The sequence below is a fragment of the Novimethylophilus sp. genome, assembly GCF_036504375.1.
Classification (GTDB): Bacteria; Pseudomonadota; Gammaproteobacteria; order Burkholderiales; family Methylophilaceae; genus Novimethylophilus.
Genome location: NZ_DASXVH010000041.1, coordinates 1 through 57671, shown reverse-complemented (window position 1 = coordinate 57671; position 57671 = coordinate 1). Strand labels below are relative to the sequence as shown.

The following is a 57671-nucleotide window of genomic DNA, read 5'->3' as shown; positions in this document are numbered from 1 at the left end:
CGGGCCATGAACATGATGAACATAATGATTGGAGCGAGCAGATAAAACAGTCCTGGTGGCAGCAAGGCCGTGTTAGCAATCACGCCTCCGTACCCAAGCATACCTCCATAAACTATCCATGCAGCAAGCCCAACGAGGGATGGCATCTTATAGCCACTGGGCAGGTAGCGAATAAAGCCTGCCACAAGCATTATGACCACGGTAGCAATGAAGAAAAGAAACAGATTACTCATGTCCGATGCTCCTTCCGACACTTTATGCCAATGGTGTAGTGGCCGGCCCCTCAGCGAGCAAGCCTGAATTCGATGCGTGCGTGGAGAGCCATTTTTCCGATTCCACCGCTAAAGAAGCCCCCATCAGCTTCGGGAAGCCATGAAGCTGCGCGTAATGACCAGGATCGAGCGTTGGCTTGAGCATGATCTTCATCATCCCACCCATTGCACGTAGCATTGACCCAATACTTCTTTTGACCAACGGCGATTTCCCCACATAGCGGCGAACGATGGTCTCGAAATCCTCCGGCTTTTGTCCGATGACCTCAAGGACTGCTTGTGTCGGTGCTCTCAGGGCAAAGGCATTGCGCTTGTAGTCCTCGAAATACCAGAGCACCTGGGCGGTCGTAAAATCGGGAAAATTCAGCGCCCTGGCCACTTTCGTAAACATCGCGGCCGGTGCGTCGAAATACCTGACGGGTCGGCCGAGCACCTTTGCAAAGGTCGCCGTGATGTCCTGCGGCGATAGCAGCACTGAACCGGTCGGGCGGTAGGTTTTTCCAATATGTCTGGCCGGATTGACTAGCGCACCGACGATCACTCGCGCATGGCGGTGCATTCATGCCGTCCCCGAGCGGCATCGGCATCATGCCGAACTGGGCAATCGGCTCCAGTGCAGCCATGTAGTTATCGGCGAACCAGCCTGGATTGATGGTGACCAGGTCGACATTCGGCATCCATGAGAACATCTTGTCGGCCAGCCAGGTTTCACGCGTATGGATAGAATGGTGGCGCGGGTCGGCCAGCCATTGGCTCAGAGCCACGACTACCTCCAGGCGGTGCTCCTGGGCGGCGGCGGCGAAGACCACGCTCGCGCTCAGTGCGTCCGGGAGCAAGGGCGCGCAGAAGTAGGCTCTTTGAACATCATGGAGGGCGCAGCGCACGTCGTCGATGTCATGCAAGTTGCCCACCTGAATATCCGCCCCGAGGGCTTGCAAGGCATTGCTTCGTCCATCCGTGCGGCGCACTAGCGCGCGTACCGGAAAGCCTTGCTCAAGCAATTGTCTGGCCGTCTGGAATCCTGTGTTACCGGATGCGCTGGTCACCAGAATTTTTGGCTTTGCCATGTCGATCTCCTTATGTGCGTGGTCATGCAGTGACTTGTCTGTGCGACACTTGAAATGGACGCTGTCAAGCTGAGCCGCCTTGCTGGTTGCGCCTAAAGTGGGAATACTCCTGCTTTCATGCAGGCCAGCGCCTGAGGAGGACGCTGGCGTTTACGCCGCCGAAGCCGAAGCCGTTCGACAATGCGTGTTCAATGTCCATTGATCTGGCAGCACCGATCACAATGTCCACGCCTTCTGCGGCCGGGTCTGGATTTTCCAGATTACGGGTGGCGGGAACGATCTGGTCACGCAGGGCTAGCGCGGTAAAAATGGCTTCGATCCCCCCGGCGGCTCCCAGTAGATGTCCGGTGGCAGACTTGGTCGAGGTGACCGCAATACGGTTATCCCTGCCGAACAGCGCTTTGATAGCTTCCAACTCCCCGAGATCTCCTACTGGGGTGGAGGTGGCGTGCGCGTTCAGGTGCTGTATGTCGGAAGGCACAAGATATGCCTGTTCCAATGCGGCTTGCATGGCACGTCGGGCACCATTGCCGTCCTCCGGTCCGGAAGTCATGTGATAGGCATCCGCGCTGGTGCCGTACCCAATGATTTCCGCGATGGGCTTGGCGCCTCGCGCCAAGGCATGCTCAAGTGCTTCGATCACCAGTATGCCGGCGCCTTCACCCATCACAAAGCCGTCGCGAGCATTATCGAAGGGCCTGGATGCATGCTCCGGAGCGTCGTTGAAAGAGGTAGACAGGGCGCGGGCGGCAGCGAAGCCTCCCAGGCTGACGAGGTCGATGCAGGCTTCCGCTCCGCCGCAAATGGCGATATCCGCTTCGCCGCAACGGATCAGCCGTGCGGCGTCACCGATGGCCTGAACGCCAGCCGCGCAGGCCGTTACCGGGGCGCCGAGAGGACCTTGGTAACCATGGCGTATGGAAACATGTCCAGCGGCCATGTTGACGAGAAAGGATGGGATGGTGAACGGTGACAGCCGTTGCACGCCGCGCGTATCTGTCACGCGAACGGCATTGGCAATTGCCGGAAATCCACCGATCCCGGAGGCGATGATCGTGGCGGTGCGCTCACGCTCATGTTCGTTTGCGGGAACCCATCCCGATTGGGCAATGGCCTCTTCCGCCGCGGCCAGCGCGAACAGGATGAACCGATCCATTTTGCGTTGATCCTTGGGGGATGCAGCGATGTCCGGATCGAAGCCGGCGTCGCTGTCTTCTTCCTTCGTTGGCACAAGTCCGCCCACTTTTGCTGGGATCGCTGCGACCATTTCTTCCGGCAAGGTGCGCAGGCCGGAGCGGCCAGAAACCAAACGCTGCCAGACCGATTCCACTCCACAGCCCAAGGGAGAAACTATTCCCATGCCTGTTACCACGATACGACGAGAGGCCATTATCGCTGCTTCTCATCTGGGCTTGACGCACCCAAGCCCCGTCGGGATTGGGTCTGTGCAGCCCGTTCGCGCATACTCGCGCTCGCGGCCGGCCCCGGCTGTAACACCACGCTCTCGGCTGTGATCGGCGATAAGCGGTGTCTGTCCATTAGGATCGGCTCCAGCAAATCGCCAGTGTGGCGGTCTGCTAATTGGACGGACACGCCTTCCGGCGTCAGGTGTTTATTGCCCCAGTCGAGCATTGCCACCAACACCGGGAAAAAATCGCGGCCTTTATCCGTCAGGACATATTCGTATCTTTGGGGGCGAGGGTTGTACATGCGCCGTTCAAGCAGGCCATTCTGGGTCAGATGCTTCAGGCGCCGCGTTAGGATGTTAGGGGCGATACCCAAGCTGGACTGGAACTCGTCAAATCTGCTGAGGCCGTGGAATGCGTCGCGCAAGATCAAAATGCTCCACCATTCCCCCACGCATTCAAGGGCTCTGGCGGCCGGGCATTCCATGTTTTTGAAGCTTGTTCGTTGCATAATGAAAGCGACTCTATCAGCAATACTTTCATCATGCAAGTAACATGGGTGTTGGGTTAAAGGGTGAGAAATCGACAAATTCCCACTTCAAGCCATGCGGCAACGAAGATTCACGCACACGCTGAATGTCCAGCAGCCACGAACGCTCCACAGTTGCGCTCTCTCGTGACCAATCAATCTTCGCATCGCCGATCACCTGAAGTTGTCGGCCGTTGTCGAAGTCTATAAACAGCAATCCGGCAAAACCGCTTTCGTGGATATTGCCCAAGGTGTTGAACATGCCGTTTCCAACGTAGTCGGGGATTCGCAAGCGAGTCGTGGATTCGACCCGCACAAAACCCGGGAGGCCGCCTCGATGCGATACGTCAGTGCCGGACTCTTGATGCACGCTGGCGACAAAGCAAGCGTCGGCATTGGCGATCAGGCTCGCATGGTCGGCATTAAGGCTATGATTCTCCTGCATGCAAGGGCGCCCCGGCTGGGTTCGGTCCATGCGCAAGATTCGACGCTGGATGTATTTCGGGCAATTCGGGTAGGCCTGATCGACGATCACATCAAGCCTGCCTTCGGCCAACAACTCATCGGCAACCGAGCGCAAATGGCCATTGATGCGAAGCCGACGCCGTGTTGACAGTTCGATTGCGAGCAAGCTGATTAACCCGTTCTGTCGCAGGTTGTGCCAGAGCGGGTCATGATGGTCAGCCCATGCGCTTGGGACAGCCAATTGAACTTCCGTGCCATCGTGGGTAACGGCAAATCCGGGTTCGCCGAACAGCAGGCTTGGCCAGGCTCCGCGTGCCCCATCCCAACTGCCCAGCACCAGCATCGATTGTGCTGCAAGAAACTGCCAGGCACCCGGAGTGATGCTTTTGGCAATGGCTCGGCCCATGGCTTCACCCTGCCCGGATTTTCCGGCCAGTGCCTGTACTTGGCGTTCGCCGTCATGATATGGACCCGAATTCGTCATCGAACATCGCCCAGAGTAAGTTCCCGCACGGACGGACGCGCCACGGGAAGGCGCGCAATCAGTGCGGGAGAACGGTTAGAAAGTAACGACGTTGTAGCCATCGGCCAATAGGCGTGCGATGCTGGGAAGGCCGCTCGTCCCGGGAACAGCGCACTCGCTGACCAATTTAAACCCGTGATCCAGGGCTGTTTCACGCGCATCAAACACGTCTGCACACCCGCTTGAAACGCCGGCGATCTTGTCTTTGACCGCTTCGTAAAGGCCATTTACGGGATGGTCTGGAGATGTGATCAGGCCGGACCAGCGAGTGCCGGTGCCCTGAAACAGCACAGTGACGTCATGTCCGCGCTGCTTGGCGTCATAGGCGGTGACAAGGGCATTGAACACCCGGCCAAGCGATTCTTCGCTACCTGATTTTGGATCTGAAAGTATGATGACAGCAGTTTTATTCACGTGATTCTCCTTTGGTAAATCCTGTCGGATGGGCAGGTACCGAATCATATGAATTTCGAGTAACTGAATAAATGATGCAGTGTTATCATAATTACTCCGATTAACGGAGTAATCGAATGGACAAGCTGAACAGCATGCGTGTTGTGGTTGCGGTTGCCGATGCAGGCAGCCTGACCGATGCGGCCGCTGATTTAGGCACTTCGCTGCCGACTGTGGTGCGAGTGCTTGCCGCCACTGAACGGCGTCTGGGGGTCCGTCTTTTCGAGCGAACGACCCGTCAGGTTCGTATTACCGAAGAAGGGCGCCTGTTTGTCGAGGCGGGCAGGAGAATACTCAACGAAGTGGCCGAGATTGAGGATTCGTTGCAGGACAGGCGAACCGAACCGGTCGGGTTGTTGGCTATTACGGCACCGGTTCTATTTGGCCGGCTGCACGTCACTCCGGTGTTGAACGCATTCCTGAGTCAATATCGCGATGTGTCAGCAAGGCTGATACTGATTGACCGGGTAGTCGACCTGATTGAAGAAGGTATCGATGTGGCTGTGCGAATCGGACATGTCACTACTTCGGACCTGGTGGTGTCCACTGTCGGAACTGTCAGACGATGCCTATGTGCGTCGCCCGCCCTACTGGATGCAATTGATCCCATCAACCAGCCTGGCGATCTCCAGCGGGCACCATTCATTCGCATCCTGGGTTTGATGCCGAGCAATCGCCTGACTTTCCAATCAGAAGGCGCCCTTCAAGGGGTTGACCTGACAAACATCCGAATGACGACAAATCAAGCTGATACAGCAGTGATGTCGTGTATCGACGGCCTCGGAGTCGGTGTGTTCCTGTCATATCAAATCCAGGAAGCCGTTTCCACGGGAAAGCTTCGAGTTATCCTGGAAGCGTTTGAACCTGAGCCACTGCCTGTCTCCCTTGTCTATTCGCCGACAAAACGAATCTCTGCTCGAACCAGGGTGTTCATCAGCTGGGTCAAATTGCATTTGAGTGAACGACTGGTGCCTGGGATGAGCAAGTCTGTGTAATTAGTCAACCGGGGGTTCGCACTTCATCCCGATCTCCGTAGCACCCTAAAACAACTGAACGTGATGCTTTATACGAAGAAAGTTGAAATCCTTACAATCATGGGTTACAGCGGTTGCATAAATGGCTGATCTTTTTTCATTTCTGCAGTACACATAAATCGAAGGACGTCAGTTTTGCCGACATTTCTAAACAGCAAATGTTTTTTATTTACTGAGTCTTGATAAGAATTCCCTGCTTGTAGAATTTTCAAACCCTCACCTTCATACTGCGATTTTCATACTGCGATTTTGCAACCCCAACCTAATGAGACAATGCCGCCTCACGCCGACAGGCGCCAGGACTCACCCCGATGTACTTCTTGAATGCCTTGCCGAACGAGGCCTCCGACTGGTAACCGACCCGCTCGGCAATCGTCGGCATGGTCATGCTGGTCGATATCAGCATCTCCTTGGCTTTTTGCATGCGCCACTCGGTCAGGTAATGCATCGGTGTCCGCCCTGCAAGCGTATGAAAACGTTGGGTGAACGCGGTGCGCGACATGCCGGCATGCTGTGCAAGTTCTTCCAGAGACCAGGCGTATTCAGGCCGTAGATGCATGGCATTCAGCGCCAGCCCTACTTTGGCATCGGCGATGGCGCCGAGGATGCCCGGAGGAGTTGCCGTCTGGGCGATGTAGGCGCGCATGATCTGGGCGAAGAGAACCTCCACCAGGCGGTTCACCACGGCTTCAGTACCGGGTCGCATGGCACGGGTTTCATAGCAGATGAAATTGATCGTCGTTTGCAGCCAGGACATTTCGGTGGCATCCGCCCCCTGAATATGGATTAAAGGGGGCAGGGCATCTATCAAAGGGTAACGTACGTTGCGGTCGAACTCGAAATAGCCGCACAGAATGTTGGCGGTAGTGCCGCCACTGCCGTAAACCACCGGGCCGTAACGATCTATTTTTCGACTACCGATAATGGCTTCCGCGGGCAACGCCACACTGTCCGGTGCATCGAGCAGCACATGGGCGTGTCCATGCGGAAACACCACCACATCCCCTGCCTCAAGGCAGATGGATTTTTCCATGTCAGCCATTTTCAGCCAGCAACTGCCGCGCGCGACCACATGGAATTCGGCGACCGGCGTCCGGTCGATATCCATACCCCAAGGGGCGGATAGCTCGCATCGGAAATAGACTTCACCTCTCAAGCGCATTGATGCAAGTATGTCTGTCAGTGCATCCATAATAGAATATTCCGTTCTTATGAGCATAAATTATGAACTAATTATCATTGTTAGTACACGTTATAAAAAATAATATGATAACTGTAATTGCGCACAAGCCACCCCGGCCGAGCGAACTACTTTTTCGTATCATCATTGAAAGGAATCGAAATGTCTGCACAACCCACCCTCACACTGCCGATGCAATCCATAGCAAGCAGCGAACCCAGAGCAAAGGAGGTCCTGGAAAAAGCCCTCAAGCAAGTGGGTTTCATTCCCAACATGTATGGTTACATGGTCAACTCCCCTGCCCTGCTGGACACCTATCTTTTCGGTTACAACCAGTTCCGCACCGAATCCGGCCTCAACCCGGCCGAACAGGAAGTGGTGTTTCTCACCATCAGCCGCGAAAATGCCTGCCATTACTGCGTAGCCGCGCACAGTCTGATCGCGGATGCGTTCTCCAAGGTACCCCTCGACGTGACCGATGCCATTCGCAACGGCACGGAAATCCCGGATACCAAGCTGAAGGCATTGAGCCATTTCACCAAGGTGCTGCTCGACTCGCGCGGCCATCCTTGCAAGACCGAGGTCGCGGCCTTTATCGCGGCAGGCTACACGGAAGCCCATGTGCTGAGCATTCTTCTGGCAATCAGCGTCAAGACGCTCAGCAACTATGCCAACCACCTGTTCGAGACACCGCTGGACGACATGTTCAAACCGCGCGAATGGAGCCCAACTCGCACAGGTTCCGCCTGCGGCAGCAAGGAATGCGCCGCATAAATGCACGGCATCTGATCTAGCCATTCTTCACACTGGTTGCGGGGAATGGCATTTATCGAATGCATTACATGGGGAATCAATCATGATCGACCAAAATCAATTCAATATCACTAAATATTCCCAGGCCCCGCTCCGCATGGAAGCCAAGGCCGGATTCAGCGCATCCCCGGAAAAACTGTTTACTACCATATCGAGCCCTCATGCCGTGGCCAGCTGGGTACCGCTCATGCTGTCACTGTCCATGGAATATGGTACGGCTGGCAGCGGAACCGAATGCGGGGTTGGTTCCGTCAGACACTGCGCAATGCGCGGCATGGGGGAGCTCAATGAAACCATCGTCTGGTGGAATCCACCCCATGGGTACGCATTCCAGGTGTCTACAAAAATAAAAATGATGTTGCCCACGGAGGATCACGTCTCCGTAATGTTCGTCGAACCCGACGGAAATGGTGGCAGCATGCTGACCTGGCAACACTATTTCAATTGGCGCGGGTTGCTGATGCGCCATATGGCCGCCGTCATGCTGCCTATGATGATGAATACGGCGCTGAATAATATCCGCAGGGAACTCGGCGGTGCAGGTGGAAAAATGCGCCGGGTCAGACAGTGCGAGGCATCGCATTGCCAGGAAAATTGTTGTAAGTAAATTGTCGAAGCGACGTCTAATATTCATCTCAAAAGAATGCCATCATGAAATCGCTCCTGTATTTCTTGTCCATGCTGGCCATATTGATTGCCACAAGCGCCTTGGCAGAGCAAATTCCTTACACACAGCCGGTTTTCGACAAACTGATCAAGGAAAGCAAGCCGGTACTGGTTGAGGTGCATGCCGACTGGTGTTCGACCTGCCGCGCGCAAGCCGGCATTACCGATGCCTTGCTCAGGGAAAAACCTTATCGCGGCATCCGTTCCCTCAGAGTCGATTACGACAGCCAGAAAGATGTGGTGCGAGCCCTGCACGTACCCATACAGAGCACGCTCATTGTGTTCAAAGGCGGTAAGGAAGTCGGCCGCAGCCTGGGAGATACCTCACGCGAAGGCATCGAAAACCTGCTGAAAAAAGCCATATAAAAGGAACGCCATGTTCGCCGAGATTGGCACTTACGGGCTCAGCGTCGCTGCCGGTACGCTCTCTACCCTGTCACCCTGCGTGCTGCCGCTGGTGCCGATCCTGGCAGGTTCGGCGCTGGTGGCACATCGCTTCGGCCCCCATGCGCTGGCAGCCGGACTGGCGTTGTCGTTTACCGTGGTCGGCGTGTTCATCGTTGGTCTAGGCGCCGCCATCGGATTGGATCGGGAGGTTTTTCGCAACATCGCGGCGGTGCTGCTGATGGGGTTCGGTGTCCTGCTGGTTTCACCGGCGCTGCAGGAAAAATTCGCGGTTGCGACCTCGCGGCTCGGCGGCTCGGGGCAATCCATGATGAACCGCATTTCCGGCGACAGCCTCGGCGGCCAGTTCTCGCTGGGCATGCTGCTGGGCGTGGTCTGGGGTCCGTGCGTCGGCCCGACGCTGGGCGCCACCATCACGCTCGCCAGCCAGGGGCAGGATATGGCGCACGTCACCCTGATGATGGCGCTGTTCGGATTGGGCGCGGGCATCCCGCTGGTCCTGCTGGGCATGCTCTCGCGCCAGGCAATGACGAAATTTCGCGACAGGCTGTTCACGGCAGGCAAGGCAGGCAAGAAGGTATTGGGCGGCCTGTTGTTAACAATGGGCGTATTGACCATGACCGGTGCCGACAAGAATTTTGAATCCCTGATCCTGAAAATCTCCCCGGACTGGCTGGTGCAGTTCACCACATCAATTTAATTCTGAAAAGGAAAAGCCCGTAAATGTCGCAAGAAATAGAACCACCGGCCCCCGACTCGACGATCACAGTGCTGCTTGAAATCGGCCGTGCTTTCGGCCGCGTACCCAACCTGTTCCAGGCCTACGCCAAATATCCGCCGCTATTGGAAGCCAACTGGAACAAGGTCAAGGCGGTGCTGCTCAACGGCAAGCTGCGCCGCAAGGCCAAGGAGACTGCCGCGTTGCTGGTGTCGAATGACAACGGTTGCGCCTACTGCGTCGCCGCCCACTCGGCGGCGTTGACAAGCCTGGGCACAAGCGAAGCGGAAATCGCCGCCATGCTGCAGAGCGGGACACTGCCCGGCCTCAGCGAGGCCGAAATTGCACTCGTCAATTTCGCACGCAAAGTCAATCTGCATTGGCGCGACATCAATGAGGCAGATTTCAAGGCACTGAACGCGCTTGGCGTGGAAGAGGAGGAAATCGTCGAGATATTGGGCGTAGTGGAACTGTTCGCGGGGTTCAACCGCTTCGCCCGTGCCATGCGCATTGCCGTGGACTTCTGACCCATGCCTCCGCAAACCTCGCCCGGCTTCTTCCATTTATGCCTTACGCCGGCCATCATGGGACATGCGCTCAAGGTTTCCCTGGTGGTCGGCTCCGTGCTGAACGCCATCAATCAGGGCGAGGCGATCATTAACGGCGGCGCGGAGTTAGGGCATTTCGTGCTCAACTATATGGTGCCGTTTTGCGTTGCGACATACAGCGGGGCGCAGGCGCTTCGGAAACAACAGAAGCCGCTTCAAGCGAGAGGGGAACATGCCCGGAAGACTGATTGAATGGCTTGAACAGAAAAAATCCGCTGGGGTCGGCTTCATCGATCCCGGCCTGGAAGCCTGTTCGCAGATTGCAGGCAACAACGCTTTTGCAATGAACGGCTTTGAGGTGCCCGGTCTCGGCTGCCATTTGCTCTCCATCCCGTTACATGGCGAAAAGGCCGGGGGCGACATCCATTACGTCGCCGTGTGCGGACAGCGCATGAAGAGCAAGTTCCTGCTGATTGATACCATGGGGCATGGCGAAGCCGCGGCCTGGTTGTCGGACAAGCTGCTCGAAACGATGGGAGCGCTGGCGGGGAGCCCAGGGAACCACCTGCTGCTGGAGGAGATCAACCGGCTGATCCACAACGGAGCCCGGTCCCCCCTGTTTGCGACCGTGGCAGCCGCCACCTACAATCAGACCGATCACTCCTGGACCTATGCCTACGCCGGGCACCCCGGCATGCTGCTGAAACGCAAGGGGCAATGGTCCGAATTGCATGCGGGTGGCTACAGCACCTTTGCCGTCGGCGTGGTGCGTGATTTCAAGTATTATGAAACAACCACCACGCTGGAGCCGGGGGACTGGGTGCTGATGTACACCGACGGCGTCCTGGATGCGGTCAACCCGGACCCCAACTACGCCTCCCGCAAGGCGCTGCTGGATGTTGCCACCATGGTGGAAGCCGAGACCCCAGACGATTTTTTTACACGCTTCGTCGAAAAACTGGTCGACATGAATCACAGCCCGGGTTTCGACGAAGACCTGACCATGATCCTGATAGACCACAGATGACGACCGCACTTTTCAATCGCACTCCTTTATTGACAGAAGGCAACCCCGAGCTTAAACGCCGGGAAATCCGCGACTATTTTCACACCACGCAGGATCGTTACGAGCAGTTGTTCGAAACGCTCAAAAATGACGAAGCCTGGTACCGCAAGCCTATCCCGTTGCGTCATCCGCTGATTTTCTACTACGGCCATACCGCCACCTTCTTCATCAACAAGCTGGTGCTGGCGGGATTGATCGATCAGCGCATCAACCCCAGGTTTGAATCCATGTTCGCTATCGGCGTGGACGAAATGAGCTGGGATGATCTCAACGAAGCCAACTACGACTGGCCGACGGTATCGGAAGTCCGCGCCTACCGCGCTGAAATGCGGCGCATGGTCGATGGCCTGATCGAGAGCCTGCCGCTGACATTGCCGATCGGCTGGGGCAGCTCCTGGTGGCCCATCCTGATGGGCATCGAGCACGAACGCATCCATCTCGAAACCTCCTCGGTGCTGATCCGCCAGCACGACCTCAAATATATCCAGCCGCATCCGGCTTGGCAGCCCTGTCGCAAGTCCGGCGAAACGCCGAAGAATACGCTGGTGAATATCCCCTCCGGCCGCGTAAAACTCGGCAAGCAGGGCGACCCGACTTACGGCTGGGACAACGAATACGGCCGGCACGAGGCCGACGTTCCCGCCTTCCAGGCTGCCCGCCATCTCACCAGCAACGGCGAATTTCTGGCTTTCGTCGAAAACGGCGGCTATGCCGACGATACCTTGTGGGAAGAAGAAGGCCGTGCCTGGAAAGAGTTCGCCAAAACTCAACACCCCACCTTCTGGGTGCGCGAAGGCGGCGCCTGGAAGCTGCGCCTGATGACCGAGGAAGTTGCCATGCCGTGGGACTGGCCGGTGGAAGTTAACTATCATGAGGCCAAGGCTTTCTGCAACTGGAAGCAGCGCGAAACCGGCCTCCCCACGCGGCTGCCGACCGAGGACCAATGGGTTCGCCTGTACGATTTTGCCGGGTTGCGCGAAGTGCCGCACGACCAGCCGGCCAACGCCAACCTGCATCTCGACCATTACGCCTCTTCCTGCCCGGTCACCGAGTTCCGCCACGGAGAACTGTTCGATGCGGTGGGCAACGTCTGGCAATGGACCGAGACGCCGATATACCCGTTCGAGAGCTTCAAGGTGCATCCCTTGTACGACGACTTCACCACGCCGACTTTTGACGACCGCCACAACCTGTTCAAGGGCGGTGCGTGGGTTTCCTGCGGCAACGAAGCATTGAAGAGCGCGCGCTACGCCTTCCGCCGTCACTTCTTCCAGCATGCCGGGTTCCGCTATGTGGTGTCTGATGCACCCGTTACCGTGCACGCCTCCCATTACGAAACCGACAAGCTGCTGTCGGAATATGCCGAGTTCCATTACGGCGACACCTATTTTGACGTTCCCAACTTCCCCAAGGCGCTGAGCGAACTGGCGATCAACGCCATGCATGGCCGCCCGGCGCGCAAGGCGCTGGATCTGGGCTGCGCCGCTGGGCGTGCAACGTTTGAGCTGGCGAAGCATTTCGAGCACGTCACCGGCATCGATTTCTCCGCCCGCTTCATCGGGTTGGGCGTACAGTTGGCCGAACAGGGCGTGCTGCACTACACCCTGGCCGACGAGGGCGAACTGGTGTTCTACCAGGAGCGCCGGCTTGCCGGTCTCGGGCTGGATGATGTGCGCGGCAAGGTCGAGTTCTGGCAGGGCGACGCCTGCAACCTCAAGCCGCATTTCACCGGCTACGATTTGATCCTGGCGGCCAATCTGATCGACCGCCTGTACAGTCCGAAGAAGTTTCTTGCTACGGTGCACGAACGGCTCAATCCGGGCGGCATTCTGCTGATCGCTTCACCCTATACCTGGCTCACCGAACATACCCCGCGCGAGGAATGGATCGGCGGCTTCAAGCAGGCCGGCGAAAACCTGACCACGCTGGACGGGCTGAAGGCCATTCTCGGCGCGCATTTCCGGCTGATCGAAGACCCGTTTGAGATGCCGTTCGTCATCCGCGAAACCCGGCGCAAATTCCAGCACACGCTGTCGGAAGTCACCATCTGGGAGAAAACCGGGTGAAACCCGATTTCGACCGCGTCATCCCGCGCGAGGGCACGTATTCCCTCAAGCATGACGGCAGGGCTGCCGTCTTCGGCACCGCCGACGTGCTGCCAATGTGGGTTGCGGACATGGATTTTGCCGCGCCGGAGGCCGTCAATCGTGCACTGAAGGCACGTGCCGCACATCCGGTTTATGGTTATACGCTGGTGCCGGACAGCCTCTACGGCGTCTTGATCGACTGGATGAAAAAGCGCCACCACTGGCAAATCGAGCGCGAATGGATACTGCTCGCACCTGGTGTGGTGCCTTCTCTGAACACCGCCGTGATGGCGCTGACGCGGCCGGATGAAGGCGTGATCGTGCAGCCGCCGGTGTATCTCCCCTTTTTTTCAGCCGTCACCAAGACCGGCAGGCGGCAGGTTCTGAACCCGTTGCAATGCCGGGACGGCCGCTACAGTATCGATCTGGATGATCTGGAGCAATGCGCCCGCAATGCCAAGCTGCTATTGCTCTGTTCGCCGCACAACCCGGTCGGCCGGGTATGGCAGCGAGCGGAACTTCAAGCCGTACTGGAAATTGCCCGTCGTCATGATCTCACCATCGTCTCCGACGAAATTCATGCCGATCTCGTCTATCCGGAATTTCAACATCACGCGCTCGCCTCGCTCGCCGATGACCCAGCCAATGTCGTCACTGCGGTCGCGCCCAGCAAGACTTTCAATATCCCGGGCCTCGGCCTGTCCGCGCTGATCGTGCCGGATGCCGGACGGCGTGCGGCGATAGGCAAGGTGCTGGACATGACCCACGCAAATATTGCCAACCCGTTCAGCCTCGCAGCCTTCGAGGCTGCCTATCGCGAGGGAGAGCCCTGGCTTGAAAGCTTGCTGGCCTACCTGAAAAAGACCCGTGACGAAGCGGCTGCCCATATCCAAAGTGAATTGCCGGATATCCGCATGATCGATCCGGAAGCGACCTATCTGCTATGGCTGGATTGCCGCAAACTGGGCATGAGCGATAAAAAACTCCAGCGTTTTTTCGTCCGCAATGCCAGGGTGGGCATGTCCCCCGGCGCTTCTTTCGGCGCGGGCGGCGAAGGCCGCATGCGCATGAACATCGGCACTTCGCGTCAAAATGTCATGATGGCGATTCAACGCATCGGGCAGGCGCTGGATTCGGATCGCATGTAATTTTCCCGCGAGGTGGCCCGCATTGCCCTGGACGAAGCTCCGCGCGATCCGGGGAGAATTTTGACCCGGCGGCTTTCGCCGTTGTCGAGGAAAAACGATGCAAGCATCGAAAGTCGGAAGATTCGATCAATCCTTCATAATCCATATGATCAGGGACTTTTTCCTGCTCCTGATCGCCGTTACCGTGATCGAGTTAGGGGTTCGTTATGGCGTGGTCGTTTATAACTATAAAAACCATGATCGGGAGGCGGTTGAACTCGCAACGCAGCGTCTGGCCGGCGATGTGAAGTCGATCATGCTCAATTCCGGTGGCCCCGTCGCCGCCAGAACGGTGTATCCGATCCTGAAACGCAACTTCGAGGAACTGGGACTTTCCATCGGCATTATTCCTGCGGAAGTGACCGTGACCTCCATGAAGTACAAATTCGACATGGAGCCGCGGGGAATTCCTCCGCAGTGGCCATCGGGCAAATACAATGAAGCCAGAGCAACGCTGACGGCAGAACAGTTTTGCCTGAACTGTCACGTGCACGCCAAGGTTGGCGATGTCCTGGGCGAAGTGAGGGTGAGAAGTTACCTCTCGACGAAGCTGACCGCCTGGTGGGCCGAGGTGCGATTGAGTTCGATGATCTGGGCAATCAACATCATTACCCACACCATCGTGCTGTTCCTGCTCCTGAAGGTTCGCATGGAGCCGCTGCTATCATTGAGCTCCACGGTTTCAAGCCTGACCAAAGGCATTATTGACCTGTCCCATAGGGCGAAAGTGAAATCACATGACGAATTCGGGGGATTGGCTCTTGACCTGAATCATTTTCTCGACCGGATCGCCCATATCGTAGAGGATCTCGACAAAATTCTCACCAAGGTCGTCGCAACGAGCCATCGTCTGAACCAGGTGAGCCATCAAATGAATAGCCAGTTTGAGAAAATCCACGAGTCCACACAGTTGATACTCCATGCCGCCCTCAAGGAACAAAAAAGGCAACCGGGTATTCTGTCTGGCTCCCTCGATGCCTTAGTCTCAGCGCTTGACATCCTGAGCGGCGACGCCGTCATTCCGGAAGAAGCTCGAAAGAAGTTGCATGACCTTACAGATCGCTTCCGCGATATGATCAGAAAAGTAGAGAGCGTCTCTGGAGATTTTCCACAATCGGACGATCTACTGAATGGCTTATCCAGGGATATCCATGAGTTCGCGCATTTTCTTGGGGAAATAGCGCTTCTCGAAGAGAAGATGCAAGTAGTCGCCGAATCCGGTCAAGACTTGCTCTGCCGCCTGACGAGCGCCAAGTGTGACCATTAGCGGATCGGGCAAGCACTGGGTTCGGATTGAATGTAGTAAATCCCCGATTTTGCCGGGGCCCTGGATTTTCTGATTAAAGGGGGAAACCATGAATCACATCGAACATCTGCTGAAAAGCCTTTTCGTGATGGCCTCCATGGTGGAGGCACGCGACCCTTACACCGGCGGGCACCTGTGGCGGGTTTCCCAGTACAGCCGCATTCTGGCCGAGGATGGTGGTTTGCCTGCCACCGACGTGGCCCGCATTGCCCTGGGCGGGTTTCTGCACGATCTGGGGAAGATCGCCGTGCCGGACGCCATCCTGAACAAGCCGGACCAGCTTACCGTCGAGGAGTACGACATCATCAAGACCCACCCGGAAGTGGGCAGCCGTCTGCTCGCCGACCACCCGCTGGCGGAACTGGCCCGCACCGCCGTGCTGTCGCACCACGAAATGCCGAATGGGCGGGGCTACCCGCAGGGCTTATCCGGCGATCAGATAAGGGTGGATGCAAGCATAGTCGGCATCTGCGATGCCTTCGACGCGATGACCAGCACACGTCCCTATCGCCGCGGGATGCCCGCCGAGAAGGCGCTTGGCATCATCCAGGCCAACTTGGGCGGACAGTTCCATGCGGTGTGGGGGGCGCGCTTCATCAAACTGGGCGAGGCGGGGCACCTGGATCACATCGTCGGCCACAGCGAGCCCGGCATCCCGTTGCAGCATTGCCCGATGTGCGGGCCGACCATTGTCGTCAGCCGGCATCATCGCACCGGCGACCATGTTTACTGCCACCACTGCGGCGGCGAGGCTGAAGTCAGGCGCGAGGGAATTCGCCTGTCCATCGCCCCGACGGGCCGCCGCGGCACCATCAAGGATCTCGAACCCGAAATCGATAACGGGTTGCTTGACGACCTTGTACGCGAAAGCAGCCGGCATCTTGCCGGCAATGTCACCGCATAAATCCTTACTGACCTCATGCGCGCCACTGCCCTGACTTCAGCCGCGATTGCCCTGCCGGCATTGATATTGGCCGCGGTCTCACACCAGGGCTTGCACCTGCAGGCTCTCTTTGCCATCGGCTTGCTGCTGGGCATGGTGTTGTACCTTTCCCGCTTTGGTTTTGCCTCCACTTATCGCAAATTGTTCCTGTACGGCGATACTGAAGGCATCCGGGCGCAACTGTTGATGTTGATGCTAGCCACCATCCTGTTTGCTCCCCTACTCGCTATGGGCAGTCTTTTTGGCAAGGATATGGTGGGTGCAACCGCACCGGTTGGCTGGCAGGTCGCTGCGGGAGCATTCATGTTCGGCATCGGCATGCAACTGGGGGGAGGATGCGGTTCCGGTACCCTGTATACGCTCGGCGGCGGCAGCCTGCGCATGGCGATCACCCTGGCTGCCTTTATCGCCGGTTCTTTCTGGGCCAGCCTGCACATGGGCTGGTGGCAGGCATTGCCAACGCTGGGCGTGTTGTCGCTGGGGGAACGCCTGGGGTGGGTATCCGCCGCCACTTTACAGACCGCTTTGCTGGCGGTGCTGTTCTTCCTGCTGCCGCGCAGGATGGGCGCTTTAACCGGCCCAACCACCTGGCGCAACCTTTTCACCACACCGTGGAGCCTGACGCAAGGCGCGCTGGCGCTGGCCACACTCAACTTTGCCACCCTGATCATCTCCGGCCACCCATGGACGATCACCTGGGCATTTACCCTGTGGGGTGCCAAACTCGCCATGCTCGCCGGCTGGAGCCCCGACACCCACCCGTTCTGGTTGGGCGGATTCCAGCAGGCAGCCATCTCCGGCAGCATCTTTCACGACGAAACCTCGCTGATGGATATCGGCATCATTCTTGGCGCGCTGCTAGCGGCCATGCTATCCAAACGCCTGATATTCACCTGGCAGGCAAGTGCAGGAGCCATTGCCGCTTCCTTGCTCGGCGGACTGGCCATGGGTTACGGCGCACGCATTGCCTTCGGCTGCAACATCGGCGCATTTTTCTCCGGGGTTGCTTCTACCAGCCTGCATGGCTGGCTGTGGATTGCCGCCGCACTGGCCGGTATCCGGATCGGGGTGAGACTGCGCCCAAAGTTCGGGCTGATGAACTGAGAATCTGTCGCAACAAACTTTGCTTCACACCACGCTACAACATCCACGCGATCACTGATCCAAACATGGAGGCCATCAGTTTGCGACTCATCCTTCGTTAAACCGCGGCGGATGCGCAGCTTGTTCTTCCCGAGTCGCCCCAAGGAAACCATTTATCTTGCATGGCCTTTTTTGTGGGATTAATAGATTTAATGATCCTGTTGTAAGGTTTTTACCGGTTGTCCGTATAAGGGTGAGCGCGGACGATCGCTTGCGATGGCAAGAACACATGCCGGCTGTTGTACACCGGGTCCGTGGTAGCGCCAATTCGGAAATATTGTTAACGACAAGGAGTCGGTTCATGGACTTATGCAAAAAACCAGCACCCCATTTTTCGGGAGCCATAATCATCGCGGGCATGTTGGCGTTTCCGGGCCTTGCGCAAGCTTCGCCGCCGGAAAACCACGCAGCGGATGCGAGCGCCCTGCAGAAAGAAAATATCGAGTTGGCGACAAAAAACGAAGCCCTGGAAAAGCGCATCAAGGAACTCGAAGCGGCGCTCGACAGCACCGGCAGCCGAGAACAAAAGCAGGCGCCCAAGATAGGCAATGCCGCTTTGGACGACCGGGACTACCAATTCCTGAAACTGGGACAGGATACCGACTACTTGCAAGCCGAGCGTTACCGCATCATCGACCAGGTCGAACAGTCGACTCCGCCGCTGTACGAACCGGCACGACCCCTGCACGGTTACGTGTTGCCTCCCGGAGCGTCCAGGATAAAACTCGATCTCGGCGTCGCCCATAACCCGAGTGATTTCGGACGCGATACCTTCTATTCCAAGTTCTTCGACAAGGTCAGGGTCGATACCCTGCAGGGCGATCTGCAATTCATGTACGGGTTCGAAGCCCTCGGCGTCAAGGACATGATGGTCAACCTGGAGGTCCCGTTCAAGATGGTGCGCACTAAAGGCACGGGGCATCCTTTCCGCATCGATCCCATGGAAATGACCATGGACGGAACCAGTGCCGGTCTCGGCGACATTTCCCTGACCCTGAAGAAGAAATGGCTCGATCAGGGCAACGGCCCGGTCACGCTTTCGACCATGTTCGGCATTATTTTCCCGACGGGTAAGGACGACGAAAAATTCAACGCCACGCAGTCGCTCAAGGTACAAGGCATGCCGCCGACACTATCCCCCTTGCAGCTCAACATCTTTGGCCGCAACCCCAACGATCGGCTCCTACCTCGCATCCTACAGCCAGGACAAGGCGCCTGGGGTGGACGCATCGGCCTGGCGGCAACGCATCAATTCGAGCGCAGTGCGATTCACGGCGGTTTCATGTACGACTTCTTCGCCAAGAACGATGGCATCACAGTGGGTAACGAACTGCGTTACGGGGCTTCCTATGTGTTCCCGCCGCTCGAAAGCGATCGCATGTCTCTGGACTTGGCGGTTTTCGGGCGACACAAGGGTGCTGAAAAATTCCCGGGCCTGATTATGCATCCCGAGCGCAATCCGGCAACCGGCGGGCCGATCATGGATGCCGGTGGAAATGTCGTGATGTTTACTACCCCACGCCCCGATTTCAACCATGGCAACGTGGTGTTCTTTAGCCCCAGCCTGTCATACATTCCCTCGCCAAGTTATCGAATCACCGTCAGCCCGGCGATCAGAATCATCGAGCCCAATCAGGGACCTTCGCCGGCGTGGACACTCGATCTGTCGGTCCAGCATACCTTCTAACGTCGGGAGAACACCGTGAAAAAACTACTCAAACTTAATCTCATTGCCACTAACCTCGCGCTGCTGGCCTTGTCCGGCTGCGTCCAGCTTTCATCTCAGGATCGGGGGCAGACTGGCGAAAAACTCGAAAAAGCCGCAGGCACCGAGCAGGTTAATTTGGACAAATATCGCAGCCCGATCAAGACCACCGTAACAGACCGTCGGTTCACCACCAAGGAAGCCATGTACCTGGCGAACGAAATGGAAAGGAGCGGTTTCCCGTTTCTCTCTGAGGCGGCTAATAAAGGGATACCGATGGATGGCGACCTGGGCTTCATGAGCGCCGTCGAATCCTACTGGTATTCGCGTTACAACATGGAGGCTCTGAATACCGAGAGCCGCTGCGGCGTTCATCTGGTCCATGGGCCTTATGTGACGGAAAAAGCGCTGCAGCAAGGACGAGCCAACGACAACCGCGACCGGGGCGAGTATGCCCGTTCGAACAAGGGTGTGTTGCTGCAGGACATCTCTTCCCTGTATCTGTCAAGAACAGGATTTCCCCGCCGCTTTGAAGACGCGTCACCATTGATGCTGGCGTTCGAGTCTTGCGACCCGCATCTGACAAGGCCGCTGGACAAGGGCAGCAAATTCCAGAGCACCGAAAACCTGCTGCGTGACAACGATTTGAAAAAAATCTACGGCCCAAATTTTCCCGCCACTCCTTATGGAGCCGGCACGAAAGGCAATGAGGACTGGGCTTACCGCGTCAACTATCGCGAGAATTTTCTGAGCCTGCGCTGGGATCACGGCCGGATGTCTCACGTCGTCGATATGGGCGCCGAAGGCCAGCTTCTGATGAAGCTGGCGTTGTGGGAGGAATTCTTTTTTTCAGGCAATCATCACGACGATAAATATCTCGGCATTACGCCCGAGGACGGCTATCGCGGCGCCATGCTCAACCTAAGCGCCGTCAGCAAGATGCTGATCATGAAATCGGCCATGCTCTACGATGGCAAGGTGTTGGGCGGCGGCGATCCGCGCACGGCAAAAGCCGGCATTTATTATTTCCCGCATCGCATCGGAGTCCGGATGAGAATGGCAGGCGATCTTCCGCCGCGGCCGGAAGAGTTTTCCGTCGTGGATAGCAGCAGCCAGTTGTTCGATCAGGCGTCTTTGCTGTGGGGATTGAGCGAGTTCTACCACTTCGCGGACCCATCGGTAAAAAGCAATTGGAACAAGGTGTTTGGCAACAACACCCCCCATGACGGCTCGATCATGGAGCAAAAGTACATCGTACTGGCCGAGGGCTTGTCCAATCTGGTGCTATCGACCATGGAAGCGAAGCATCAGGCCGGCAACGGCGTCCTGGTCTCCGAGTGGACACCGGAACAAGGACGCGGCGCGCTGACCAAAACAGCCGATCTGGGCATGGCGATGGTCGCTCTGGCCAACTATGTCGAAAAAATGCATACCGATACGGCCCTCGTCGAACGCGCCAGGCAACTGTTACTCACGCAAGCCGATTTTCTGTCGAACTCACTGCAGGCTGGCGATGGCAGCGTAGGTTCAGCTTACAGCGCGGGGAAACGGGTGGCAGGCGCACCGACATTGCTTGACCAGGGTCTCGCCATTCAAGGCTTGATGGTGGCCTACCGCGTTCTTGGCGACGAGCGATTCAAGAGCGCGGCAAAGAACGCTCTCGATTTCATGAACACCAAGCTGTGGGACGAGAAAACCGGCCTTTATCGCTCGGAGCTCGGTGCCGCCACAAGCGTGTATACTCCCTTGAACCTCGGCGCTGCGATCGGTGCGCTGCGCGAGATGATGCTGGAAACCAAGAGTCCGCAACTCGTCGAACGCTACAAGCGGTTCTGGGTCCAGGCCATCGACGCCAGCGGCATCCAGCAGAGCGAGTTTGAGGAGACCGGCGAAACGGCGCTCTATCAGAAAGACGGCGACAAAGACGGCATACCTCGCATCGAATACGGCGATGGCAAATATGGTATCGCGCCGGTTTTCGCAAGCCGCGTAGAAATCCAGACACCTTGATGCACGGTGTTTCACGGCTGAAACGAGTACGAGGCTCCCAAGGAATCCAGGAGCCTCGTAGATACAAACGGTCGCGACGTGAACGGGAATCGCCTCCAGTTCTTGCACGGACCTTTTGGACTGTGCCCCCGCAAGCAAGCCGGATTGGTGGAAAGCACGTCCACTGACCATCACAGTTACCAAGATACTGGGTACTTATAAGGGAATTTTTTATAGGCCATCGCCTATGCCCAGACCGTATCCAGTTGTAAGGTTTAGCCCAGTTGCCCGTATAATGGCTGAGTCGCGGGCGATCGCTTTCGATAGCGAGAGCGCATACCGACTGTCGTAACTACAACCTTAAACGAAGGAGACACCCAATGAACCTGAAATTGAAACCATTTGCCCTTGCCCTCGCAGTCGCGGGCGCCTTGGCTCTTGCAATTCCCGCAGCTCAGGCAGCCAATCCCTGTAACCCTTGTGCACCGAAGGCGGAAAATCCTTGCGCGGCCAAGAATCCTTGTGCAGCCAAGAATCCTTGCGCGCCGAAGAAAAAGATGAAAAAGCACAAGAACAAGAAGATGAACCCTTGCGCGGCCAAGAATCCTTGTGCAGCGAAGAACCCTTGCGCGGCAAAATAGTGTAAAGGGTGTTGAATAGGCCGTTCTCGACAAGAGCGGAAAGGGTCGTCGTGGCCCTTTCCGTTTTTGTTGTCGTACTGGGCGGCTGTGGCAAGCGCGAGGCGTCGCCTCTGCCCGCCACACTTTCCACTTCCAGCGCGCATCAGGACGCGGCGGTGGAAACCTTTCTGAAAAAACATTGGGCGCGCCCTCTTGCCGCTCAAGGGGCGGTACCGGCACATTACAGCGCGCTGGAAGCCTCGCTGGCGCCAGCCGATTGCGGCAGTTGCCACGCCGAGCAGTACCGTGACTGGCAGACTGCGCTGCATGCCCATGCCATGGGGCCCGGTATCATGGGGCAGCTGGTTAACATGGCACCGGACGCGCGTGCGGAACACCAGGATTGCATCCGCTGTCATGCACCACTCTTCGAGCAAGCAGATAGCCTCTCCGCTGCGCTCGCCGATGTCAGTCACGCCTCACCGAACCCCTCAAAGTCCCCCGCACTGCACGAGCAGGGATTGATCTGCGCAGCTTGCCATGTGCGTGCCCATGAGCGCTTCGGCCCGCCACGGCGCGACGGCTCCGCACCCAATACGGCCCAGCGGACGGCCATGCCGCACAACGGCTTTGCCGCTTCAACCGCCTTTCAGGATTCACGCTTCTGCGCCGCCTGTCACCAGTTCCAGCCTGGCGATTTTGCCTTGAACAGCAAGCTGCTGGAAAATACTTACGAAGAATGGAAAGCCTCGCGCCACGCCCGCGAAGGCCGCAGCTGCCAGTCCTGCCACATGCCCGAGCGGCGCCACCTGTGGCGCGGGGTTCATGATCCGGACATGGTGCGTGCTGCGATTCAATTCGTGCCGGAGGGTGGCCAGATAATCGGCGGCGCAGTGCACGCTGCTCTGACGGTGCGCAACGCCGGAGCGGGACATTATTTTCCTACTTATGTGACGCCCAAAGCGATTGTCGAGATCGAGCAGATCGCCAGCGACGGACACGCATTGCCGGACACGCGCGTGGAGCGGGTGATCCAGCGTCAGGTGCCGCTGGACATCTCACGCGAGATCGCCGACACGCGCTTGCCGCCGGACGGGGAATTGCGCCTGGATTACGTCCGGCCCTTGCAGCGCGCTGCGGTAGCGCTTGTCTTTCGCCTGCGCGTCGAACCCGATGACTTCTACGCCGGATTCTACCGGTCACTGCTTACTGGCGATCTGGCCGGGCGTGGCCAGCAAATGATCCGCGCAGCGCTCAAGCGCGCCGAGTCCTCCGGCTTTGTTGCCTTTGAAACGCGACAGTCGTTGCCGCAACAATGAAGCTTTCTACTTTGCTTCGTCATTCGTCGGCAGTGGAGTTGCTACTCTGGCTGTGGTCCCACACGCCCTGCAGAGACTGCGACTAACGAAACATTTCTCAGAATTCGTCGCGCTCCGGGCGTGCAGCCATTCGCACCATTGTCAGATAGAACGAGGAGGCATTGCACGGGTAGGTTCCCTTCCACTCAGTGCTTCCGCAGCCCCAAGAAGCGGTTGCCAGGCTTCCTTAAAATACTACGTCGATAACGCAACAGCTACCGCTCCAATCTGCTGCTTGACATCGATAGGGATAAAACCGGTCAACTCCAGCATCCGGTCTTCAAATACATCTACCCCAGGGTGGGTACGCGCCCAACTTGCCACCACTTCGTCGCGCTGACACAACAAGGCTTCGATCTGCGGGCGAAACAGCACCATCATGGCGGAAATCCAGATATTGACCGGCCAGGAGGGCCACGCATGATCGATGTCGAAACGATCGAGCATACTGATGACATCCTCAGCCTTGTACCAAGCCTCGGCAGTCACCCAGCGGTTGGTGGCGAACAGGCCGGTGGGAAACCCATAAGCGTCCATGGAAATGGCAATCAGGTGTGAAAGCGCGTCTGCCCCCTGCGGCCACGTCTCTTCACCATCATAAGGGACGGGCTGTGCCCCTTCCAGCATGCCAGACTGGCGCAAGAATGTATGGAAATGCCCGTGTTCATTTGCCTCGGTGCGGTGGGCATGATAATAGTATTGGCTATGCGTGTCGGCATCGAACACGTCATCATTGGGGTAATGCTCCAGTTCGTAGAACTCGCCCTGCCCCTTCAGCACCTCGCCGACGATATTGAGTCCGGCCTTGCCCAGTACCCGGTAGCATTCGAGAATCCGCGCCCCGGCATCGGCCATGAGTTCCAGTTGTTCTCTTGGCAATACGGTGAAATCGATGGTTTCCATGGATATTTAACCCGGAAAAAAATGGCGATGAAGTGTGGCTTCATCGCCTCAAGTTTACTGCCAAGCAGACAGAGGGGACTATCTCGCCGCGCAGGGATTCTTGGCACCGCACGGATTTTTGGCAGCACAGGGGTTGGCAACACATGGATTGGCAGTTGCCTTGCCCGGCTTGAAAGTTTTTTGTACGTCTGCCGCGTAGGCGGTCAGCGCAGCCAGTTCACGCGAATCCCAAGCGAACGGCTTGGTCTGCATCGGCTTGACCATGCAGAACTGCACCATTTCCTCCAGCGTGATGGACTTCATGCCGGCGTTATCAACCGCCATTTGCACCTGATGGGGATACGGCTTGGCAAAGCTGGACTGGAACATTGCGCCGCCGGTATGGCAGCTAGCGCAGGAAATCGTACCGGGGCCGCTAAGTTTGGCACTGTTCCAGAGCTTTTCGCCCTCTTTCGCCAATTCCTTGTGGTTGCCTTTATACGGCTTGGTGCCCTTGGGACGTGTGACAAGCGTTGGATCGATCCGGTTGCCTGCCGCACAAGGGTTGGCGGCGCAAGGATTCTTGGCGGCACATGGATTTTTCGCCGCGCAAGGATTGACCTTGGGTGCACAGGGGTTGGGCGCCGCGATCAGCGGCGCAGGCATGGCGATCACCGCACTGAACAGCCCGGTAAGGATTGCCGCGCGTAGCGGCCTGATCTGGGTTTTCATGGTTAGTCTCTCCTCGGATTAGAGATGATTATTTCGCCGCGCATGGATTCTTCGCGGCACAAGGATTTTTGGCAGCACACGGATTCTCTGCTGCACAAGGGTTCTTTGCGCCACACGGATTACACGGATTCACCTTGGCGGCGCACGGGTTCTTTGCCGCGCAAGGGTTGTGATGCCGGTGTTGAGCTTCCTTGGGAGCACAAGGGTTGCATGGATTGGCATAGACAACCGGGGCACCGAGGGCGAGTGCCATCAGGCCGGCAGCCAGGGATGCGGTCAGGGTTTTGTGCTGGGATTCCATGAGTCATTCTCCTTAATGATTACTGCAAGTTTTAAAGTTGCCAGCACCGAAAAATATCCGGTTCCTGCGCATTAAACGAAGCATCTCGACAATCCTTACAACAATTATTTTATTTTTCTAAACCGCTGGGCAAGGAGTAAAGCCGGGAGTATGTTTCTCCAAACTCACCAATGAGGCCCCCATGAAATCGCAACGACTAGCCATTCTTGCCGCATTTGCCATGACGGCATTTGCCGCCAACTCCCTGCTTTGCCGTCTGGCGCTGAAACATGCGCAAATCGATGCCGCCAGCTTCACATCCATTCGCATCCTGTCGGGTGCCGCGATGCTCTGGCTCATCATGCGACTCCAGGGGAAAGCTAAACATGCCAGCGGCAGTTGGATTTCAGCCTTTGCGCTGTTTATCTATGCAGCCGCTTTTTCTTTGGCCTATGCCAGCCTGCCGGCCGGTACAGGTGCATTATTGCTCTTCGGCGCAGTGCAGACGACGATGATTTTTTGCGGCCTGCGATCCGGAGAACGGCTAAACAGGAGACAAAGTACAGGGCTTGCGATGGCCATTTCCGGACTGGCTGCTTTCATGCTGCCAGGAGTTTCGACCCCGCCTCTCATAGGAGCGGTATTGATGCTTATTGCCGGAGTTGCCTGGGCGATTTATTCGCTATTGGGAAAGGGTTCCAGCGATCCATTGGGAATGACCGCTGGTAATTTTTTTCGTGCCGTGCCACTGGCGATAGGCTCAAGTCTATTGCTGATGACGCGAATGCAGATGAATGAAACCGGAATCGTGCTCGCGATACTTTCCGGAGCAATCGCATCGGGGATGGGCTATGCCATCTGGTATCAGGTCGTGCGCGAAACAAGAACCACCAGCGCTGCAATCATGCAACTCAGCGTACCAGTCATCGCCGCCATGGGTGGCATGGTACTTCTGGGAGAAGCCGTCACATTACGGCTATATATTTCCTCCATGGCTATTCTTGGTGGAATTGCCATGGTGATCATGAAGGATTGAAATACTTAAATCGAACTTCCCCAACTTTTGTCTGGGAAGTCCAGATCAGGCCTTGACTATGGATATGGCCGGAGGTGCGATACATTCTCAATCCGGGCATGGATCCGATGCTGAAAAATACCACCGTTGGCGGATCCGGAACGGAAATTGTTTTCTAGTGCATCCGCGCAAACGCCAGCATCGCCGCGCCGATAATGCCCGCTTGATCATCGGCCTGGCTGGTTCTTACCTGCACCCGGCCGCGAAGCGCCGGAATCAGATCTTGCTGCAAGCGCGCATCAAACGTTTCTTTCATCAAGATCCATGATTGGCTCACTCCACCGCCGACCACGACCTGCGGTACATCCAGCACCTTGAGAATCGAAGCCAGCCCTTGTGCCAGTACGGCGCCGCCGCGGCGGTATGCCTCGATCGCATTGACGTCGCCGTCGCGGGCGAACACCGCGATCAGCGCCGAATCGAGGCCGTTGTCGCCGGCGAGTTCCGCGTAAGTCAATGCTATGCCGCTGGCGGAGGCGTATTGTTCCAGGCAGCCCCGGTTGCCGCAGCCGCATAAGCGGCCGCCGGGATCGACGATCAGATGGCCGATTTCCATGGAAACGCCATGTGCTCCGGGATATGGCTTGCCATCGAGAATGACGCTGCCGCCCACTCCAGTGCCCAAACCTATATAAATCATGCCGGCGGCGTCGCAATTGTCTGCGATGTATTCGCCGTAGCCTGCCGCCAATGCGTCGTTTTCCACCAGTACCGGTAAATTGAGCACCCGTGACAGCGGTGTGACCAGGTCCACATCGAGCAAACCGGGCATGTTCGGCGATTGCGTCACCATATGGGTCGCGGGGTCGATAAACCCGGGGAAGCCGATACCGACGGCGCACGCCTGCGGATAACGCGCTCTCGGTTCCTGGATAGCGCCCGACAAGGTATCCAGAATGAAATCAAGCGCCGCATCCGGCGGGTGGTCACGGCAAAATGCCGCGAAGTCGGCCTGCACGCGCTGTTCCCAGACAACTCCGTGCTTGGTGACGACCCCAACGCGCAGATTGGTTCCCCCCACATCCACGCCGATCAGGCAGGGATTGCCAGAATCTATTATTTTACTTAAACTAAGCATTGCAAGCCATTGTATTAATGAATTTCAATAGCAACATTCAATGGGCCTTCTATCAGGCTTAAATCCCAGCTCAGCACAATGGTCACCGCTTGCATGATTTTCTCGAATCCAGCCTCGGACTGGGAAACGCTAAAATGCGGCCATGATTTGAAATCCGCCACACGACTACTGCTCAACCTGACTTTCCCGCCCAGCACTTCATCTTCCAGCCAGATTTCATTGATCGCGTCCAGTTGCTGAGCCTGGCCGAAACCGCCGATGATATCTTCCCCTATTTTGAAGCGGCCGGCAGGGCCATCGCAGCTGGGCATCGCGAGATTGATCTCAACGCTGAAATACCCGCAAGCACCGTTGCCGAACCGATAATCGACGGCCAGGCTCGCGTGGTCGAGCACGATCATTTTTTCTATCTCGAACTTTTCCACGCTTGCCTTGAAAGACAAGGCCGCCCCCTTTCCTGCCGTCACCGCGTAGCGCAGCGGCAATAAGGAATCCGGTGCACCTTCATCCCGCCATTTGTCGATGAACAAGGTTTTGGGGTGATTGTCGGTACCAAGGTCCTCTATGCCGATCACTTGCTTGAAATTCACCCGCTCGTGTGGATTGGCAATGCCGTTGCCGCTATGTTCATGCGCATTGCCGGCATTGACCTTGCGGTGGTAATGCTCGGTCTGGCGCATCAGCGTATCGCCGAAGTTATGCTTGAGGCGATAGGCATCCAGTTCGCAAATCGATGCGCTGCCATCCATGCGCACTACCGCCTGCAACTTCGAATTATGCAAAAACACCTCGTCCCTGCCATCCAGATCGAGATCTATCATCTCTTTTGTGGGACGCGGCTCGACCGCGTCCAGCATTGCCTCCAGTGCGACGATGGCGTTGTAAACGGCACGCCGCAAGTGGGGCAGATAAAGCCCACCGAACAGGCCATGCCAATAGGCATCGTTGGCCTGGGACTGGTAAAGCTCATGCAGCATCGCCGGCGTTTTTTTTCCTTCCGGCAATGCATGGTAGCGATGTGACAGCGCCAGAGTACGTTTATGCATCCAGTTGGCTTCAGGAAAACGCATCAGGAAATTACGCCAGATGCCGCCGCGGATAAATGGCTTGCTGATTTCCCAGCGCCCTTCGCGCTTCTCCCGCTCCACCATGTCGGCATAGTGATGCGCGGCCGGCACCGGCAGTGCCCACTCATTCATTTCGCTGTACGAGGCGGTAGGCAGATAGACCACGCCGCGGGTACGTGCCCGTGCGTGATAATCGCAATAGCGCATGGGCCGGATAATGCTGGACGCCAGCACGCCTTCGATGAAATCCTTAAGCCAGCCTTTCTCGTAAACCCACTCGTAGGTTTCCGGCCAGATGCCGAATTTTTCGATATCGTCGAAATATACTGCCGCTGCCTGGTCGCTCTCATCGGCAAGGTTTTCCAAATAGGAAACCACTTCGTGCGCCGGAGAAAACGGCACACGATAGCGTAGCGCCTCAGAGATCGGGTACAGATCCAGTTTGCGGCCATCTTCTTCTGTGGTGTAAAAACCGTTCAGTTCGCCACCATGTTTGCCGGTACACATGAAGTGGTAGTCGTCCACCGTGACGTATTTCACACCGGCGTCGGCCAGTGCAGGCACCACGGTAGCTTCCCATACGCGTTCTGTGAGCCATGCCCCCTGCGGAGCTTGGTCAAATTTTTTTGTCAGATAATCGGACAGCATCGCGATTTGTCCCACCCGGTCACGCGCCGGAATCGCCGCCAGCACGGGCTCGGTGTAACCCGCGCCGAACAGTTCGGCCTGTCCGCGCTTCACCATTTCCTTCAGCAACTGCAAGTCCTGCGGGTAATGCGTCAGCAGGTAATCCAGCAGCCAACCGCTGCAGTGGATAGCGAAGTGAAAATTGGGATATTGGTAGAGTACGCGCAAAAAAGGGCCATAACAGCGCAAATGGGCATCGTCCAGCACCTGCGTGAAATTTCCGACCGGCTGATGCGCATGCACTCCCAGCAGCAAAGCGACAGTTTTTGCCATGTTGATCCTTATTAAGCTTATTCTTGACCGCGGCGCATCGTTCCGCCAGCCTCTACCTCGCCCCCGCCCGCGCTGATAACATGACCAAGCGCTGCCGGGACCGGCAGCTTAAGCAGACGGTAAAGGTTGGACAGGTTGCGCCGGTATAGCCGGTCGAAACTGGCTACGCTGTGCGAAGGATTGTAATCACCGAACCACCAGAACCAGTCCGAACCTTCGCAATCCGCCAACTGACGCTCTGCGGCTTGCTTTTCAGCGCTGTTGAGGCGACCATCCGACATCACCATGTCGTAATTGCGCTTGGCTTCGCACAACAGATCCCAAGCGCGGTTTTTGGCCGGGTCGCCTATCCAGGTGCTGAAATTGCCATATACCCAGCTGCCGGCCACCAGTCCCGGCAATCCTTCGGAAACGATGTTCGCACCGTGGAAACTTTCCACCTCCAATAACTCTTCGTTGACGGAGATGGCGGCGCAATGGCGCGTCACTTCGCCAAAGGTTGCCATTTCGATGAAAGGGTGCACGGCAAGCGTTTCGTAGAGCTCGCTAAGGAAATAGTAGGCATTGTAAGGATAGTATTCCCAGGCATTTTCACCGTCGAGTATGATGCTGATCACAGGCGTGTCGCCCTTGGGATGACGCAGCAAAATTTGTTCCAGTTCATGGACAAAATCATTGACGGCATCGCGCCCGTACCATTTGGAATACTCGAAGCCTATTTTGTCGGAAAGCCGATCATCGCGGAAAAATACGGTAATAGCATCATTGCCGTCTGATATCCGGTAAGGCTTGTAAAGATGATGCTTGTTGGCAGACAGTGCATTTTCGCCATAAGCGTGCAGCAGGCTGTTGGCCAGCACCCCTTCTCCGGTCGCCGCCCAACTGAAGCCCTGCTTGGCCAGCAGCATCAGGGATGCCTGCGACACCCCCCCCTCGGCTGGCCACACGCCTGCAGGAGCATGCCCGAAGCGTTGAACATGTGACTCCACTGCGGATTCGACGTGATGGCGCGCCCTGGTCAATCCGCCTGGATAGCGGCCGGTTTCCGGCAGAGGCATGCCCGGAACGGCCTCATGCGCGCTGTTGAAATCCAGCAATAATGGCAAAATAGGATGAAAATGCGGCGTCGTGGAAAGCTCGATCTGGCCCTTTTGTGCGAGATTGCGGTAACGCGGAATCAGGTCGACGATCAGGTTGCCTATCAGGTCGAACACCCCGCGCCGCTCTTCCCAGGTAAAACCGCATCCCTTGGCCATCAGCCGTACTACCAGCTCCGAGCTGCGGCGAACGCTCTCCCCCATCCAGGACAAGTGATACCAGACCAGTAAATCGGCCAGATACTGTCCGGAAAGATAAGCAATTGCTTCTTCGCTCTCCTGTTCCAGCATTTTGAAAATACTGTGGATGCGATGATAAGAAGGAAATGGCGTCACCATCGTTGCATGATTGCTGCGGAAGCAGCTGTCCAGCACGAGTTGGCGCTGCGCCGAGCTGACCGCATCCAGATTTTCGGTCGCCAGCAGCGCCAGTAGCGGGTCAGTCACCTGCCCCGTATGAAATTGTCCGGCATACTCTTCCAGCTGATCGAGCAGCACAGGCACAAAATTGAACGTTGCCTTGGCTTGCGGATTCTGTTCCAGATGGTATGCCATGTCGGTGTAGTCCTTGATGGCGTGCAGATATGTCCATGGCAACACAAAATCGCCGTTAACGTAATCGCGATAATCAGGCTGATGCATGTGCCAGTAAAGGCAGAGATAAAGCTTGCGAGAGTGAGACATAACACCTCAAGGCACAATGACACCGCAGATGTCATCGCGATTAAAAACTATTGATATGAATTGTCGAGACCTATGAATTATCTTGCTTGATGGATGCTCTGCCCCATCATGTCGGGAGTCACCAGCGTAATGCCTTTTTCCGAGACATAAAAACGTTTGCGGTCTTCATCATGGTTAACGCCGATCTGCATGCCGTCAGGGATGTTGCATCCCTTATCAATGACGGCGCGTCTGATGGTGACATACCGCCCGATATCAACCTTGGGCAAGATCACTGAGTCTTCGATCAGGCTGTAGCTGTTAACCCGTACGTCCGAAAACAGCAGCGAACGCTTCACGCAGGAGCCGCTGATAATGCAGCCACCCGACACCAATGCATCCACCGCCTTGCCGCGCCTGTCCTCTTCGTCGAACACAAACTTGGCTGGCGGTAGTTGTTCCTGGTAGGTCCAGATCGGCCAGTCTCTGTCATACATGTTGAGGTCAGGCACCACCTTGGTTAATTCCATATTGGCTTCCCAATAGGCGTCGATCGTACCCACGTCGCGCCAGTAGTGCCGCCCATCGGTGCTATTGACGCAACTGTCGGCAAAGCGGTGAGCGAATACGCGATATTTGCTGATCAGGTAAGGAATGATGTCATGGCCGAAGTCGTGAGTGGAGTCGGGGTCGTCCGCATCACGGATCAGTTGCTCATAGAGGAACGCGGCATTGAAAACATAAATGCCCATGCTGGCCATCGCCTGGGTGGGGTCGCCGGGTACGGGATCAGGATCTGCGGGTTTTTCGCGGAACTGGATAATGCGGTCGTTCTCATCCACCCCCATGACACCGAAAGCCGAAGCATCCTGAATCGGCACGTTAAGACAAGCTACTGTCATGTCGGCCTTGTTGCGCACATGGACGGCCAGCATTTGGCCGTAGTCCATCTTGTAGATATGGTCGCCTGCCAGGATCAGCACATATTCAGGCCCCATGACGCGCAAAATGTCGAGATTCTGGAATACGGCATCAGCGGTTCCTTTGTACCATTCTTCTTCGATGCGCTGCTGGGCCGGCAACAATTCGACGAATTCGTTGAATTCGCCGCGCAGGAAACCCCAGCCCCGCTGGATGTGCTGAATCAGGCTATGGGCCTTATACTGGGTCACCACGCCGATTCGGCGTATGCCCGAGTTCATGCAATTGGATAAGGGAAAATCAATAATGCGGAACTTTCCACCGAACGGCACAGCAGGTTTGGCCCGCCAATCTGTCAAGGATTTCAAACGAGATCCTCGACCGCCGGCGAGAATCAACGCTACCGTATTCTTGGTAAGAGCACTGACAAAACGTGGTGAAGTCGAATCCGGCTTCGATTCATGCTGCATTTTTGCCTCTCCTGATTTATAGTTTGCCTTTGGACACGCTTGGCGCCACCGCAAGCTAGCTAATGGGATTGCTCACAGCCATTATAGACAGGTTGAAAAGATAAAACCAACACCCCAAACCGGCCAATTGCAACCATTTGATATAGGCTTACCTTAATGGCAACAAAATCAAAACACGACCCCCAACTTAGCCTGATCATCGAGGCACGCCATCATAACCCTTTCGCCTGGCTCGGCCTGCATCAGGATCATGGCAAGCCGATACTGCGCAGTTTTCTGCCTTTTGCCGGTCGTGTCTGGGTACAAGTAAACGGTACCTGGGAAGAAATGCCTCGAACCCATCCGGATGGGCTTTATCTATGGCAGGGGGCAGGCAAACTGACCGCACCCTGCAGGTTGCGCTGGGAACAGGATGGCAAACTCCATGAGCAGCCTGACCCATACACTTTTCCACCGATGCTGTCGGAGCACGACCTCTATTTATTCAGCGAGGGACGGTTGCGCCAGGCTTATAAAATGCTGGGAGCCCAAGTGGTCGAGCATTGCGGCGTGCATGGAACGCGTTTTGCCGTTTGGGCGCCGAATGCCGAACGTGTCAGCGTCACCGGCGATTTCAACCGCTGGGACGGCCGCATTCATCCAATGCGTGCGCACGGTTCGAGCGGCGTATGGGAAATTTTCATTCCGGGCCTAGAGGCCGGCAGCCTGTACAAATTCGAAATACGCAACCGCCAGAGCGGGCATATCCTCGTCAAGACCGACCCCTATGGCAATAGTTTTGAAATGCGGCCGGGAACGGCCGCGCGGGTAACAGCTCCCAGCGTTCATCAGTGGAATGACGATGTCTGGATGCAGGAGCGCGCAAAATCGGATTGGTTGCATGCTCCTTTCAACGTCTATGAAATACATGCCGGATCCTGGCAGCGCGGCGAACATAACCGCTTTATTCAGTTCCGCGAATTAGCCGATAACTTGGTGCCTTATGTGAAAGACATGGGTTATACCCATATCGAACTGATGCCGGTAAGCGAACATCCGCTGGACGAATCATGGGGTTATCAGACTACCGGTTATTTCGGCGTTACCAGCCGCTTCGGTACGCCGGATGATTTTCGCTATTTTGTGGATACCTGCCACCAAGCTGGTATCGGCATCCTTCTCGACTGGGTGCCAGCGCATTTCCCCAAGGACAGCTGGGCCCTGGCGCGCTTTGACGGCACCCCGCTGTACGAGCATGAGGACCCGCGGCTGGGAGAGCATCAGGACTGGGGGACCTATATCTTCAACTACGGCCGCAACGAGGTGCGCAACTTCCTCATCTCCAACGCCTATTATTGGCTGAGCGAATTTCATATCGACGGACTGCGCGTGGATGCCGTGGCCTCGATGCTCTACCTGGATTACTCCCGCAAGAATAATGAATGGCTGCCCAACAAATTCGGCGGCCGTGAAAATCTGGAAGCCATAGAATTCATCAAGGAACTGAACATGATGGTGCATCAGGATTTTCCCGGTGCGCTCACCGTTGCGGAAGAGTCCACCGCATGGCCGATGATTTCGCGCCCCGTCTATCTCGGCGGGCTGGGCTTCTCGATGAAGTGGAACATGGGCTGGATGAACGACACCTTGGCTTACATCGAACACGACCCTGTACATCGGCACTTTCATCACAACCAGCTCACGTTCGGCCAGCTATATGCCTATACCGAGAACTTCGTGCTGCCGTTTTCGCACGACGAAGTAGTCCACGGCAAGCGCTCCCTGCTGGACAAAATGCCAGGAGATACATGGCAAAAATTCGCCAACCTGCGCCTTCTTCTCACCTATCAGATGACTTACCCCGGCAAGAAACTCAATTTCATGGGTAACGAGTTCGGGCAGGGGCGTGAATGGGCTGTCGGTAGCGCATTGGATTGGAATTTGCTGGATATTTCATGGCATAAGGGCGTACAAAATTTGACGCGGGATCTCGGCCGCCTCTATCATTCGACCCTCGCTTTGCACGAACTGGATTTCACGCCGGATGGCTTTGCCTGGATCGATTGCCACGATGCCGACCAGTCCATTGTCAGCTATCTGCGTCTCGCGCGGGACGGCAGCTATGTCATCGTCGCCCTCAACTTTACCCCGGTTCAGCGTCATGGGTATCGCATTGGCGCGCCAGATAGTGGAAAATATCGCGAATTATTCAACAGCAACGCAGAAACCTACGGTGGCAGCAATACCGGCAACGGCGTTGGGCTGGAAGCAGAAAACACCCCTTGGATGGGCTTTCCGCACTCATTGGTCATTACCGTGCCGCCGCTGGCTGGCATCATTATTCAACACAATTAATAATATTTTAGCTATGTCTCAGTTGACCCAAACCCCGTCCTGGCAAGCACTGGTTTCGCACCAGCGCGAGCTCTCAGCGCAGCATATGCGCGATCTGTTCTCGGCGGATCCGGCACGTTTCGATAAATTCTCGCTGCAATTCAATGATATTTTGCTGGATTACTCGAAAAACCGTATCACCGAACAAACGATGTCCCTGCTGCTGGCGCTAGCCCGCGACCGTAATGTCGAACAATGGCGGGAACGCATGTTCACCGGCGAAAAAATCAACTTTACGGAGAATCGGGCGGTATTGCATACCGCGTTGCGCAATCGTTCCACCAAGCCGGTGCTGGTGGATGGAGAAGACGTCATGCCGGGCGTCAACCGCGTGCTGTCCCAGATGCGGGATTTTACCGAACGTGTGAGGAACGGCATTTGGCGTGGTTATACCGGCCAACCGATCATCGACATCGTCAATATCGGTATCGGCGGCTCAGACCTCGGCCCGTTCATGGTGTGTGGTGCGCTCAAACCTTATAGCCGGCCTGATCTGCGTGCTCACTTCGTATCGAATATCGACGGCGCGCACCTCGGCGTCACGCTGCAAAAATGTAACCCGGCCACCACCCTGTTCGTTGTTTCTTCGAAGACCTTCACAACGCAGGAGACCTTGACCAATGCACGGTCGGCCCGTACCTGGTTCCTGGAAACGGCCAAGGACGAAGCGCAAATCGCGAAGCACTTCGTGGCCTTGTCCACCAATGCCCATGAAGTGGCAAAGTTCGGCATCGATACCGCCAACATGTTCGAATTCTGGGACTGGGTAGGTGGGCGCTATTCCTTGTGGTCAGCCATCGGTCTATCGATAGCGCTGCATATTGGCATGGATAACTTCGAAGCCCTGCTGCAAGGCGCGTTCGAGATGGATCAGCATTTCCGCAATACGCCGCTGGAAAAAAACATGCCGGTTATGCTGGCGCTGCTGGGCGTGTGGTACAACAATTTTTTTGATGCGCAGACGCATGCCATTCTGCCTTACGATCAGTCGCTGTCGCGATTTTCCGCATACTTCCAGCAGGGCGACATGGAAAGCAACGGCAAATTTGTCGATCGCGATGGCCAGCGTGTGGATGTCGCCACCGGGCCCATCATCTGGGGCGAGCCCGGCACCAACGGCCAGCATGCGTTCTACCAGCTCATCCATCAGGGCACCAAGCTGATTCCCTGCGATTTTATCGCACCGATGAAGTCACATTACCCTGTCGGTGATCACCACAAGATTCTTCTTTCCAATTTCTTCGCACAGACCAAAGCGCTGATGAATGGCAAGACCGAATCCGAGGCGCGTGCGGAGCTGGAAGCTGCGGGTCTGTCAGGGGAAAGGCTGGAAAAACTATTGCCCCATAAGATATTCGAAGGCAATCGCCCTACCAACTCCATCCTGTTCGATAAGCTCGATCCGAAAACCATGGGTTCGCTGATCGCACTTTATGAGCACAAGATTTTTGTGCAAGGCATTATCTGGAACATCAATTCTTTTGACCAGTGGGGCGTGGAATTAGGCAAGCAGCTGGCACAGGCGATGCTGCCAAAGCTGTTCGACAACAACCCGATTTCAAGTCATGACTCATCAACCAACGGCCTGATCAACCACTATAAAAAATGCTGCCTGTAGCAGCGTTTCGACCATCGACGGCAGCGTGCATGTCATGCGCGTCCGCCGTCTTCATGCATCATTAGCGATCGTTAAAGAAAGCGATATTCAGACAACGATCATTGACGAAAGTCAGTTCAACCGTTTTATACGTGTGCTTGTCATCGTAACGGACCATGTTCTGGTAATACCACATTTCCACTTTCGCACCATTGCTTTTATCCAGCGGACGGCCTAACGTAGTTTCGGCCTCGGATGGCTTACTGGCTTGGCTGGTACGCACCGGTTTACCAACAACTTCGGTAACCTGTTTGGTGGATTTATGGCTGAACAAATTGATGAACTCGTTCTCATCATAAGTTCTGGCGGAGGATTTGGCGGCTTTTACGGCTTTCTCTGCCGCACCGGCTTCCATTTGCGGCGCTGCAACGATAAGCGAGATAGTGCAAAAAACAGCCAGGAATTTCTTCAGATGCATGGAGGTAATCCTTTATAGTCGGTTCGATTTAATTATCGCATTGCGATGCACTTCATGCCAGCGCCAGCCTCAGGCCATCGTATCCTACATTCACCCCGGCAGGCAAACCGGATTGCAGCATTGCATATTCGAGTTCGTGAGTCATATGGATGAGGTATGTTTGTCGTGCGCCGATGAGACTCGCATAAGCCAGGCTTTGTTCCACATTGATATGCGTATGGTGAGGCTTGAAGCGCAGGCAGTCGAGGAGCACCACATCCAGACCATGCAATAATTCCATCGATCCAGGTGGAATCTCCGAAATATCGGTAAGGTAGGCAAAATTCCGGATACGCCACCCAAGAATATTGGCTCTGCCGTGCTTGACCGGGATGGGGATGACGCGTTCGCCACAGATATCGAATGGGCCATCTACCGCTTCCGCCCTCAACACCGGCATTTCCCAACTGGTGCCGGGCTCATGCAAGGTATAGCCGAAGCGTGTGCCAATGTTATCTATGGTATACGCATTGCCGTACAACGGAATCTGTTTTTTCTGCATCTGGCAAAAGGCGCGCAAATCATCGATGCCATTGAGATGGTCAGCATGAATATGGGTGTACAGCACTGCGTCAACCCGCCTGATATTCTCGCGCAATGACTGCAATCGCAAGTCAGGGGCAGTGTCGATCAGGATAATTTCCCCGCCGTCGGTTTCTATCGCGGACGAGCACCGGGTTCTGTTATTGCGAGGATCTGCAGAGGTGCAGGTGGCGCAATCGCAGCCAATCACCGGCGTACCGGCGCTGGATCCAACACCGAGAACGATCAGTTGCAAGGCTGGGCCTGGTTGAAGAGGCGGAAAAAATTGGCCGTAGTAGCCTCACCCACCTGCTCCACCGATACGCCACGCAAACGTGCGATCTCTTCGGCGACATGTTTGACGAAAGCCGGCTGATTGGTCTTGCCACGATATGGTACCGGCGCCAGATAAGGCGAATCGGTTTCGATCAGCATGCGCTCCAGCGGAACCTTTTGCGCGAGTTCCTTCAGGGCGGTTGCATTCTTGAATGTTACGATACCGGAAAACGAGATGTAGAACCCCAGTTCCATCGCATGCTGTGCGACATCCCAACTCTCGGTAAAACAGTGCATGACGCCGCCGACGCGCTGTGCATTCTCATCCCGCATGATTCTCAGCGTATCCTCGGCGGATTCGCGCGTATGGATGACGAGCGGCTTGGCCGACGCAATGGCGGCGCGGATATGGAGGCGGAAACGCTCACGCTGCCACTCAAGGTCGCCTTTGAGGCGGTAATAGTCCAATCCGGTCTCGCCGATGCCGACCACCTTGGGATGCTGCGCCAAGCGCACCAGTTCCTCGACCGTGAACTCGGGCTCGTCCTCGTAATCGGGATGAATACCCACTGTGGCGAACAGATTGTCGTGAGCCTGCGCGACCGCCAATACCTTGTGGAAATCGCGCAGATTGACGCTGATACACAAGCCATAGCCGACATTGTTAGCACGCATGGCCACGAGCACGCCGTCAAGGTTCTGTGCAAGATCAGGAAAATCGAGATGACAGTGGGAATCGATAAACATCAAAAAGAACCACCTGTAGCGGAAGCTACATCGTGTGAGTGGGGCGCGCGGATTTCATCGCGCCTCCTAATAGTCCTTCAATCTTGTTGCGCGCCTCGATACCGCCGTCTTTTTCGCTGAACTGTATGCCTACCCCTTGCGGACGACCACCCTGCGTAACAGGCGTAATCCAAGCGACGCGGCCAACCACCTTGAGCTTATTGGGATCATCCAGCAACGAAAGCAGCATGAACACTTCCTCGCCGAGCTTATACGTACGATTGGTGGGGATGAATAACCCCCCGCCCTGAAGAAAAGGCATATAAGCCGCATAAAGGGCGCCCTTTTCCTTGATGGAAAGCGACAGCACGCCCGGCTTTGGAGCAGTTGTGGGGGCTGATGCCTGTTCGTCCTTTATCGGTTCTTCACTCATGATCTGGTAGAGCCGGGAAACAATTGCGCATAACGCACCAGTAATGCCTCCAGCTGCAGTTCGGTATTCAGGGAATGTGACACCTGCGCACGCGCCTCTATGAGTATGCGCTGAAACTCCAACAGCAGCCGCAAGTCTACGCTTTTGCCCATGGCTTGCAAAGAGGGTCGCTGGTGCGGAAAATAACGCACCTGGTCCGCGAGCCGAACCGACATCAAGTCGTAACACCATTTCTGTAATGCGGCAATGGCCGCGCCAAAATCGTTTTTCGCCCATGCTGTTGCCGCACTGAATGGATCGATGCGTCCGCCCAGGGAAAGCTGACCGGCAAATGCTTCGATCTCCTCCCGTACCGCGGCGCTATCGGCTTCCATGGCCGCAAGCGGGGCACCACCGGTTTGAGCGAGACAGAATGCCGATGATGTAACGCCTTGAGCCGACAACCATGCCTCAGACGCTGAACGGCTCGGCACCGGCATGGCGATTTTATGGCATCGGCTACGGATGGTTGGCAATAAACGCTGAGCTTGATGCGTAATCAGCAGGAACAACGTTGCCGGCGGCGGCTCTTCAAGCATTTTAAGTAGCGCGTTGGCAGCGTTGGCATTCAGCGCTTCAGCCGGATGCAACACCATGATGCGCAACCCATTGCGGTGCGTGGACAACGCAGTCAGCTCATTCAAGGCCCGGATTTGATCGACTACGATAAAGCGCGATTTCCTCCTGGACCGGCTCGTTACCGTATCCCCTTCGGCATCGCTAACATCAGCTTCGCCTTCGGTTCTGTCCTCGGGTTCAATCAGACGAAAATCCGGGTGATTGCCCTGCGCCATCCAGCCGCAGCTTAGGCAGCCGCCGCAGGCAAAACCAGCGTTATCCGGCGACTCGCACAGCAGAACATGTGCCAGCGCGCGGGCAAAAGCCAATTTTCCGATGCCTTGCCGTCCATGCAATAACAGGGCGTGCGGCATACGCTCACGCATCTCCAGAATGCGCTGCCATGATTCAATCTGCCATGGATATATTTCTATATTATTCAAATTGATATAAATATATCTTCAAGTACTTTCCTGATAGACTCCAGCGATTGACTGGAATCTATAATACGAAACCTTGCTGGAAACGAGCTTGCTCGTTCCTGGTAGGCGGCGCGTATGCGTTTAAAAAACGCGGCATTCTCACGCTCAAACCGGTCGGGATCACGCGCTCCTGCCAACCTCTGACAGCTTACCGAGACCGGCACATCAAACAACAATGTCAAATCAGGCTGCAAATTTCCTTGCACCCAATTTTCCATAGTTTTGATCTTGTCTTTGGAAACGCCGCGCCCGCCGTATTGATAGGCAAAGCTGGCATCGGTAAATCTGTCTGAAAGCACCCATGCGCCTCTTTCCAATGCAGGCAGAATAACCTTGTCAATATGCTCCCGCCGGGCTGCAAACATCAGCAGGGTTTCGGTCTCGGGATGCATCGCTTCGTGTAGCAGCAGTTCGCGCAGGCGCTCACCCAGCGGAGTACCGCCCGGTTCGCGCGTGACCACTGTTTCATGGCCACTCGATTTCAACAGTTCGGTAATGAACGGCAGATGAGTGCTCTTGCCTGCTCCGTCCACGCCTTCCAGGGTAATGAATTTGCCTCGTTGCATCAGTTCTTGCCCAACTGGTATCTGGTCACCGCGCGATTATGCTCCGTCAAGGTTTTTGAAAAAACGTGACTGCCGTCGCCCTTGCCTACAAAATAAAGATAGCCGGTATCCATATCAGGGTTAAGGGCCGCTTCGATCGCGCCCATTCCCGGATTGGCGATTGGTGTAGGAGGCAGACCACTGCGCGTATAAGTGTTGTAGGGGTTATCGGCCAGCAAGTCTCTTTTTCGGATATTGCCATCGAAGCTCTCCCCCATACCATAGATGACGGTAGGATCAGTCTGCAATCGCATGCCCATTTTCAAACGATTGAGAAATACCCGGGCGATTTTTGGACGCTCTTCCGTCTTTCCGGTTTCCTTTTCCACAATGGATGCCAGTATCAATGCTTCATAGGGGGTGGCATAAGGCAAGCTAGGCGATCTTGTTTGCCAGGCAGAATCCAGTTTCTGATGCATGGCCTGATAAGCTCGCTTGAGGATATCCAAGTCGCTCATACTGCTGGAAAAATAATAGGTATCAGGGAAAAACAATCCTTCTGGATAAGGTTCGGAAGCACCGATACGCCGCAGGATCTCGGCATCGGAAAGCCCCATGCCCAGATGCTTAATACCTTCATGGCGATTGAGTTCATCGCGCATCTGATGAAATGTCCAGCCTTCGATGAACGTAATGCCGATTTGCGTGACGTCGCCATTGGTCAGCATGCCGAACAGCCGGTATGGGGAAACGTCCGAATCGAATAGATAATTGCCTGCCTTGAGATCGGCGGCGTGCCCGGTCAGACGCGCCATTATCATGAAGCTCCACGGTTCCTCAAGCATGCGCTCCTCGACCAGCTGGCGCGCGACGGTACGGATGGTACTGCCCGGCTTGACGACGAGCGCATGCGGCTTGTCGGGTATGGCGAGAGGCGTTTGGGAAAAATGCCACAGCCATGCTGCACCGGCTATGGCTAATATGGTCGCTAGTAATGTCAACCTAGAAACTAATCGCATCATCATCCTTACGCAGTTTTTCGCGCAAGCGCGACGCCAATGTTCCCACCGGCCATGCATGGCTGGCCAAATGCCTTACCTGCCAGGCTCCAAACAGGCTATTGCAAATAACAACTTCATCCGCGTCCATCAATTCCGATAAACGCAGGTGCCTGGTCTCTGCCGTATATCCCAACACAGGCGCCAACTCCAATACGCGTTCGCGCGTTACACCAGCCACTCCGCAGCGAGACAGGTCCGGGGTAACCAAGGTATCGCCCATCCGGACAAACAAATTGCTCATGGTACATTCGATGACATTGCCATCGTCATCCAGCAGCAAACCGTCGGCGATCTGGGAATCGACCCATTCCATGCGCGCCAGTACATTTTCCAGCCGATTGAGATGTTTAATGCCTGCCAGACGCGGCTGACGGGCAAGACGCGTAGCACATAAAAACAATGTCACGCCCTCGGAAAAATGGCTTTCCGGGTAATTCGGCAAAGCCGTTTTACTCACGACCCTGGTCGGCTGGGCAAGAGGCGGTACCGCATATCCGCGCTCACTCTCACCGCGGGTGATCGTAACCTTGACCACGCCGTCTTCACCATTCCCCACCAGTTGGGCAATGTCGGCGCGCAAAACTCCTTCAGCAGGACACACGATTCCCAAAGCATTGCAATCAGCTTGCAAGCGCCGGTAATGCCGACCCCAGCAATGCGGCATGCCGAAATATATGGGCAATGTACGGAACACTCCGTCGCCATAGGCAAAGCCACGGTCAAATGGCGTCAATCCATTTTCACGACGTCCATTAACGAGGTATACATGTACATATTGCATGGAGCGCTATTGTACCGGCTACCGGTCATTTCAAGGCAACGACATTCGCTCGGATTGTTTCATAAATAGATAATTGGAATAGTTTTGAAGTTCTTCACAAAACCTGTGGATAATATTGTGAGCAATCCATGGAAAAGATATCTAAGCCCCACTATTCATTGAATTTTTCCAAATTGCCTATTTTTTGACAATTGAAATAATTATTTATAAATCATGTACTTAACGTTAACTCATCAATTTGGCATGCCCCAATGTGGTTATTTCCGGAAAAAATTGACAAATTAACAATAGCTGTGCATAAGGAAACAGAAACGGGGCTGTAAAAGCCCCGTTTTTCATATTTCAAAGTTAAATAAATATCTACAGTTTACGGAATACCAGTGTTCCGTTAGTGCCACCAAAACCAAACGAATTGGAAATGGCGACATCGATCTTCATATTCCTAGCCTCATTCGGTACGTAATCGAGGTCGCACCGCGAATCCTGATTGAAAATATTGATCGTAGGCGGTGCGATCTGATCACGTAGCGCCAAAGCCGAGAATACAGCTTCCACCCCCCCCGCGGCACCTAATAAATGGCCGGTCATGGATTTGGTGGAACTCATCGCCAGCCTGCCGGCATGATCGCCGAACAAACGCTTGGCCGCTTGCGTTTCAGCCATGTCGCCCGCGGGCGTAGAGGTACCGTGCGCGTTGACGTAATCCACCTGGTCGGCATTGAGGCCTGCATTATTGAGCGCATTGCGCATGCAGCGTGCGGCGCCTTCGCCATTCTCCGAAGGCGTGGTCATATGATAGGCATCGGCGCTCATGCCGAAACCGGCGACTTCGCCATAAATCATGGCGCCGCGCTTACGCGCATGCTCATACTCTTCCAATACCAGTACGCCTGCGCCTTCTCCAATGACGAATCCGTCGCGCTCCGAATCCCACGGGCGGCTTGCCGTTGCGGGATCGTCGTTGCGGGTGGAAAGCGCACGCGCCGAGGCAAAACCGCCTACCGAAAGTGGCGTAATTGCGGCTTCCGCACCGCCGGCAACCATGACATCGGCATCGCCATACTCGATCATGCGCGCCGCATCGCCGATGCAGTGCGTAGCCGTGGTACAAGCGGTAACGATAGCTATGTTCGGCCCCTTGAACCCGTACATGATCGACAGATTGCCGGAAATCATGTTGATGATGGTGCCCGGAATGAAGAACGGCGAAATCTTGCGCGGACCGCTCTCCATGTAGACCTTGTCCGTATCCTCGATCAGCTGCAGGCCGCCGATGCCGGCGCCGATGGAAACACCGATGCGTTCGGCATTCTCTTCGGTGACTTCGATACCGGAATCCTTGACCGCTTCCATGCCGGCCACCAGCCCGTACTGGATGAAGGTATCCATGCGCCGCGCCTCTTTTGGAGACAGATATTGCGTCACATCGAAATCCTTTACCTCACCGGCAACCTGGGAGGCAAAAGCGCTCGGGTCGAACTTTGTGATACGGGTAATGCCGGATTTGCCGGCTACGATGCTGGCCCAGGAGGCTTTCACACCGATACCGACAGGCGAGACAATCCCCAGGCCAGTAATGACGACCCTACGCTTGGACAAGGCTACTCCAGGAAAAAACTATATAGGAAAAAGAATGAATTCTTATTTGACGTGAGCGTTGACGTAGTCAATCGCTTGTTGCACGGTGGTAATCTTTTCGGCTTCTTCATCGGGGATTTCGCAGTCGAATTCCTCTTCCAGAGCCATCACCAATTCTACGGTGTCGAGAGAATCAGCACCCAGATCGTCCACAAAAGAAGACGCATTCTTGACGTCAGCTTCATTCGCGCCCAATTGCTCGGTAACGATCTTCTTAACACGCTGTTCGATATCAGACATTCAATTTCTCCCTTTCAAGTTGTAGCAAAAAGCTGGCGCCATTCTAGCAAACTCCAGCCGATTTCAAAAGAAACGGCCTGTCAGGCCATGTACATTCCGCCATTGACATGCAATGTTTCGCCGGTAATGTAACCTGCAGCGGGTGAAGCTAGGAATGCTACTGCAGCAGCGATGTCTTCCACACTGCCGAAACGCCCGGCAGGGACATGCTGAATCAGGCCGTTGCGCTGCTCTTCCGAAAGTGCGCGCGTCATGTCGGTGTCGATGAAACCCGGCGCCACACAGTTCACCGTGATGCCGCGGCTGCCTACCTCGCGTGCCAGCGACTTGGTGAAGCCGGTCATGCCGGCCTTGGCCGCGGCGTAGTTGGTCTGACCGGCATTGCCCATATGTCCGACCACCGAAGAAATGCTGACGATACGTCCCTGGCGGGCTTTCATCATCGGGCGCAATACCGCCTGCGACAGGCGAAACACCGATTTGAGGTTGGTCGACAGAACCGCATCCCAATCCTCCTCGCTCATGCGCATCAGCAATGTGTCACGGGTGATGCCGGCATTGTTGACCAGTATCGTGATAACGCCGAACTTTTCGGCAATGGCCTTAAGCGCCGACTCTATTTGCGCCGCATCATTGACATCCAATGCCATGCCATCGCCCCTGACGCCGCTCTGATGCAACGCCTGGCTGATTTGTTCCGCCCCGCCGACGGTCGTAGCGGTTCCGATCACGGTCGCGCCGCGCTTACCCAATTCCAGCGCGACGGCGGCACCAATGCCGCGGCTGGCGCCGGTAACCAATGCGATTTGTCCGTTCAACATCATTGTTCTCCTTATACTGCGAATTGCACTTTGGCGTCAGAAATGGCATCCGCGCCCGTCAACGCAAGGCAGGGCATCTCGGCTACGATGCGTTTGTTCAATCCCGACAACACCTTGCCGGGACCACATTCGGCTGCAATGGCGATACCCTCGCCCGCCATCTTCTGCACCGATTCCACCCAGCGTACCGGGCTGTGTAGCTGACGCACCAGCGCATCCTTGATTTGCAAAACATTGTCGTAAGCTGTCACATCGGCATTATGCAGTACCGGCACCTGCGGCATAGAGATGGCGACTTGCTCCAGATAGATTTTCAGCTTGTCGGCGGCAGGCCTCATCAATGCGCAGTGGGACGGCACGCTCACCGGCAAGGTTAATGCGCGCTTGGCGCCTTTGGCCTTGGCGGCTTCCATGCCGCGCTCCACCGCAGCCTTGTTGCCGGCGATCACCACCTGCCCCGGGGAGTTGAAATTGACCGCTTCCAGCACCTCGCCCTGCGCGGCTTCCGCACAGGCAGCCCGCACTGCATCGTCATCAAGCCCGAGAATCGCGGCCATGGCGCCCACGCCTTCGGCCACGGCGGATTGCATCACTTCAGCGCGGTAGCGCACCAGGGGCAACGCATCCTTGAAGGTCAACGCCCCAGCCGCAACCAAAGCGGTGTATTCGCCCAGGCTGTGGCCCGCCATCATCGCAGGCTGCGCGCCATCGGCATGTAGCCAGGCCCGCCATGTGGCGATGCCGGCAGTCAGCATCAGCGGCTGCGTGTTGGTAGTGAGATTCAGATCCTCGTTGGCTTCGGTAGCCATGCGCCAAAAATCCAGGCCAAGCACGTCGGAAGCCTCGGCAAACGCATCGCGCACCACCGCGAGGTCGCCGAATCCCTGCATCATGCCGACGGATTGGGAGCCCTGGCCGGGGAAAAGGAATGCGAATTTCATGCTGATCTCTTAATTTAATGCCTGAATAATCAATATTTCAGTAACGCAGAACCCCAGGTGAAACCGCCACCGAAAGCCTCCATCAGAATGGTTTCGCCCCTCTTGATGCGGCCATCGCGCACCGCGACATCCAGCGCCAGCGGAATGGAGGCGGCGGAAGTGTTGCCATGCTGGTCCACTGTAACCACGACCCGCTCCATGCCCATGCCCAGCTTCTTGGCCGTTGCCTGAATGATGCGGATATTGGCCTGGTGAGGCACCAGCCAATCGATGTCCGATTTTTGCAAACCGTTGGCTTCCAGCGTCTCGTCGACAATCTGGTCCAAAGTGTTCACCGCCACCTTGAATACCGCGCTGCCTTCCATGACGATGGTCGAGGCACCGCCCTTCTTTGAAACACCGCATGGCACGTTCAACAAGTCGGCATAGCCGCCATCGGCGTGCAGATGGGTGGAAAGAATGCCGGGCTCATCGCTGGCCTGCAATACAACCGCGCCGGCGCCATCGCCCCAGAGGATGCAGTTGGTGCGATCGCTCCAGTCGGTGATGCGAGAGATCGTTTCAGCGCCCACCACCAGTACGCATTTGGCGCCTCCTGCACGGATAAACTGGTCGGCCGTAGCCAGTGCGTAAACAAAGCCGCTGCAGACGGCCTGGATGTCGAATGCCGGTCCGCCGCTGACGCCGAGTTTGGCCTGTAACGTACATGCGGTGCTGGGGAATATCTGATCGGGGGTGGTCGTTGCTACGATGATGAGGTCGATCTCATCGGCGGCAATGCCGGCGGCAGCGATCGCGCGCCGGCTGGCGTGCAGCGCGAGATCGCTGGTAAATTCTCCGTCAGCGGCAATATGGCGTTCGCGAATGCCGGTGCGTGCAAAAATCCATTCGTCGCTGGTGTCCACCATGCGCTCGAGATCGGCATTGGTGCAAACATTATCCGGCAGATAGCTGCCGGTTCCGGCGATACGGGAATACTTCAAGATGCGGACACCATGGCAGGATGTGCATCAAGCGCAATCTGTTCGCTGATACGGCGCAGCACTCCGCTACAAGCTTCTTCCACCGCCTGATCGATGGCAAAACCGAAAGCGAAGCTATCCGCCGAGCCGTGACTCTTGACGACAAGTCCGTTAAGCCCCAAAAAACTGGCTCCGTTGTAGCGGCGATGGTCTACGCGCTTTTTGAAGGCATTGAGCACCGGCATCGCTGCCAGCCCCATCAGCTTGGTCAGCAGACTGCGCCTGAATTCCTGAGTGATGAAGGTGCGCATCATCTGGGCAAGACCTTCCGAAGCCTTAAGTGCGACATTGCCGACGAAGCCGTCGCACACCACCACATCCACGGTGCCTTTATAGATATCGTTGCCTTCCACATTGCCATAGAAATTCAGATGGCTGGCGCGAAACAGCTCACCGGCTTCCTTGACTACTTCGTTGCCCTTGATGACTTCCGAACCGATATTGAGCAGCCCGACCGTAGGGTTTGCCTTATGCTCCACACAGGAGCATAGCATCGCGCCCATGATGCCGAATTGCAGCAGATGTTCGGCAGTACAATCAACGTTGGCGCCGAGATCCAACACGAAGGTACGCCCATGAAGCGTTGGCAGCGTCGACGCGATAGCAGGCCGATCGATACCGGGCAGGGTTTTCAGCACATAACGCGCGACAGCCATCAGTGCGCCGGTATTACCGGCAGAAACGCAGGCGTTGGCTTCGCCGCTCTTTACCAGATTGATGGCGACCCGCATCGACGAGTCTTTCTTGTTGCGTAACGCGGAAGATGGCGGCTCGTCCATGGTGACGACTTCGTCAGCATGATGAATGCGCAGGCGCGGCCCCACACTGGCGCCATGAGCGCGCAGTTCCATCTCGATAGCTTCGGTCAGACCGACCAGGACGATATTGATTTCACTATGCCGCTTGAGCGCTTCAAGCGCTGCGGGAATGGTGACATGGGGACCGTGATCGCCCCCCATGGCGTCGATGGCGACAGTAATATCCATAACAAAACGCCGCGCCTTGTGCGGGCGCGGCGCATGCAAAATAAGGGAACCTGTTACTCGCCCTTGGCCGGCATCACCTTGCGGCCACGATAGTAGCCGGAAGCGCTCACATGGTGGCGCAGATGCACTTCGCCCGTGGTCGGCTCGACGGCCAGCGCCGGTGCGGTCAGAAAGTCGTGGGAACGATGCATGCCACGCTTGGATGGGGACTTCTTGTTCTGTTGAACAGCCATTTGTTGCTCCTAACGAAAAATCAATCTAGTTCTAATTTTCTAAATTCTTGGTGCTGACTTTCAGCCCTTCCAGCACCTGAAAAGGACTTGGCTTCCGCCCATGCGATACATTTGCACTGCCAGTACAATAATCTTCATGCCTCAAAGCCATCGGTAGCGCCAGAAGAACTTCTTCTTCCACCAGCCCCACCACATCCATTGCTGGGTCGATCACCAGATAATCGACCTCATCATCAGCCAGATCAGACTCGGGCAGCGCTGACTCATCCGCAACCAGCTCGAAATACCTGTTAACGCTCAGCGGATAAGCAAACCTGCCCAAACAGCGCTGACATATCAACTCCAACGTCCCGCGAATCTCCAGCCGCAACGACGGCTTATCGCGAGCCGCATGCCTTCCCGCAAGCCGATACTTGATCTCGCTATCACCGGAAAACAGCACATCCCGCAAGCCGGACAAATTCGAGGCGCGGATTTTATCATGAATTTCAAGCGATTGCTCGGCAAATTCAAGGGCGTTTATCAACACCGGCGTGGACACAAGGCTTAACCTATTCAGTCGTGAATCCAGCATGATATAATTATCAGGTTTGAGTGTCAAAAAGCCTTGTATCGATCGGCCTTACAGACCACCCTAATTCAATATGCGCGCTGAACAATGATCAAAAAGATTCTCGTAGCCAATCGCGGCGAAATTGCCGTTCGCATCGTGCGCGCCTGCTCGGAAATGGGCATTACTTCGGTGGCCATCTATACCGACGCGGATCGCCACGCCCTGCACGTCAAAAAGGCGGATGAGGCTTATAACATTGGTTCGGACCCAGTGCAGGGTTATCTCAATGCCCATAACATCGTCAACCTTGCCGTGGCTGCGGGCTGTGATGCGCTGCACCCCGGCTACGGCTTCCTTTCCGAAAACCCGGTGTTGTCTGAAATTTGCGCCAAACGCGGTGTCAAATTCATCGGCCCCGGCCCTGACGTGATCGCCCAGATGGGCGACAAGATCCAGGCGCGCAACGCAATGATTGCCGCGGGCATTCCCTGCGTGCCGGGAAGCGACGGCAACCTCGAAGATGTCGAGGAAGCGCGCAAACTGGCCGCCAAAATCGGTTACCCCGTTATGCTCAAGGCCACCAATGGCGGCGGCGGTCGCGGCATTCGCCGCTGCAATGACGACAAAGAGTTGCTGACCAATTACGAGCGTGTGATTTCCGAGGCCAGTAAAGCTTTCGGCAAGCCGGAAGTATTCCTGGAAAAATGCGTCGTCAACCCACGCCATATTGAAGTGCAAATATTGGCCGACAGCCAAGGTCATGCAATTCACCTGTATGAACGCGATTGTTCCATCCAGCGCCGCAACCAGAAGCTGATCGAAATCGCGCCATCGCCGCAGTTGACCCAGGCACAACGCGAATACATCGGCAATCTGGGCGTCAAAGCGGCCAAAGCCGTAGGCTACGAAAATGCCGGCACGGTCGAATTTTTGCTGGATCAGGACAACAATTTCTACTTCATGGAAATGAACACGCGCCTGCAGGTCGAGCACACGGTGACGGAAACGATTACCGGCATCGATATCGTGCAGGAGCAGATTCGCATAGCCGACGGCCTGCCATTGCAATATAGACAGGAAGACGTCCAGTTCCGCGGCTTTGCAATGGAATATCGTATCAACGCGGAAGATCCGAAAAACGGCTTCCTGCCCAGCTTCGGTAAAATTACCCGCTATTACGCCCCGGGCGGTCCGGGCGTGCGGATTGATGCAGCCATGTATTCCGGATACGTGATTCCGCCCTATTACGACTCCATGTGTGCCAAGCTCACGGTATGGGCGCTCGATTGGCCTAGCGTCGTCGAACGTGGTCGTCGCGCTTTGAGCGACATGGTGGTATATGGCGTCAAAACGACGATCCCCTATTATCAGGAAATCATGAAGCATCCCGAGTTCAGAGCCGGACGCTTCAACACCAGCTTCGTGGAATCGCACCCCGAATTGATCAACTATGCGATCGAGTTTCCGCCGGAACTGATGGCGGCGGCAATTTCGGCAGCCATCGCTGCCCATGAAGGCATCTAACAGATTTATATAGAAGATTAAGATTATGGCAAAAGTTCTTGTTTCAGAACTGATTTTACGTGATGGCCATCAGTCCCTGATTGCTACTCGCCTGCGTACCGACGACATGTTGCCGATTTGCTCGGCATTGGACAAGGTGGGTTTCTGGTCGCTGGAAGCGTGGGGTGGCGCCACCTTCGACGCTTGCGTACGTTATCTCAAGGAAGACCCGTGGGAACGCTTGAAACGCCTGCGCAAGGCCCTGCCCAACAGCCGCATCCAGATGCTGCTGCGTGGTCAGAATCTGCTTGGCTACCGCCACTATTCAGATGATGTGGTGCGCGCTTTCGTGCAGAAATCCGCCGACAACGGTGTGGACGTATTCCGTATCTTCGATGCGATGAACGATCTGCGTAATTTGCGCGTGTCCATCGAAGCGGTGAAGAAAACCGGCAAGCATGCCGAAGGCACCATCAGCTATACCACCAGCCCCGTCCACGACATTCCCTACTTCGCTGGTTTGGCAAAGGAACTGGAAGCCATGGGTTGCGATACCCTCGCGATCAAGGACATGGCGGGCCTGCTCACACCGTCGGCCACGTCCGAACTGGTGACGGCGATTCGCGCCAGCGTCAAATTACCGATCCACTTGCACAGCCATGCGACTTCCGGTTTATCGGCAATGTCCTTCATCAAGGGTGTGGAAGCGGGAGCCGCCATTCTGGACACATGCATATCGCCCTTCGGCGAGGGTGCCAGCCACTCTTCCACTGAAAGTATTGTCGCAGCGCTTGCCGGCACCGAATACGATACCGGCCTGGATCTTGTCGCGCTGCAGGGAATCGCTGCCTATTTCCGCGAAGTCCGCAAAAAATATTGGCAGTTCGAAAGCGACTTTACCGGTGTAGATACTCGCGTTCTCGTCAATCAGGTTCCGGGCGGCATGATTTCCAACCTCTCCAATCAGCTCAAGGAGCAGGGCGCGCTCAACCGCATGGATGAAGTGCTGGATGAAATCCCACGCGTACGGGAAGACCTCGGCTTTCCGCCGCTGGTCACGCCGACTTCGCAGATCGTCGGCACCCAGGCGGTGCTCAACGTGCTGACCGGTGCGCGCTATAAATCAGTGACCAACGAAGTCAAGAATTACCTGCTTGGCCAATACGGCAAGGCTCCGGGCAAGGTGAATGAAGAAGTAAAGAGCCTGGCCACCAATAATGGTGAGGTCATCACCTGCCGCCCGGCTGACTTGCTTGAAGACGAGATGGACAAGCTGCGCGCGGAAATCGAATCACTGGCACGCAATGAAGAAGACGTTCTCACCTATGCGATGTTTCCTGAACTGGCACAGACCTTCTTCCAGGAGCGTGCCGCCGGCAGTCTCAAGCCCGAACCATTGCTGGAGAAAGAAGCCGCGTCTGCGGCCGCAACGCGCTATGCGCCCAGCGAATTCAACGTCACTTTGCATGGCGAAACTTTCCATATCAAGCTCACCGGCAGCGGCCATACCGGCGAAGAGCAACGCCCGTTCTATGTCTCGGTTGACGGGATCGCCGAAGAAGTGATAGTCGAAACGCTGAGCGAAGTCGAAGTCTCCCGCGGCAGTAGCAGCAATGGTGGACAAAAGAAAAAGGCGAACACCTCCTCGACCGGCAACGGCAATCGCCCACGACCGTCCCATGCGGGCTGCGTAACCACCGCCATGCCGGGCACCATCGTCGACGTCAAGACCAGGGTCGGCGACAAGGTCAACGCCGGCGACGGCATACTGGTGATCGAAGCGATGAAAATGGAGAACGAAATCCAGGCGCCAAAAAGCGGCATCATCGTCGCCATCCATGTGCAAAAAGGCGACTCGGTGACTCCGGATGAAACGCTGGTCGAAATTCAATAAACCATCATGATCAGGCCTGCGGCTGCCGGCTTTTTCATTTGGGCACTATGAACCTGATTCTTGCCTCATCCTCGCCTTATCGGCACGAATTGCTGCAACATCTGCAGCTTCCTTTCGCGGTAATCTCGCCCGAGGTGGATGAAACCGCCCGGCCGGGAGAGAGACCGGAACAAACCGCCCTGCGCCTGGCCCAGGCAAAAGCACGCAAAATTGCGGTCAGCCATCCCGATGCACTCATCATCGGCTGCGATCAGGTCGCCACCCTGGACGGACTGCAGCTGGGAAAACCCTTGACGCACGACAACGCCGTCAAGCAACTGCGCCTGATGCGCGGCCGCAGCGTCAGGTTCCACAGCGCGCTCTGCCTGTTCAATGCAGCCACAGGCAATATGCAAGCCGAGGATGTCCTCTACGAAGTACGCCTCCGTAACCTCAGCGATGAACAGATCGAGAACTACCTGCGCAAGGAACAACCCTACCACTGCGCCGGTAGTGCCAAATACGAGGGATTGGGCATCGCACTGATCGAATGGATGCACGGCGGCGATCCCAACGCGCTGATCGGGTTGCCGCTGATTACGCTGGTAAGCATGTTGCAAAACGAAGGTATAGCCGTTATCTAGATTTCATCTGAAAGACCGACGCAAAATCAAGCTCAGCAGTGGCCAAAGCGCTGGCTTTCCGCGATGTAAGCGCGCAAATTTGCCTGGAGGGCACCATGCGGGTATACAAGAAGGACGGTGCCGGCAACGCCCATTTCATCGGGAAAGACAATATCGACCATACCCCGAAGAACGAGAAAGCCCGGCTCAAGCTAGGCGATGCGTGCGACGTGCCAGCGGAAGGCAAGACCCGTTCTGACCTATCGTGCGCTGGTGCGCTACTGATCAATCAACGGCAAAGACTCACGGAGCCCGTTGCGCACACCCGGCCGTCCGGCCATGCGGTGCCTGTCAATATCGCTCCCTGCAACACCGCGCCTGTTAACCGCGCACCCGCAAGGTTGGCATAGGACAGGTTGGCGCCAGAAAAATCGGTGCCCGTCAAATTGGCTTGCCGCAGATCGGCACCGGCCAACAGATAACCAGACTTGTTGCAGCCATGCCAATCCACTCCGCGCGCTGGAGGCTGACCGCAAGTTTTGGCGGCCTGCAACCCAATGTCGATCGGTGTGGCCACCTGGAAAAAATGCAAGGCCAGCCCTATCGCCAGGGCGGCAGCCAGCAGCGCCGCAGCCGTCCATCCGTACCGCAGGCGATACAGGCGCAGCCAGTGGTCGACCTCGGCAACATTCTGCCGATAGCTATGCTGCTCTACCGTTTCCGGCGCCACCCTGCGGTCATGGCCTTCGCGCCGGCTCTTCCAGGCGGCAGCTTCAGCAGCGCGTTCATGATCACGGCGATCGGGTCTTTTGCGTTCGTCAAAATGGCGCAGTGCGGCACGGATGCGCTCTTCATGCCATTGGGGATCGTGCGACTCGGCATGGAGATCGAGCAGACGAGAAATCTCCTCGTGGATCTCGGGGACATCCCGATAGGTATGCCAGGCATGCCCGTCTATGCTGAGCAGATCATTTTCCCGGATGCGACCGATCAATATCTGCTGACAAATGAGCGGCTCAGGAAAAGGACCGCTGATCCGTTCGCCGCGCTTCACCTGCCATAGACGATAAGTGCTCATGCATTGGCCGACCTGGGTTTAGCCAGCAACACCATGCTTTGCGCCGCCTGTGCGCACAGCAATTTGAATTTTTCGAAACTTGCAGCATCCAGCCGCTCTCCGGTGCCGGCGCGATCGCCATAGAACAGTCCGATCATTTTCCCCTGGACGCTCAAAGACATCGCGTAGAATTCGTGCCCTGTGGTTGCCTTCATTACCTCATCGTTCAAATACGCGGCATATTTGATGCGGTTTTCGTCCGACATCCATATCGCTTGCTGTTTGCCCATCAAAGCGCTGAATAAGTGTTTTTGGCGCATATCGAAACGGAACGATTTGAGCGGAGACTCTTGTTCAGCTCCGAACGTATATTTCGCTTTCAGTTCGGTACGATCTTGCGTCAGCAGCGCGAATACCACCCTCTTCAAGCCGATACCGTCGCGCATGCCGCGCATTACCAGCACCAGCAAATCATGCAAGCTCAGCGCATCATCCAGATGCATGGACATTTCCTTCATCACTGCCTGGAAAGGGTCATCATCCGTTGTCACAACCGATGGCTCTTCATCCGGCCATTCGCCGGCCAGCATCGGCAGCCAGGTAGCCGCAGGAACAACATCGGCAAATATATAACGCCGCGCCACATCCGCCGCGGCGCTGTGCACCTGGGCAGCCACCTCATCCGGCGCCTGGCGCCGCGCGGCGGCAATTTCTTCGAGATCGGCCGCGACCGCAGGTCCATACCAGCCCGTTTCGGCATTTTTGATCAGGCGGTTCGCCAGCATTACGCAGCGAGGGCGTACATGCACGTCAGTTATTTCCTGCTGCATCGCGCTGGTCACCAGGGGTGGCATATTCCAGCGTTCCGCCAGCGCACGGGAAAGCTCGACCAACGGAAAGCCGAAGGCATTCTGCTCGGCTTGTTTCCAATCCAGCTTGCGCTGCGTCTTCGCCAGTTCAACCATCCGCTCAGGTTCCGCGACCCAAAGCGTCATCTCGGCCATACCGTATAGCACCGCGGCAATATAGACCTCCTCGATGCTGGTATCCAAACGCTGCACCGCCCATGCCCGAGCATGAATGGCTGCATGGCTGGCGCGTGCGGTTGTGCATAACAATCCATGCTGCGCATGTGGTGGCAGCACGTCTTCCAGCACGGCGGTTTCGCTCAGGCGACTGAATGTGGTGGACAGCCCCAGCATCATCACCGCGTGTTCGGCGGTGGCGATACGCTGCGCAAATTCCCCATGCCGGGATGCATTGGCAAGCCGCATCAATTTCAGCGCCATCATGGGGTCAGGCAGCACGGCCGCAGCAATTCTTGCCGCAGACACGTCGGGGTCATTCTGTAATTTTTTTATCGCCTGCAGGGTTGTCCGCAATACTGGCAATTCCAGCGGCGCCAGCTGCGATACCCACTCATCGATGGTTTGCGACAAAGCTATTTCCCCTTGCGGTTGGGTAACACCTGATCTTCAAGCTGCACGCCATAAATGGACCCTTAAGTATTGCGGGAATCGGCGATTCATAGCAGAATCGCATCGGTATTCTAACCGCACAAATATAACAAGCAAGGATGTAAGTCAATGAGCCTGATTATCGGGGCATTACTCGTTCTGGGTAGCATCATCGGGGGCTTCGTACTTGAACATGGGCATCTTGCCGCGTTGTTCCAGCCAGTCGAATTGCTCATTATCGGAGGTGCCGCATTCGGAGCATTTTTGATCGCCAACCCGACCGCCATCATTAAAAGCTCGTTTGCCGGGGTAGGCAAGGTTTTCAAGGGTTCTTCCTATAATAAAACCCGCTATATGGAATTGCTGGGATTGATGTATGCCTTGTTCGGCAAGATCCGCAAGGACGGCTTGATCGCACTGGAGGCGGATATCGAGGAGCCTGAAAAAAGCCAGATTTTCGCCAAGTATCCAGGCGTTCTTGCCGATCATCATGTGCTGGATTTCATCTGCGACTATTTTCGCATGATGGTGGGTGGCAGCATGAATGCCTTTGAAATCGAGAACCTGATGGACCTGGAGCTGGAAACGCACCACCAGGAAGCGCACAAGCCTATCGCCGCGATTCAATCGGCCTCGGATGCATTGCCGGCTTTCGGTATCGTCGCGGCAGTGCTGGGCGTGGTTATCACCATGGGCGCGATTGGCGGACCGCCGGAAGAGCTCGGCCATAAGGTCGGTGCCGCACTGGTCGGCACCATGCTGGGGATTCTTCTTTCTTACGGATTCGTCGGCCCCCTCGCCTCCTCGTTGAATCATCAACTGGAAGACGAAAGCAAGTTCTACGTTTGCATCAAGACCTGCATCATCGCCTATCTGAACGGCTATGCGCCGCAAGTAGCGGTAGAATTCGGACGCAAGGCCTTGTTCTCGGATGTCCGCCCCGGCTTTCTCGAGCTGGAAGAGCACGTCAAACAGAAGAAGTAATATCAGGCTGAAAAACCGCCATCATGGCAGAAGACAATATCCAGCCCATCATCGTCAAGAAGATCAAGAAAGGCGGACACGGCCATCATGGCGGCGCCTGGAAAATCGCCTACGCCGACTTCGTAACCGCAATGATGGCGTTTTTCCTGCTCATGTGGCTGCTTGGTTCCACCACCAAGGAGCAGAAACAGGCAATTTCGGACTATTTCAATAACCCCAGCGCGGTCTCCGGCCCGGGCGGGGCCAGCACCAGTATGATCAAGATCGGTGGCGGTAAAGATGTCACCCATTCGGAAGGCGATACGAAAAAAGGCTCCAATAAGGATGAACGGCCGAAAGAGACACAGCCTGCGCCCAAGAAAGCGGAAGTCGGCGAAATTACCAAGGATGACAAGCAGCGGCTGCTGGAACTGAAGAAAGAGCTCGAAAATGCAATTGACGCCAGCGAAGCGCTCAAGCCATTCAAGGATCAGTTGCTGCTGGAAATCACCAAGGAAGGCTTGCGCATCCAGATCATCGACAAGGAAAACCGGCCGATGTTCAACAGCGGCAGCTCCGTCATGCAACCTTATGCATCGGAAATACTCAAGGAAATTGGCAAGGTAATCAATCACGTTCCCAACAAGATCAGTTTATCCGGCCATACCGATGCCACGCCTTATTCCAAATTTTCCGGCATCTATACCAACTGGGAGCTTTCTGCCGACCGTTCCAATGCTTCGCGCCGTGCATTGATTAGCGGCGGCATGGATGAGGACAAGGTGGCGCGCGTCGTAGGCTTATCCTCCGCCGTGCTGTTCGATAAGGACAACCCATATAATCCGATCAATCGGCGCATCAGCATTATCGTGCTGAACAAGGAAACCGAAGACGCTATCCTGCACGACGAAGGAAAACTTGATCAGACTTCCGCTGAAAACAACACACCCGTCGCTGCTGCGCCAGCTGCCCCCGACAAAAAACCATCGTCTCCGGCCGCCATCTCACCAGCACCAGTTCCGGCAGCCCCGGCCAAACCAGCCACCGCCGCTCAACCGTCACCGCCTTCGTCTGCAGCTCCAATGCCGTCCAGCCCCCCTGCAGCTGTAAAGCCCGCACCCGCATCTTCGGCAGCCGCAGCGG

Annotated in this window: 55 protein-coding genes and 2 pseudogenes (1 of these 57 running past the window's edge); 25 read left to right on the top strand and 32 right to left on the bottom strand. The window is 56.1% G+C overall.

Annotation, left to right across the window (positions count from 1 at the left end):
• From VGK14_RS05795 to VGK14_RS05765, 7 genes and pseudogenes are all read right to left on the bottom strand, one after another.
• Nucleotides 1-233: the 5' portion of a hypothetical protein gene (locus VGK14_RS05795; protein WP_331507995.1), read on the bottom strand. It extends 112 nt beyond the left edge of the window; the window shows 233 of its 345 coding nt (coding positions 1-233); its start codon is at nt 231-233; the stop codon falls past the left edge of the window.
• A 22-nt stretch (nt 234-255) separates the two neighbouring features.
• Nucleotides 256-831, bottom strand: a complete 576-nt coding sequence (locus tag VGK14_RS05790; protein ID WP_331507994.1) for a hypothetical protein — start codon at nt 829-831, stop codon at nt 256-258.
• A 235-nt stretch (nt 832-1066) separates the two neighbouring features.
• Nucleotides 1067-1339: pseudogene (locus tag VGK14_RS14640) on the bottom strand (NAD(P)H-binding protein); the annotation flags it as partial.
• Between the two features lie 115 nt (nt 1340-1454).
• Nucleotides 1455-2729: a beta-ketoacyl-ACP synthase II gene (gene fabF / locus VGK14_RS05780; protein WP_331507992.1), complete on the bottom strand. Its 1275-nt coding sequence runs from the start codon at nt 2727-2729 to the stop codon at nt 1455-1457.
• Nucleotides 2729-3256 carry a helix-turn-helix domain-containing protein gene (locus VGK14_RS05775; protein ID WP_331507990.1) on the bottom strand — a complete coding sequence of 176 codons (528 nt, stop codon included), beginning with the start codon at nt 3254-3256 and terminating at the stop codon, nt 2729-2731. Before VGK14_RS05775 ends, fabF (VGK14_RS05780) begins: the two co-directional genes overlap by 1 nt.
• A 31-nt stretch (nt 3257-3287) precedes the next feature.
• Complete coding sequence (locus VGK14_RS05770) at nt 3288-4223, bottom strand: pyridoxamine 5'-phosphate oxidase family protein (RefSeq protein ID WP_331507989.1); 936 nt, start codon at nt 4221-4223, stop codon at nt 3288-3290.
• A 75-nt stretch (nt 4224-4298) separates the two neighbouring features.
• Nucleotides 4299-4676, bottom strand: coding sequence for a DsrE family protein (locus tag VGK14_RS05765; protein WP_331507988.1), 378 nt, complete (start codon nt 4674-4676; stop codon nt 4299-4301).
• A gap of 116 nt (nt 4677-4792) precedes the next feature.
• On the opposite strand from VGK14_RS05765, the gene VGK14_RS05760 reads away from it, so the two are divergent.
• Nucleotides 4793-5710 (top strand): LysR family transcriptional regulator, encoded by a 918-nt coding sequence (locus VGK14_RS05760; protein ID WP_331507987.1) that lies wholly within the window; start codon nt 4793-4795, stop codon nt 5708-5710.
• Nucleotides 5711-6011: 301 nt separating this feature from the next.
• On the opposite strand, the gene VGK14_RS05755 is transcribed toward VGK14_RS05760, so the two are convergent.
• The gene (locus VGK14_RS05755; RefSeq protein ID WP_331507986.1) at nt 6012-6941 is read right to left on the bottom strand and encodes an AraC family transcriptional regulator; all 930 of its coding nucleotides are present in this window, start codon (nt 6939-6941) and stop codon (nt 6012-6014) included.
• A gap of 150 nt (nt 6942-7091) precedes the next feature.
• Between VGK14_RS05755 and VGK14_RS05750 the strand changes: the two genes are divergently transcribed.
• From VGK14_RS05750 to VGK14_RS05675, 16 genes are all read left to right on the top strand, one after another.
• Nucleotides 7092-7703: a carboxymuconolactone decarboxylase family protein gene (locus tag VGK14_RS05750; protein WP_331507985.1), complete on the top strand. Its 612-nt coding sequence runs from the start codon at nt 7092-7094 to the stop codon at nt 7701-7703.
• Nucleotides 7704-7785: 82 nt separating this feature from the next.
• Nucleotides 7786-8349 (top strand): SRPBCC family protein, encoded by a 564-nt coding sequence (locus VGK14_RS05745; protein WP_331507984.1) that lies wholly within the window; start codon nt 7786-7788, stop codon nt 8347-8349.
• A gap of 44 nt (nt 8350-8393) precedes the next feature.
• Nucleotides 8394-8774, top strand: coding sequence for a thioredoxin family protein (locus tag VGK14_RS05740; RefSeq protein WP_331507983.1), 381 nt, complete (start codon nt 8394-8396; stop codon nt 8772-8774).
• A gap of 10 nt (nt 8775-8784) precedes the next feature.
• Nucleotides 8785-9513 (top strand): cytochrome c biogenesis CcdA family protein, encoded by a 729-nt coding sequence (locus VGK14_RS05735; RefSeq protein WP_331507982.1) that lies wholly within the window; start codon nt 8785-8787, stop codon nt 9511-9513.
• Nucleotides 9514-9536: 23 nt separating this feature from the next.
• Nucleotides 9537-10058, top strand: coding sequence for a peroxidase-related enzyme (locus tag VGK14_RS05730; protein WP_331507981.1), 522 nt, complete (start codon nt 9537-9539; stop codon nt 10056-10058).
• Nucleotides 10059-10061: 3 nt separating this feature from the next.
• Nucleotides 10062-10331, top strand: a complete 270-nt coding sequence (nrtS, locus tag VGK14_RS05725; RefSeq protein WP_331507980.1) for a nitrate/nitrite transporter NrtS — start codon at nt 10062-10064, stop codon at nt 10329-10331.
• The gene (locus tag VGK14_RS05720; RefSeq protein WP_331507979.1) at nt 10312-11106 is read left to right on the top strand and encodes a PP2C family protein-serine/threonine phosphatase; all 795 of its coding nucleotides are present in this window, start codon (nt 10312-10314) and stop codon (nt 11104-11106) included. Before nrtS ends, VGK14_RS05720 begins: the two co-directional genes overlap by 20 nt.
• Nucleotides 11103-13211 (top strand): 5-histidylcysteine sulfoxide synthase, encoded by a 2109-nt coding sequence (ovoA, locus tag VGK14_RS05715; RefSeq protein WP_331507978.1) that lies wholly within the window; start codon nt 11103-11105, stop codon nt 13209-13211. The genes VGK14_RS05720 and ovoA overlap by 4 nt, the downstream gene beginning before the upstream one ends.
• Entirely contained in the window at nt 13208-14380 is a 1173-nt protein-coding gene (locus VGK14_RS05710; protein WP_331507977.1) for a PatB family C-S lyase, read from the top strand. Before ovoA ends, VGK14_RS05710 begins: the two co-directional genes overlap by 4 nt.
• A 97-nt stretch (nt 14381-14477) precedes the next feature.
• Nucleotides 14478-15686, top strand: coding sequence for a methyl-accepting chemotaxis protein (locus VGK14_RS05705; RefSeq protein ID WP_331507976.1), 1209 nt, complete (start codon nt 14478-14480; stop codon nt 15684-15686).
• 88 nt (nt 15687-15774) lie between these two features.
• Complete coding sequence (locus VGK14_RS05700; protein WP_331507975.1) at nt 15775-16629, top strand: HD-GYP domain-containing protein; 855 nt, start codon at nt 15775-15777, stop codon at nt 16627-16629.
• Between the two features lie 15 nt (nt 16630-16644).
• Nucleotides 16645-17772 carry a YeeE/YedE family protein gene (locus tag VGK14_RS05695; RefSeq protein ID WP_331507974.1) on the top strand — a complete coding sequence of 376 codons (1128 nt, stop codon included), beginning with the start codon at nt 16645-16647 and terminating at the stop codon, nt 17770-17772.
• A gap of 397 nt (nt 17773-18169) precedes the next feature.
• Nucleotides 18170-19498 carry a transporter gene (locus VGK14_RS05690; protein WP_331507973.1) on the top strand — a complete coding sequence of 443 codons (1329 nt, stop codon included), beginning with the start codon at nt 18170-18172 and terminating at the stop codon, nt 19496-19498.
• 15 nt (nt 19499-19513) lie between these two features.
• Nucleotides 19514-21526 (top strand): hypothetical protein, encoded by a 2013-nt coding sequence (locus VGK14_RS05685; protein ID WP_331507972.1) that lies wholly within the window; start codon nt 19514-19516, stop codon nt 21524-21526.
• A gap of 359 nt (nt 21527-21885) precedes the next feature.
• The gene (locus VGK14_RS05680; RefSeq protein WP_331507971.1) at nt 21886-22146 is read left to right on the top strand and encodes a hypothetical protein; all 261 of its coding nucleotides are present in this window, start codon (nt 21886-21888) and stop codon (nt 22144-22146) included.
• A gap of 50 nt (nt 22147-22196) precedes the next feature.
• Nucleotides 22197-23444, top strand: coding sequence for a multiheme c-type cytochrome (locus VGK14_RS05675; RefSeq protein ID WP_331507970.1), 1248 nt, complete (start codon nt 22197-22199; stop codon nt 23442-23444).
• Nucleotides 23445-23678: 234 nt separating this feature from the next.
• Here the strand turns inward: VGK14_RS05675 and VGK14_RS05670 are convergent, their stop codons facing one another.
• Together VGK14_RS05670 and VGK14_RS05665 are read right to left on the bottom strand one after the other, a co-directional pair.
• Nucleotides 23679-24386, bottom strand: coding sequence for a DUF6969 family protein (locus VGK14_RS05670; protein ID WP_331507969.1), 708 nt, complete (start codon nt 24384-24386; stop codon nt 23679-23681).
• A gap of 78 nt (nt 24387-24464) precedes the next feature.
• Complete coding sequence (locus VGK14_RS05665) at nt 24465-25097, bottom strand: cytochrome c peroxidase (protein WP_331507968.1); 633 nt, start codon at nt 25095-25097, stop codon at nt 24465-24467.
• Nucleotides 25098-25579: 482 nt separating this feature from the next.
• Here VGK14_RS05665 and VGK14_RS05660 point away from each other — a divergent pair, with 482 nt between their 5' ends.
• Nucleotides 25580-26413: a DMT family transporter gene (locus VGK14_RS05660; RefSeq protein ID WP_331507967.1), complete on the top strand. Its 834-nt coding sequence runs from the start codon at nt 25580-25582 to the stop codon at nt 26411-26413.
• A gap of 154 nt (nt 26414-26567) precedes the next feature.
• Here the strand turns inward: VGK14_RS05660 and VGK14_RS05655 are convergent, their stop codons facing one another.
• From VGK14_RS05655 to glgC, 4 genes are all read right to left on the bottom strand, one after another.
• Complete coding sequence (locus VGK14_RS05655) at nt 26568-27530, bottom strand: ROK family protein (RefSeq protein ID WP_331507965.1); 963 nt, start codon at nt 27528-27530, stop codon at nt 26568-26570.
• A gap of 14 nt (nt 27531-27544) precedes the next feature.
• Entirely contained in the window at nt 27545-29557 is a 2013-nt protein-coding gene (locus tag VGK14_RS05650) for an alpha-amylase/4-alpha-glucanotransferase domain-containing protein (protein ID WP_331507964.1), read from the bottom strand.
• A gap of 17 nt (nt 29558-29574) precedes the next feature.
• Nucleotides 29575-31296, bottom strand: a complete 1722-nt coding sequence (locus tag VGK14_RS05645; RefSeq protein WP_331507962.1) for a glycoside hydrolase family 57 protein — start codon at nt 31294-31296, stop codon at nt 29575-29577.
• A 119-nt stretch (nt 31297-31415) separates the two neighbouring features.
• Complete coding sequence (gene glgC / locus VGK14_RS05640; RefSeq protein ID WP_331508034.1) at nt 31416-32708, bottom strand: glucose-1-phosphate adenylyltransferase; 1293 nt, start codon at nt 32706-32708, stop codon at nt 31416-31418.
• Nucleotides 32709-32864: 156 nt separating this feature from the next.
• Here glgC and glgB point away from each other — a divergent pair, with 156 nt between their 5' ends.
• The gene (glgB, locus tag VGK14_RS05635) at nt 32865-35042 is read left to right on the top strand and encodes a 1,4-alpha-glucan branching protein GlgB (protein WP_331507961.1); all 2178 of its coding nucleotides are present in this window, start codon (nt 32865-32867) and stop codon (nt 35040-35042) included.
• A gap of 13 nt (nt 35043-35055) precedes the next feature.
• The gene (pgi, locus tag VGK14_RS05630; protein WP_331507960.1) at nt 35056-36699 is read left to right on the top strand and encodes a glucose-6-phosphate isomerase; all 1644 of its coding nucleotides are present in this window, start codon (nt 35056-35058) and stop codon (nt 36697-36699) included.
• Nucleotides 36700-36760: 61 nt separating this feature from the next.
• On the opposite strand, the gene VGK14_RS05625 is transcribed toward pgi, so the two are convergent.
• The 16 genes from VGK14_RS05625 to VGK14_RS05550 form a co-directional block, all read right to left on the bottom strand.
• Nucleotides 36761-37156, bottom strand: coding sequence for a hypothetical protein (locus tag VGK14_RS05625; protein WP_331507959.1), 396 nt, complete (start codon nt 37154-37156; stop codon nt 36761-36763).
• 52 nt (nt 37157-37208) lie between these two features.
• Nucleotides 37209-37973 carry an MBL fold metallo-hydrolase gene (locus VGK14_RS05620; RefSeq protein ID WP_331507958.1) on the bottom strand — a complete coding sequence of 255 codons (765 nt, stop codon included), beginning with the start codon at nt 37971-37973 and terminating at the stop codon, nt 37209-37211.
• Nucleotides 37964-38740, bottom strand: coding sequence for a TatD family hydrolase (locus VGK14_RS05615; RefSeq protein ID WP_331507956.1), 777 nt, complete (start codon nt 38738-38740; stop codon nt 37964-37966). The genes VGK14_RS05620 and VGK14_RS05615 overlap by 10 nt, the downstream gene beginning before the upstream one ends.
• A 25-nt stretch (nt 38741-38765) precedes the next feature.
• On the bottom strand, nt 38766-39152 hold the full coding sequence (locus VGK14_RS05610; RefSeq protein ID WP_331507955.1) for a PilZ domain-containing protein: 387 nt from the start codon (nt 39150-39152) through the stop codon (nt 38766-38768).
• Nucleotides 39149-40192, bottom strand: coding sequence for a DNA polymerase III subunit delta' (gene holB, locus VGK14_RS05605; protein ID WP_331507954.1), 1044 nt, complete (start codon nt 40190-40192; stop codon nt 39149-39151). The genes VGK14_RS05610 and holB overlap by 4 nt, the downstream gene beginning before the upstream one ends.
• Nucleotides 40189-40797, bottom strand: coding sequence for a dTMP kinase (tmk, locus tag VGK14_RS05600; protein ID WP_331507953.1), 609 nt, complete (start codon nt 40795-40797; stop codon nt 40189-40191). The genes holB and tmk overlap by 4 nt, the downstream gene beginning before the upstream one ends.
• Complete coding sequence (mltG, locus tag VGK14_RS05595; RefSeq protein ID WP_331508033.1) at nt 40797-41795, bottom strand: endolytic transglycosylase MltG; 999 nt, start codon at nt 41793-41795, stop codon at nt 40797-40799. The genes tmk and mltG overlap by 1 nt, the downstream gene beginning before the upstream one ends.
• Nucleotides 41779-42618 (bottom strand): aminodeoxychorismate lyase, encoded by an 840-nt coding sequence (gene pabC, locus VGK14_RS05590; protein WP_331507952.1) that lies wholly within the window; start codon nt 42616-42618, stop codon nt 41779-41781. Before pabC ends, mltG begins: the two co-directional genes overlap by 17 nt.
• 360 nt (nt 42619-42978) lie before the next feature.
• On the bottom strand, nt 42979-44217 hold the full coding sequence (gene fabF, locus VGK14_RS05585) for a beta-ketoacyl-ACP synthase II (RefSeq protein ID WP_331507951.1): 1239 nt from the start codon (nt 44215-44217) through the stop codon (nt 42979-42981).
• Nucleotides 44218-44259: 42 nt separating this feature from the next.
• Nucleotides 44260-44496, bottom strand: a complete 237-nt coding sequence (acpP, locus tag VGK14_RS05580) for an acyl carrier protein (RefSeq protein WP_331507950.1) — start codon at nt 44494-44496, stop codon at nt 44260-44262.
• A gap of 80 nt (nt 44497-44576) precedes the next feature.
• A complete protein-coding gene (gene fabG, locus VGK14_RS05575) occupies nt 44577-45317 on the bottom strand; it encodes a 3-oxoacyl-ACP reductase FabG (RefSeq protein WP_331508032.1) in 741 nt (246 codons plus the stop codon).
• Between the two features lie 11 nt (nt 45318-45328).
• Nucleotides 45329-46258, bottom strand: a complete 930-nt coding sequence (fabD, locus tag VGK14_RS05570) for an ACP S-malonyltransferase (RefSeq protein ID WP_331507949.1) — start codon at nt 46256-46258, stop codon at nt 45329-45331.
• Nucleotides 46259-46287: 29 nt separating this feature from the next.
• Nucleotides 46288-47241, bottom strand: coding sequence for a beta-ketoacyl-ACP synthase III (locus tag VGK14_RS05565; protein WP_331507947.1), 954 nt, complete (start codon nt 47239-47241; stop codon nt 46288-46290).
• Nucleotides 47238-48266, bottom strand: coding sequence for a phosphate acyltransferase PlsX (plsX, locus tag VGK14_RS05560; RefSeq protein ID WP_331507946.1), 1029 nt, complete (start codon nt 48264-48266; stop codon nt 47238-47240). Before plsX ends, VGK14_RS05565 begins: the two co-directional genes overlap by 4 nt.
• A 53-nt stretch (nt 48267-48319) precedes the next feature.
• Entirely contained in the window at nt 48320-48499 is a 180-nt protein-coding gene (rpmF, locus tag VGK14_RS05555) for a 50S ribosomal protein L32 (RefSeq protein ID WP_109014244.1), read from the bottom strand.
• 31 nt (nt 48500-48530) lie between these two features.
• On the bottom strand, nt 48531-49100 hold the full coding sequence (locus VGK14_RS05550; RefSeq protein WP_331507945.1) for a YceD family protein: 570 nt from the start codon (nt 49098-49100) through the stop codon (nt 48531-48533).
• Nucleotides 49101-49157: 57 nt separating this feature from the next.
• Between VGK14_RS05550 and VGK14_RS05545 the strand changes: the two genes are divergently transcribed.
• The 3 genes from VGK14_RS05545 to VGK14_RS05535 are packed head-to-tail and all read left to right on the top strand — an operon-like array spanning nt 49158 to nt 53072.
• Nucleotides 49158-50576 carry an acetyl-CoA carboxylase biotin carboxylase subunit gene (locus VGK14_RS05545; protein WP_331507944.1) on the top strand — a complete coding sequence of 473 codons (1419 nt, stop codon included), beginning with the start codon at nt 49158-49160 and terminating at the stop codon, nt 50574-50576.
• Nucleotides 50577-50601: 25 nt separating this feature from the next.
• Complete coding sequence (gene oadA / locus VGK14_RS05540; RefSeq protein ID WP_331507943.1) at nt 50602-52449, top strand: sodium-extruding oxaloacetate decarboxylase subunit alpha; 1848 nt, start codon at nt 50602-50604, stop codon at nt 52447-52449.
• Between the two features lie 47 nt (nt 52450-52496).
• On the top strand, nt 52497-53072 hold the full coding sequence (locus VGK14_RS05535; RefSeq protein WP_331507942.1) for a Maf family nucleotide pyrophosphatase: 576 nt from the start codon (nt 52497-52499) through the stop codon (nt 53070-53072).
• A gap of 268 nt (nt 53073-53340) precedes the next feature.
• On the opposite strand, the gene VGK14_RS05530 is transcribed toward VGK14_RS05535, so the two are convergent.
• Entirely contained in the window at nt 53341-54129 is a 789-nt protein-coding gene (locus VGK14_RS05530) for a pentapeptide repeat-containing protein (protein WP_331507941.1), read from the bottom strand.
• Complete coding sequence (locus VGK14_RS05525; protein ID WP_331507940.1) at nt 54126-55547, bottom strand: HDOD domain-containing protein; 1422 nt, start codon at nt 55545-55547, stop codon at nt 54126-54128. The genes VGK14_RS05530 and VGK14_RS05525 overlap by 4 nt, the downstream gene beginning before the upstream one ends.
• 147 nt (nt 55548-55694) lie before the next feature.
• Between VGK14_RS05525 and motA the strand changes: the two genes are divergently transcribed.
• Complete coding sequence (gene motA, locus VGK14_RS05520; RefSeq protein WP_331507939.1) at nt 55695-56549, top strand: flagellar motor stator protein MotA; 855 nt, start codon at nt 55695-55697, stop codon at nt 56547-56549.
• A gap of 23 nt (nt 56550-56572) precedes the next feature.
• Nucleotides 56573-57484, top strand: a pseudogene (motB, locus tag VGK14_RS05515) (flagellar motor protein MotB); the annotation flags it as partial.
• Between the last annotated feature and the right edge of the window lie 187 nt (nt 57485-57671).

Excerpts from the sequence above, each read along its gene's own strand:
- VGK14_RS05755 (WP_331507986.1), bottom strand. The coding sequence starts at position 6,941 with ATGGATGCACTGACAGACATACTTGCATCAATGCGCTTGAGAGGTGAA.
- fabD (WP_331507949.1), bottom strand. The coding sequence starts at position 46,258 with ATGAAATTCGCATTCCTTTTCCCCGGCCAGGGCTCCCAATCCGTCGGC.
- VGK14_RS05745 (WP_331507984.1), top strand. The coding sequence starts at position 7,786 with ATGATCGACCAAAATCAATTCAATATCACTAAATATTCCCAGGCCCCG.
- ovoA (WP_331507978.1), top strand. The coding sequence starts at position 11,103 with ATGACGACCGCACTTTTCAATCGCACTCCTTTATTGACAGAAGGCAAC.
- VGK14_RS05720 (WP_331507979.1), top strand. The coding sequence starts at position 10,312 with ATGCCCGGAAGACTGATTGAATGGCTTGAACAGAAAAAATCCGCTGGG.
- VGK14_RS05790 (WP_331507994.1), bottom strand. The coding sequence starts at position 831 with ATGCACCGCCATGCGCGAGTGATCGTCGGTGCGCTAGTCAATCCGGCC.
- VGK14_RS05650 (WP_331507964.1), bottom strand. The coding sequence starts at position 29,557 with ATGGCAAAAACTGTCGCTTTGCTGCTGGGAGTGCATGCGCATCAGCCG.
- VGK14_RS05690 (WP_331507973.1), top strand. The coding sequence starts at position 18,170 with ATGTTGGCGTTTCCGGGCCTTGCGCAAGCTTCGCCGCCGGAAAACCAC.
- VGK14_RS05660 (WP_331507967.1), top strand. The coding sequence starts at position 25,580 with ATGAAATCGCAACGACTAGCCATTCTTGCCGCATTTGCCATGACGGCA.
- VGK14_RS05775 (WP_331507990.1), bottom strand. The coding sequence starts at position 3,256 with ATGCAACGAACAAGCTTCAAAAACATGGAATGCCCGGCCGCCAGAGCC.
- fabG (WP_331508032.1), bottom strand. The coding sequence starts at position 45,317 with ATGTTGAACGGACAAATCGCATTGGTTACCGGCGCCAGCCGCGGCATT.
- VGK14_RS05670 (WP_331507969.1), bottom strand. The coding sequence starts at position 24,386 with ATGGAAACCATCGATTTCACCGTATTGCCAAGAGAACAACTGGAACTC.
- mltG (WP_331508033.1), bottom strand. The coding sequence starts at position 41,795 with ATGCGATTAGTTTCTAGGTTGACATTACTAGCGACCATATTAGCCATA.
- glgC (WP_331508034.1), bottom strand. The coding sequence starts at position 32,708 with ATGCAGCATGAATCGAAGCCGGATTCGACTTCACCACGTTTTGTCAGT.
- acpP (WP_331507950.1), bottom strand. The coding sequence starts at position 44,496 with ATGTCTGATATCGAACAGCGTGTTAAGAAGATCGTTACCGAGCAATTG.
- tmk (WP_331507953.1), bottom strand. The coding sequence starts at position 40,797 with ATGCAACGAGGCAAATTCATTACCCTGGAAGGCGTGGACGGAGCAGGC.
- VGK14_RS05700 (WP_331507975.1), top strand. The coding sequence starts at position 15,775 with ATGAATCACATCGAACATCTGCTGAAAAGCCTTTTCGTGATGGCCTCC.
- VGK14_RS05645 (WP_331507962.1), bottom strand. The coding sequence starts at position 31,296 with ATGCATCAGCCTGATTATCGCGATTACGTTAACGGCGATTTTGTGTTG.
- VGK14_RS05760 (WP_331507987.1), top strand. The coding sequence starts at position 4,793 with ATGGACAAGCTGAACAGCATGCGTGTTGTGGTTGCGGTTGCCGATGCA.
- oadA (WP_331507943.1), top strand. The coding sequence starts at position 50,602 with ATGGCAAAAGTTCTTGTTTCAGAACTGATTTTACGTGATGGCCATCAG.
- VGK14_RS05735 (WP_331507982.1), top strand. The coding sequence starts at position 8,785 with ATGTTCGCCGAGATTGGCACTTACGGGCTCAGCGTCGCTGCCGGTACG.
- VGK14_RS05680 (WP_331507971.1), top strand. The coding sequence starts at position 21,886 with ATGAACCTGAAATTGAAACCATTTGCCCTTGCCCTCGCAGTCGCGGGC.
- VGK14_RS05695 (WP_331507974.1), top strand. The coding sequence starts at position 16,645 with ATGCGCGCCACTGCCCTGACTTCAGCCGCGATTGCCCTGCCGGCATTG.
- pgi (WP_331507960.1), top strand. The coding sequence starts at position 35,056 with ATGTCTCAGTTGACCCAAACCCCGTCCTGGCAAGCACTGGTTTCGCAC.
- nrtS (WP_331507980.1), top strand. The coding sequence starts at position 10,062 with ATGCCTCCGCAAACCTCGCCCGGCTTCTTCCATTTATGCCTTACGCCG.
- VGK14_RS05730 (WP_331507981.1), top strand. The coding sequence starts at position 9,537 with ATGTCGCAAGAAATAGAACCACCGGCCCCCGACTCGACGATCACAGTG.
- motA (WP_331507939.1), top strand. The coding sequence starts at position 55,695 with ATGAGCCTGATTATCGGGGCATTACTCGTTCTGGGTAGCATCATCGGG.
- VGK14_RS05610 (WP_331507955.1), bottom strand. The coding sequence starts at position 39,152 with ATGAGTGAAGAACCGATAAAGGACGAACAGGCATCAGCCCCCACAACT.
- VGK14_RS05615 (WP_331507956.1), bottom strand. The coding sequence starts at position 38,740 with ATGTTTATCGATTCCCACTGTCATCTCGATTTTCCTGATCTTGCACAG.
- VGK14_RS05530 (WP_331507941.1), bottom strand. The coding sequence starts at position 54,129 with ATGAGCACTTATCGTCTATGGCAGGTGAAGCGCGGCGAACGGATCAGC.
- rpmF (WP_109014244.1), bottom strand. The coding sequence starts at position 48,499 with ATGGCTGTTCAACAGAACAAGAAGTCCCCATCCAAGCGTGGCATGCAT.
- plsX (WP_331507946.1), bottom strand. The coding sequence starts at position 48,266 with ATGGATATTACTGTCGCCATCGACGCCATGGGGGGCGATCACGGTCCC.
- VGK14_RS05545 (WP_331507944.1), top strand. The coding sequence starts at position 49,158 with ATGATCAAAAAGATTCTCGTAGCCAATCGCGGCGAAATTGCCGTTCGC.
- VGK14_RS05770 (WP_331507989.1), bottom strand. The coding sequence starts at position 4,223 with ATGACGAATTCGGGTCCATATCATGACGGCGAACGCCAAGTACAGGCA.
- pabC (WP_331507952.1), bottom strand. The coding sequence starts at position 42,618 with ATGCAATATGTACATGTATACCTCGTTAATGGACGTCGTGAAAATGGA.
- glgB (WP_331507961.1), top strand. The coding sequence starts at position 32,865 with ATGGCAACAAAATCAAAACACGACCCCCAACTTAGCCTGATCATCGAG.
- VGK14_RS05750 (WP_331507985.1), top strand. The coding sequence starts at position 7,092 with ATGTCTGCACAACCCACCCTCACACTGCCGATGCAATCCATAGCAAGC.
- VGK14_RS05625 (WP_331507959.1), bottom strand. The coding sequence starts at position 37,156 with ATGCATCTGAAGAAATTCCTGGCTGTTTTTTGCACTATCTCGCTTATC.
- VGK14_RS05705 (WP_331507976.1), top strand. The coding sequence starts at position 14,478 with ATGCAAGCATCGAAAGTCGGAAGATTCGATCAATCCTTCATAATCCAT.
- VGK14_RS05665 (WP_331507968.1), bottom strand. The coding sequence starts at position 25,097 with ATGAAAACCCAGATCAGGCCGCTACGCGCGGCAATCCTTACCGGGCTG.
- VGK14_RS05740 (WP_331507983.1), top strand. The coding sequence starts at position 8,394 with ATGAAATCGCTCCTGTATTTCTTGTCCATGCTGGCCATATTGATTGCC.
- VGK14_RS05535 (WP_331507942.1), top strand. The coding sequence starts at position 52,497 with ATGAACCTGATTCTTGCCTCATCCTCGCCTTATCGGCACGAATTGCTG.
- fabF (WP_331507992.1), bottom strand. The coding sequence starts at position 2,729 with ATGGCCTCTCGTCGTATCGTGGTAACAGGCATGGGAATAGTTTCTCCC.
- VGK14_RS05655 (WP_331507965.1), bottom strand. The coding sequence starts at position 27,530 with ATGCTTAGTTTAAGTAAAATAATAGATTCTGGCAATCCCTGCCTGATC.